This window comes from Geodermatophilus sp. SYSU D01186 (assembly GCF_054050215.1).
Genome location: NZ_JBJGYW010000011.1, coordinates 1 through 57671, shown reverse-complemented (window position 1 = coordinate 57671; position 57671 = coordinate 1). Strand labels below are relative to the sequence as shown.

Sequence of the window (57671 nt, the reverse complement as noted above, 5' to 3'; positions counted from 1 at the left end):
GCCTGCCGCTGACCGTCCTCGACGCCGACGGCGCCACCCGGTTCCTGGTGCTGGAGATGGGCGCGCGCGGGGCAGGGCACATCGCCCGGCTGTGCGGCGTGGCCCGCCCGCACATCGGCGTCGTCCTCAACGTCGGCTCGGCCCACCTCGGCGAGTTCGGCTCGCCGAAGGGGATCGCCGCGGCCAAGGGCGAGCTGGTCGAGGCCCTGCCGGCCGAGGGCACCGCCGTCCTCAACGCCGACGACCCCCGCGTGCTCGGGATGGCGCCCCGCACCCGGGCGACGGTGGTCACCACCGGCCTCGCCGACGGCGCCGACGTCCGCGCCGAGGACGTCGCCCTCGACGAGAGCGGCCGGGCCGGGTTCACCCTGGTCGCCGGCGGCGCGCGGCAGCCGGTCCGGCTGCAGGTCGTCGGCGTCCACCAGGTGGCCAACGCGCTGTCGGCCGCCGCCGCCGCGCTCGCCGCCGGCATGACGCCCGCCGACGTCGCCGCCGGCCTGTCGGCGGCCGGCGCGCGCAGCCGGTGGCGGATGGAGGTCACCCGGCGCGCGGACGGCGTCACCGTGGTCAACGACGCCTACAACGCCAACCCCGAGTCGATGCGCGCCGCCCTGGCCGCGCTCGCCGGGCTGGCCGGGCAGCGGCGGATCGCCGTCCTCGGCGCGATGGCCGAGCTCGGCCCGGGGGCGGCGGCCGAGCACGAGCGGCTGGGCCGGGACGCCGTGGCCGGTGGGGTGGACCTGGTCGTGGCCGTGGGACCGGATGCGGTAGGGATAGCCCAGGGCGCGACCCGGGCCGGAGCGCGCGAGGGGGACGGTGCGGTGCACGTGCCCGACCGGGCGGCTGCCCGGCAACTGCTGACGGAGGTGCTGGTGCCCGGTGACGTCGTGCTGGTGAAGGCCAGCCGGTCCTACGGGCTCGAGGTGCTCGCCGCCGACCTGCTCGACACCGGGGCAGGCGCGTGAAGTCCGTCCTCATCGCCGCCGCGTTCGGCCTCGTGATCTCCATCCTCGCCACCCCGGTGGCGGTGCACCTGTTCCGGCGCAAGGGCTTCGGCCAGGAGATCCGCGACGACGGCCCCGAGAGCCACCTGTCCAAGAAGGGCACGCCCACGATGGGCGGCACCGTCATCGTCGGGGCGACCGTCGGCGGCTACTTCATCGCCCACCTGTTCCTCGTCAACCAGCCCGGCCGCGGCGTCACCGCCAGCGGGCTGCTCGTGCTGTTCCTCATGGTCGGCCTCGGCACCGTCGGGTTCCTCGACGACTACCTGAAGATCCGGTACCGCCGGAGCCTGGGGCTCAACAAGACCGCCAAGCTGGTCGGGCAGCTGGTCATCGGGGTGGCCTTCGCGGTGCTCGCGGTCAACTTCCCCGACACCGCCGGCACCACCCCGGCCTCGACGTTCGTCTCCTACGTCCGCGACATCGCGCCGCTGGCCCTGGGCCCGATCCTGTTCGTGATCCTGGCGTACCTGTTCATCGCCGGGTTCTCCAACGCGGTGAACCTCACCGACGGCCTCGACGGGCTGGCCGCGGGCTGCTCGGCGATGGTGTGCGGCGCCTACACGATCATCTCGTTCTGGCAGTTCACCCACGACTGCACGACGGCGGTGATCGACGGCTGCTACACGGTGCGGGACCCGCTCGACGTCACCCTGGTCGCGGCCGCCGGCATGGGCGCCTGCCTGGGCTTCCTGTGGTGGAACACCAGCCCGGCGCGGATCTTCATGGGCGACACCGGGTCGCTGGCCCTCGGCGGGCTGCTGGCGGGGCTGGCGATCGTCACCCGCACCCAGCTGCTGCTCGTCGTCCTCGGGGGGCTGTTCGTCGCGGTCACCCTGTCGGTGGTCATCCAGGTGGCCTTCTTCCGGGCCACCCGGCGGCGGGTGTTCCGCATGGCCCCGCTGCACCACCACTTCGAGCTGGCCGGGTGGGCGGAGAACACGGTCATCGTCCGCTTCTGGCTGGTCACCGGGATGGCGGTCGCCTTCGGGTTGGGCCTGTTCTACGCCGACTGGCTCTCCATCACCGGCCTGTGACGGAGGACCGCCCTTCCCCCCACGCCTCGCGAGCTCGGCGCGGACCGCTGAGGGGTGGCCGTTCCAGCACCTCACCGATGCGACACGCCCCGCCGGTGTCCCGGACGGCGGGCCCCACCGGTCACGATGGCCGGATGGAGTCCACCGGCGTCCGTCCCGCGCCCGGCGCGCCGCGGACCGCGGGAGCCACCCGGGGCGCCGCCCGGCGCCGCCTCCGCGGTCCGGCCTGGCTCGACGGCCCCATGACCAGCTGCCACCTCGTTGTGGGCGCGGCCGGCATGCTGCTGGCCATCGGCCTGGTCATGGTCTTCTCCGCCTCGGCGATCGAGGCCGCACTCAACGACCAGCCGGCCTGGCGCCCCGGCGTCGACCAGCTGGTGTTCGCCGTCATCGGGCTCGGCGCCCTGGCCGTGGCGCTGCGGCTGCCCGCGGGGCTGATCCGCCGCTGGGCACCGCTGGCGCTGGTCGGCTCCGCCGTCCTCCTGCTGGCGGTGTTCGTCCCCGGCCTCGGGATGGAGCTCAACGGCTCCCGGGCCTGGCTGGACCTCGGCGTCACCCAGTTCCAGCCCTCGGAGCTGGCCAAGCTCGTCTTCGCGCTGTGGGGCGCGCACATGCTCGCCGTCCGCGACCGCTACCTGACGGTGAAGACGCTGCTGGTGCCGCTGCTGCCGGTGTTCGGCGTCCTGTCGCTCCTGCTGTACCTGGAGCCGGACTTCGGCGGGGTGGTCAGCCTCGGCCTGGTGCTCGTCGGCCTGCTGTGGGGCGGCGGCATGCCGCTGCGCTTCTTCGCCTGGGGCGCCGGCGCCGCCGCGCTCGGCATCTGGGTCATGGTCAAGGCCGCGCCCTACCGGATGGAGCGGATCACCGCCTTCCTCGACCCCTTCGCCGACCCCACCGACTCCGGCTTCCAGGCCATCCGCGGCTTCTACGCGCTGGCCACCGGGGGCCTGTGGGGAGTGGGGCTCGGCAACAGCGCCATGAAGTGGAACCTGCTGCCCGAGGCCGAGTCGGACTACATCTTCGCGATCATCGGCGAGGAGCTCGGGTTCCTCGGCTGCCTGGTCGTGGTGACCCTCTACGGGGTGCTCGCCTACGCCGGCTTCCGGATCGCCCGCCGCTCGGCCGACCGCTTCGTGCAGCTGGCCAGCGTCGCCATCACCGTGTGGCTGGTCGGGCAGGCCGCGATGAACATGGGCTACGTGGTCGGCCTGCTGCCGGTCACCGGTGTCACCCTGCCGCTGGTCTCGGCCGGCGGCACCTCCCTGGTCCTCACCCTGTTCATCGTCGGGCTGCTGATCCGCTTCGCCCGCAGCGAGCCCGAGGCCATCGAGCACCAGCGCCGCCGCACCCCGGGGCGGCTGACCCGGCTGCTCCTGCCGGTGCCCGAGCACGCCGTCGAGCCGGTCCGCCCGCGCCGCCGTCCCCGGGCGGAGCCTCCGGACCGGGGCTCCGGCCGGGCCGAGGAGCGACCGGCCCGCGGGCCCGCCGTCTCCGGCAGCCGCACGGTGGCCCGCGTCGTCCCCGGCAGGGAGCGCGCCGCGGGCCCGCGCGAGCGGCGGGTGCCCGACCCCCGCGGCCGCGGCCAGGACGCCCGCCGGCAGCCGCCGCCGCGCGCCCGGTCCACCTCTCCCGACTCGCCCCGGAGGCCCCGATGACCACGAGCGTCGTCCTCGCCGGCGGCGGCACCGGCGGCCACATCGAGCCGATGCTGGCCCTCGCCGACGCCCTGCGCCGCCGCGGCGTCCCCGACGGAGACCTGCGGATCACCTGCCTCGGCACCGCCCGCGGCATGGAGACCCGGCTGGTCCCCGCCCGCGGCTACGACCTGCGGCTGATCCCGCCGGTGCCGCTGCCGCGCAAGCCCACCGTCGACCTGCTGCGGGTGCCCGGCCGGGTGCGCTCGTCGGTGACCGAGACCCGGGCGCTGCTGCGGGAGCTCGACGCCGACGTCGTCGTCGGCTTCGGCGGCTACGTGGCACTGCCCGCCTACCTCGCGGCGCGCCGGCAGCGGGTGCCGGTCGTGGTGCACGAGCAGAACGCGCTGCCGGGCCTGGCCAACCGGGTCGGCGCCCGCCTGGCCGCCCGCGTTGCGGTCACCGCGCCGGGTACGCCGCTGCGCGGCGCCGAGCACGTCGGCATGCCCCTGCGGACGGCGATCAGCACGCTGGACCGGCCCGCCCGCCGCGCCGAGGCCCGCAGCACCTTCGGCCTGGACGCCGACCGGCCCACGCTGCTGGTCTTCGGCGGCTCACAGGGCGCGGGATCGCTCAACCGCGCGGCGGTCGGCGCCGCCGACGCGCTCACCGCCGCCGGGGTGCAGGTGTTGCACGCCCGCGGGCCCAAGAACACCGACGTGTCCGTGCCCGCCCGGCCGGCGGGCGGCGCGCCCTACGTCGTCGTCGACTACCTGGACCGGATGGACCTCGCCTACGCCGCCGCCGACCTGGCGCTGTGCCGCTCCGGCGCGGTGACCGTCGCGGAGCTGTCCGCGGTCGGGCTGCCCGCGGCGTTCGTGCCGCTGCCCATCGGCAACGGCGAGCAGCGGCGCAACGCGCTGCCGGTGGTGGAGGCCGGGGGAGGACTGCTGGTGGACGACGCCGCCCTGTCGCCGTCCTGGATCGAGGAGAACGTGGTGCCCCTGGTCACCGACCCGGCCGCGCTGGCCGGATACGCCGAGCACGCCGCGGCCGCCGGCTCCCGGGACGCCGACGAACGGCTGGCCGACATCGTGCTGGAGGTGGCGGGGCAGTGAGCGCCGCAGCGGTGGCCGCCTGGAACGAGCCGGTGCCCTCGCTGGCCGAGCTCGGTGCGGTGCACTTCGTCGGCATCGGCGGGGCGGGCATGAGCGGGATCGCGCGGATCCTGCTCGCCCGGGGCGTCCCCGTCTCCGGCAGCGACCGCCGCGACACCCCGACCCTGCTGGCCCTGCGCGCCCTGGGCGCCCGGGTGGAGCTCGGTCACGACGCGGCCCACCTCGGGGACGCCGACACCGTCGTCGTCTCCACCGCGATCCGCGAGGACAACCCGGAGCTCGCCGCCGCCCGGTCCCGCGGCCTGCGGGTGCTGCCCCGGGCGGTCGCCCTCGCCGCGGTCATGGCCGGCAAGCGCAGCGTCGCCGTCGCCGGCACGCACGGGAAGACCTCGACCACCTCGATGCTCACCGTCGCGGTGCAGGCCTGCGGCGTGGACCCCTCCTTCGCCATCGGCGGGGACCTCAACGAGTCCGGCAGCAACGCGCACGCCGGCGAGGGCGACGTCTTCGTCGCCGAGGCCGACGAGAGCGACCGCTCGTTCCTGCTGCTCGGCCCGCACGGGGCGATCGTCACCAACGTCGAGGCCGACCACCTGGACAACTACGGCGACCTCGCGGCGGTCGAGGCCGCGTTCGACCGGTTCCTGGGCACCGTCGACCCCGCCGGCTTCGTCGTCCTGTGCGCCGACGACCCGGGCTCGGCCCGCCTGCGCGGCGTGCCCACCCCCGCTCGGGTGCGCACCTACGGCACCGCGGCGGACGCCGACCTGCGGCTGCTGGACGTCGAGGTCGGCCCGGACGCCACCGCGTGGACGGCGGTCCTCGACGGCGAGGTGCTGGGCCGGGTGCAGATCCGGGTCCCCGGCGAGCACATGGCCCGCAACAGCGCCGCGGCCCTGCTGGCCGGCCTCGAGCTGGGGCTGCCCGCCGACGGGCTCGTGGCCGGCCTCGGCCGCTTCGGCGGCGTGCACCGCCGGTTCGAGCTCAAGGGCGTCGTCGGCGGGGTGCGGGTCTACGACGACTACGCCCACCACCCGACCGAGGTCGGGGCGCAGCTGCGCGCGGCCCGCGCCGTGGCGGGCTCCGGCCGGGTCCTGGTCGCCTTCCAGCCGCACCTGTACAGCCGCACCCGGGAGTTCGCCACCGGCTTCGGCGCGGCCCTCGGCCTGGCCGACGAGGTGGTGGTGATGGACGTCTACGGCGCCCGGGAGGACCCGGTGCCCGGCATCACCGGCGCGATGGTCGCCGACGCCGTCCCCCTGCCGGCCGGACAGGTGCAGTTCGAGCCGTCGTGGTCGGCGGCGGCCCCGGCGCTGGCCGAGCGGGCCCGGCCCGGTGACCTGGTGATCACCATGGGCGCCGGGAACGTCTCCATGGTCGGGCCCGAGGTGCTCGAGGTGCTGCGGACGCGGTCGGGCGCCGCGCTCGACGAGCCGGCGGGCCCGGGCAGGTGAGCCGTTCGGGGACGACCACCCGGGACCGCTCCCGCGGCTCCGGGCCCGCTCCCGAGTCCGGACGCCGCACCGGCACCTCCGCCGTCCGCCGGCGCCGGGACAGCCCTCGCGACCGTCGCCGCCGGCTGCTGGTGCGCGCGGGCCTGGCCGTGGCGGCGCTCGCGTTGCTGGCCTGGGTGGGGTGGGGGAGCCCGGTGCTCGCCGTCTCGACCGTGCAGGTCGACGGCGCGGGCACGCTCACGGCCGAGGAGGTCGTCGAGGTCGCCGGCATCGCCGAGGGCACGCCGCTGCTGCGGGTGGACGTCGACGCGGCCGAGGCGCGGGTGGCCCGGCTGCCCCAGGTCGCGTCGGTCGAGGTGACCCGCGGGTGGCCGCGCAGCGTCGTGATCACGGTGGTGGAGCGGGTGCCGGTCGCGGTGGTCGACCAGGCCGGCACCCGGAGCCTCGTCGACCGTGACGGGGTGCTCTTCGACACGGTCACCGGCGCGCCGCCGGCCGGCGTGGTGCCGCTCGACGTGACGGCCCCGGGACCCGGCGACCGGGCCACCCGGGCCGCGCTGGCCGCGCTGGTCGCCCTGCCGCGCGAGGTCCGGACCGACGTCGCGGCGGCCTCGGCCACCACCGCGGAGGACGTCACGCTCACGCTGGCCGACGGCACCACGGTGCTGTGGGGGAGCGCCGAGCACGCCGGGGAGAAGGCCGACGTGCTCGTCGCACTGCTGGACCAGCTGGGGTCCGGCGCGCTCGAGCCGGCCGGCACCATCGACGTGAGCGCGCCGTCCGCGGTGGTCCTCCGCTGACGCGCGGACCAGGCTGGGCCGGTGACCTCCTCGCCGATCAGCCGGTTCCCCGTCCCCACCCCTGACCAGCTCGCCCCCGAACTGCGGGAGCGCTACGCCGACGTCGAGGAGCGGTCGGGCTTCCTGCCCAACGTCTTCGGCGCGCTGGCCTGGCGTCCGGCCGAGGCGGCGGCGTTCTTCGCGCTCCACGACGCGCTGATGGACAAGGAGACCCCTGGCCTGTCCAAGGCCGACCGCGAGCTGATCGTGGTGGCGACCAGCGCGGCCAACGACTGCCTCTACTGCGTCGTCGCGCACGGGGCCATCGCCCGCATCCGGGCCCGCGACCCGCACATCGCCGACCAGGTCGCGGTCGACTGGCGCAAGGCGCCGCTGTCGCCGCGGGTGCACGCGGTGCTGGAGGTCGCCGTCCGCCTCGCGGTGGACCCGGCGGCGGTGACGGCGGCGGACCTCGAGCGCCTGCGCGGGCACGGCCTCACCGAGGACGACGTCTGGGACGTCGGCGCGATCGTGTCGCTCTTCGCACTGTCCAACCGGATCGCGCACTGGGCGGCGATCCCGCCGAACGAGGAGTTCTACCTCCTGGGCCGGCTGCCGCGGCAGTGAGCCCCCGCTCGCGGACCGGGTGGCGTCGCTGCCGGACGGCGCTGGTCAGCGGGCCGGGCGACACGCGCGGGGACGCGACACGCCCGACGCGCCAGATCACTTTCATGGGTTCCCGGTCGTCGGCGTGTCCGTGACCTTGACCTGCACATGAGACGTTCCTGGCGCGGGTCGTCACTCTCGGTGGTGTCCATGTGACCAGTGGGTCGGCCGAGATCCGTGTGATCCGGCTCTGTCGACACGCCGGGCCCGGGAGGGTGTTTGTAGGGCCCGTGGCGGCCCATCTAACTTCGTCCGCGTCGACCCAGTTGACATAACTATAAGGCTTTACTTGAGGATGAGGGTCGAGGTCGGGAGCCCCACATGACACCTCCGCACAACTACCTCGCGGTCATCAAGGTCGTCGGCATCGGCGGCGGCGGGGTGAACGCGGTCAACCGCATGATCGAAGTCGGCCTCAAGGGGGTCGAGTTCATCGCCATCAACACCGACGCCCAGGCGCTGTTGATGAGCGACGCGGACGTCAAGCTCGACGTCGGTCGCGAGCTGACCCGTGGGCTCGGCGCCGGCGCGCAGCCCGACGTCGGCCGGCAGGCCGCCGAGGACCACCGCGAGGAGATCGAAGAGGTGCTCAAGGGCGCCGACATGGTCTTCGTCACCGCGGGGGAGGGCGGCGGTACGGGCACCGGCGGTGCGCCCGTGGTCGCCTCCATCGCCCGCAAGCTCGGTGCGCTCACCATCGGCGTGGTCACCCGCCCGTTCTCCTTCGAGGGCAAGCGGCGCGCGGTGCAGGCCGAGTCGGGCATCGAGGAGCTGCGCAACGAGTGCGACACGCTCATCGTCATCCCCAACGACCGGCTGCTGCAGCTCGGCGACCGGAACGTCAGCGTCATGGACGCCTTCCGCACCGCCGACCAGGTGCTGCTCTCCGGTGTCCAGGGCATCACGGACCTGATCACCACGCCCGGCCTGATCAACCTGGACTTCGCCGACGTCAAGTCGGTCATGTCCGGCGCCGGGTCCGCGCTCATGGGCATCGGCAGCGCGCGCGGCGACAACCGCGCCCTGCTCGCGGCCGAGCAGGCCATCGCCAGCCCGCTGCTGGAGGCCTCGATGGAGGGCGCCCACGGCGTCCTGCTGTCGATCTCCGGTGGCTCGGACCTCGGCCTGTTCGAGATCAACGAGGCCGCCTCGCTGGTGTCCGACGCGGCGCACGCCGACGCGAACATCATCTTCGGTGCGGTCATCGACGACGCCCTCGGCGACGAGGTGCGGGTGACCGTCATCGCCGCCGGGTTCGACGGCGGCAAGCCCAGCGGTCGCAAGGACGCCGGTGTCGCCTCCGTGCCCGCCGCCGCCCCGGTGGCGCCGCCCGTGGCCTCGCGGATGCCCGTGCACCCGCAGCCGGTGACCGCCGTCTCGCCGGCGCCCACCGGTGAGCGGCTGGTCGGCTCGGCCCCGCAGGTCCCCCAGGCCCAGCCGGCGCCGCTGCCCTCGACCTCCCAGCTGCCCTCCCGCCCCGCGGCCGGTGGGGGCATCACCGTGCCCCCGCTGCCCCCGGTGCCGGGTGCGGGCGGCGCGGGCCGCCGCCCGCTGTCGAACGAGGACTTCGAGGAGGAGCTCGACATCCCGGAGTTCCTCCGCCAGTAGAAGGACCCCCGTGCTCCCCACCGCTCGCACGCTCGCGGCGGGCCCCTGCACGGGGGCGACGCCGTGAGCTCAGAGCCGGCCGCTCCTCCGGCGGTGCGACCCCGCCGGGTCGTCACCGACCGGAGGGGCGGCCGGTCCCGTGCTCCCTACGACTCGTTCAACCTGGGCGGGCACGTGGGTGACGACCCCGCGGACGTCGCGGCCAACCGGCAGCGCCTGGCGCGGGAGCTCGGCGTGGACGCCGACCACCTCGTCTGGATGGACCAGGTGCACGGCACGGGTGTCGCCGTGGTCGACGGCCCCGTCGACGGACCGCTGCCGGCCACGGACGCGCTCGTCACCCGCACGCCCGGCCTGGTGCTGTGCGTGCTGGTCGCCGACTGTGTCCCGGTGCTGCTGGCCGACTCCCGCGCCGGCGTGGTCGCCGCCGTCCACGCCGGCCGGGAGGGCGTCCGGCAGGGCGTCGTGCCGGCCGCCCTGGCCGCCATGACCGGGCTCGGGGCCCGCGCCGCCGACGTCACCGCGCTGCTGGGGCCCGCCGTCTGCGGCGCCTGCTACGAGGTGCCGCGGGCCATGCAGGCCGAGGTCGCCCGGATCGCCCCGTCGGCCGCCGTCCGGACCCGCAGGGGGACCCCGGGGCTGGACCTGCGGGCCGGGCTGGCGGAGCTGCTCCGTGGCGCCGGCGTCGGTCAGGTGGTCCACGACCCGCGGTGCACCGCCGAGGACCGCTTCCTCTTCTCCCACCGGCGCGACGGCGTCACCGGGCGGCAGGCGGGCGTCACCTGGCTCGGGTGAGCGCTGGGAGGATCGCCTCCGTGACCACCCCCGCCGACCGCCTCCGGGCCGTGCGTGCGCGGGTCGCCACGGCGGCCCGTGCCGCCGGCCGCGACCCGGCCGAGGTGCGTCTCCTCGCGGTGAGCAAGACGTGGCCCGCCGCCGCGGTCCGGGAGCTCGCCGCGCTCGGCCAGGCCGACTTCGGCGAGAACCGCGCCCAGGAGCTGACCGGCAAGGCCGCCGAGCTCGCCGACCTGCCGCTGCAGTGGCACATGGTCGGCCAGCTGCAGCGCAACAAGGCCGCGGCGGTGGCCCGGCTGGGCGCGGTGGTGCACTCGGTCGACCGGCTCCCGCTCGTCCGCACGCTGGCGCGGGCGGGGGTGGAGCTGGGCCGGCCGGTCGAGGTCTTCCTGCAGGTGGACCTCGGCGGGCCCGAGGGCGAGCTCGCCGCCCGGGGAGGTGCGGCGCCCGACGACGTCCCGGCCCTGGCCGACGCCGTCGCCGCGGAGGAGGGCGTCGTGCTGCGCGGCCTCATGGCGGTGGCCCCGCGGGACAGTGACCCGGCGCCGGCGTTCGCGCGGCTCGCGGCGCTGGCCGAGCGGGTGCGGGTCGACCACCCGGGGGCGCGGGAGATCTCCGCCGGGATGAGCGCCGACCTGGAGGAGGCCATCGCGGCCGGCAGCACGCTCGTGCGTGTCGGAACCGCGCTCTTCGGGGAGCGGCCCCTACCCTCCCGGGAGGACGAGTCACACCAGTCACACGGGTCCCACCAGCCCGGGTGAAGGACGCGCGCAACGAGGACGACACCAGAGGGGGAGGGCTGATGGCCGGGACCATGCGGAAGATGGGCATCTACCTCGGGCTCGTCGAGGACGACGACGCCCGGGCCTACGGCCGGTACGACGCCCGCCAGGCGGACTACGACCGGCACGACGACCGGCGGAGCGACGAGCGGCACCTCGAGGACCGCCGCTACAGCCGGTACGCCGAGGACGCCTACGACGACCACTACGGCGACGACGGCAACCGGTACGCCGACGACGGCAACCGGTACGCCGACGCGGACTACCGCGCCGACGACCACTTCGCCGACCTCGAGGCCGACCTGCCGGCCCCCGACCCCGAGCCCCTGGCGCTGCCCCGGCGCAGCGGCGTCAACCGCAGCGCCGGCCTCTCCCCGGCCGCCTCGGCGCCCGCTGCCCGGCTCGGTGGCCCGGTCGGCGGTGGGCTCTCGTCCACCGTCGGCGGGTCGACCGCCTCCGGCGCGGCGGGGCTCGCCGTCCGGGAGCCGGTCGCGGCCGTGCCCGAGCCCGCCCCCGCCCCGGCCCCTGCCCCCGCGCCGCAGCCCTACCGGATCACCACGCTGCACCCGAAGACCTACAACGAGGCCCGTCAGATCGGCGAGGCCTTCCGCGACGGCAGTCCGGTCATCATGAACCTCACCGAACTCGACCACGCCGACGCGCGACGGCTCGTCGACTTCGCTGCGGGACTCATCTTCGGGCTGCGCGGTAGCATCGAACCCGTCACGAACAAGGTGTTCCTGCTCAGCCCGAGGGACGTCGACGTGACGGCCGAGGACAAGGCTCGGATCCGCGAGGGCGGGTTCGTCGACCAGTCCTGAGGCCGACGCCCACGACTGGACCGGCACGCGGAGTGCCCCGAACGAACGAGGACCGTGGCTCTCTTCTGGCAGATCGTCTCATCGGTGCTGCTCGTCTTCCTCGTCCTGCTCTTCGCCCGGTTCGTCGTCGACTGGGTCATGGTGCTGGCCCGCAGCTGGCGGCCGTCCGGGCTGGTGGCAGCGGGCCTCGAGGTCGTCTACGCCACCACCGATCCCCCGCTCAAGGCGGTCCGGAAGGTCATCCCGCCCTTGAACCTGGGCACCATCCGGTTGGACCTCGGGTTTATGGTGCTGTTGATTGCCGTGTACATCCTGCGTGGCATCACGACCTCACTCGCCGCCACCGCGTGATCCCTGAACCCACCGGGGAGAGGAACGCACGGAGGGCGGGTGCGGTCCGCCGTCGCTCGTCCGAGAACGTCCCTGTTCCCGCTGTCCGACCCGAGGTGACCCGATGCCATTGACGCCTGCCGACGTGCACAACGTCGTGTTCAAGAAGCCGCCGATCGGCAAGCGTGGCTACGACGAGGACGAGGTGGACGCGTTCCTCGACGTGGTCGAGGCCGAGCTCGCGCGGCTGATCGAGGAGAACAACGAGCTCCGCTCCGGCTCGGCCACCGGCCGGACGCCCCGCCAGGAGGCCCCGGAGCCGCCGGCCGCCGCCGTCGCGCCGCCGCCCCCGCCGGTCGCCGCCCCGCGCGAGGACGACAGCGCCCGTGCTTCCCGGATGCTGGCGCTGGCCACCGAGACGGCCGACCGGTACGTCAACGAGGCCAAGGCCCAGGCCGACCAGATGGTCGTCACCGCCAAGACCAACAGCGAGCGCATGGTCGCCGAGGCCCGGGCCAAGAGCGAGCAGATGGTCAGCGAGGCGAAGATGCGCGCCGACTCGATGGTCGGCGACGCCCGCACGCGGGCGGACACGATGGAGCGCGAGGCCCGCGCCAAGGCCGCCGCCCTCGACCAGGACGCCGAGCGCCGGCACACCGAGGTCATGGGCACCCTCGAGGAGAAGAAGAGCAGCCTCGAGCGCAAGATCGAGGAGCTGCGGACCTTCGAGCGCGAGTACCGCACCCGCCTGCGGTCCTACCTCGAGTCGCACCTGCGCGACCTGGACAGCCGCGGCTCGGCCGAGCCGGCGTCCAACAGCCGGCAGACCCAGCACGCCAGCGCCTGACGGCCGCACGAAGGGCCCCCGGACGACGTCCGGGGGCCCTTCGCCGTCCCTGCCCTGCTGCGTCCGGGGGCGGCGCTGCGGCGGCCCCGGCTAGAGTCGGTCCGTGATCTTGGCGGCGGGCCTGCTGGTGCTGATCGGCCTCGGGACGTTCGTCGCGGGGGTCGTCACGGACACCACGGCCCTCTACTGGGTCTGCGTCGTCGCCTGCGCCCTGGCCGCGGCCCTGCTGGTGCTCCGGCGCGTGGGTACGTCGCGGGGCGTCGACGTCCCGGCCGCCGCGTCTGCTCCCGCGCGGAGTCCCGCGTCCGGCGGGCACCGGGCCGTCGGCGGCGCCGGGTCGGGGTCGGGGGAGCAGCGCGCGGTGCGCGGGCCGGCCCCGGGCGGGCACCGTGCCGCGGACGGCGTCGGGCGGCCGGCGGAGGACGAGCGGCGAGCGCAGGAGGAGCCCGCCGTGCCCGAGGCGCGCGAGGACGTCCCTGCCTGGGAGCCGGTGGACGACGATCCCCCCACGGGAGCGCACGCGGCCGTCCCCGGTGCTGTCCGGAACCCCACGCCCGACGGTGAGCCCGGCGAGGAGGACGTCGAGGTGACCGACCTGCTGCTGGTCGTCGACCTCGCCGACGAGGTGCTCGTGGTCGACGAGCACCCCCGCTACCACGCGGCTGGCTGTGTGCACCTGAGCGGGCGGACGGCGATCCCGCTGCCGATGGTCGAGGCCCGCGCCGACGGGTTCACCCCGTGCGGCGCCTGCCGGCCGGTGCGGAAGCTGGCCGAGGTCGAGCGCTCGCGGCGTCGGGCCGCCCGCGGGTACTGACCCCGCGGGCGACCCCGAGGCTCAGCCGCCGGCCCGCGCCACCCAGAAGCGGGAACCGGCCGGGCCCTCCACGCCGTCACCCTGACCGGCCGTGCCGGTGTGCACCCGGACGGCGAGCACCTCGTCGGCCACCTGGGCGCCCTGCTCGGTCAGCGCCTGGCCCATCTGGGCGCCGGCGGGGGAGTCGTCGACGGTCCACCACAGCTCGATGCGGTCGCTGACGGCCAGGCCGCTGCCCTTGCGGGCCTCCTGGACCAGCCGGACGGCCTCGCGGACCAGGCCGGCCCGCTCCAGCTCCGGGGTGAGCTCCAGGTCGAGCGCCACGGTGAGCCCGCCGCCGCTGGCCACGGTCCAGCCCTCGCGCGGGGTCTCGGTGACCACCAGGTCGCCGTCCTCCAGGATCACGGTCGCGCCGTCCACCTCGACGGTGGCCGTGCCGGCGCGGTAGGCGGCCACGAGCGCGGCCGCGTCGGCGGCGGCGACGGCCTTGGCGACGGCCTGCACCTGCTTGCCCAGCCGCCGGCCGACCGCCCGGAAGTCGACCTTGACGCTGACGTCGACCAGGTCACCGCCGACGGCCGAGAGGTCCATCAGCTCGGCCACGTTGAGCTCGTCGGCGACCTCGGCGACCAGGTCCCGCGGCAGCTCCGACCAGCCGGGTGCGGCCACGACCGCGCGGGCCAGCGGCTGCCGGGTGCGGACCTTGGCCGAGGTCCGGGCCGAGCGGCCCAGCTCCACGAGCCGGCGCACCAGCTCCACCTGCTCGACCAGCCGGTCGTCGCGGGCGTCGGCGTCCACCTCCGGCCAGGAGGCCAGGTGCACCGAGTCGGGCGAGTCCACCAGACCCGGCGTGACCGCCCGGCCCCACACCTCCTCGGTGACGAAGGGGGTGAACGGCGCCATCAGCCGGGTGAGGACGTCGAGCACCTCGTGCAGCGTGGCCAGCGCGGCCGGGTCACCGTCCCAGAACCGCCGGCGGGAACGGCGCACGTACCAGTTGGACACGTCGTCGACGAACTGGGCGATCAGCCGGCCCGCGCCCTGGGTGTCGAAGTCCTCCAGGGCCGCGGTGACGCCGTCGGTGACCGCGGCCAGCTCGGCCAGCGCCCAGCGGTCCAGCAGCGGCCGCTCCGCCCGCGGGGGAGCGGGCGACGAGGCGGGGTCCCAGCCGTTGGTCTCGGCGTAGAGGGTGAAGAAGCTGGCGGTGTTCCAGTAGGTGAGCAGCACCTTCCGGACGACCTCGGACAGCGTCTCGTGGCCCACCCGCCGGGCCGACCACGGCGAGCCTCCGGCCAGCATGAACCAGCGGACGGCGTCGGCCCCGTGCCGGTCCATCAGCGGGATCGGCTCCAGGATGTTGCCCAGGTGCTTGCTCATCTTGCGGCCGTCCTCGGCGAGGATGTGGCCGAGGACCAGCACGTTCTCGTAGGAGTTCTGGTCGAACACCAGCGTGCCGACGGCCATCAGCGAGTAGAACCAGCCGCGCGTCTGGTCGATCGCCTCGCAGATGAACTGCGCCGGGTAGGCCGCCTCGAACTCCTCCTGGTTGTGGTGCGGCGCGCCCCACTGGGCGAAGGGCATGGAGCCGGAGTCGTACCAGGCGTCGATGACCTGGGGCACGCGCCGGTAGGTGCCCTCCTCACCCGGCCGGGTGAAGGTGACCTCGTCGATGAAGGGCCGGTGCGGGTCGAGGTCGGACAGGTCGCGGCCGGTCAGCTCCGACAGCTCGGCCAGCGAGCCGACGACGAGCATCCGCGACGGGTCGGCGTCGTTGCGCCAGACCGGCAGCGGGGTGCCCCAGTACCGGTCGCGGGACAGCGCCCAGTCGACGTTGTTGCGCAGCCAGTCGCCGTAGCGGCCCCACTGGACGTGCTCGGGGTGCCAGTGCGTGCGCTCGTTCTGGGCCAGCAGCTGGTCCTTGACCACCGACGTCCGGATGTACCAGGACGGCTGGGCGTAGTACATGAGCGGCGTGTGGCAGCGCCAGCAGTGCGGGTAGCTGTGCTCGTAGCGCTGCTCCCGCCACAGGACGCCGCGCCGCTGCAGGTCGACCACCAGCTCGTCGTCCGCGGCCTTGAAGAAGCGGCCGCCGACCAGGCCCACCTCGGGCAGGAAGTGGCCGGTCGCGTCGATCGGGTTCACCACGGGCAGGCCGTAGCCGCGGCACACCGCGAGGTCGTCGGCGCCGAAGGCGGGGGACTGGTGGACCAGGCCGGTGCCGTCGTCGGTGGTCACGTAGTCGGCCAGGACGACGTAGTGGGCGTCGATCTCCTCCCCTTGGGGTCCTCGTGGGAACGCGACCAGCTCGAACGGCCGCCGGTAGTGCACCCGCTCCCAGTCCCGGCCGGTGGTGCGGGCCAGCACCTCGACGTCCTCGAGGTCGCCGAAGACGGCGCCCAGCAGCGGCTCGGCCACCACGAGGGTGTCCTCACCGCGCCGCGCGACGACGTAGGTGACGTCGGGGTGGACGGCGACCGCGGTGTTGGACGGCAGCGTCCACGGCGTCGTCGTCCACACGAGCAGGTCGGCCTTCCCCGCCCACTCGCCGCTGGTGACCGGGAGCCGCACGTAGACCGACGGGTCGGTGATCGACTCGTAGCCCTGGGCCACCTCGTGGTCGGACAGGCCGGTGCCGCAGCGGGGGCAGTAGGGGGCGACGCGGTGGTCCTCGACGAGCAGGCCCTTGTCGAACACCTGCTTGAGCGACCACCAGACGCTCTCGATGTAGGCCGGGTCCATCGTCCAGTAGGCGGTGGACATGTCGACCCAGTACCCCATGCGGCGGGTCAGCTCGGTGAAGGCGTCGACGTGCCGCTCGACGGACTCCCGGCAGCGGGCGTTGAACTCCGCGATGCCGTAGCGCTCGATGTCGGGCTTGCCGGCGAAGCCCAGCTCCTGCTCGACGGCGATCTCCACCGGCAGGCCGTGGCAGTCCCACCCGGCGCGGCGGGGCACGTGCCAGCCCTGCATGGTCTTGAACCGGGGGAACACGTCCTTGAACGCGCGCGCCTCGATGTGGTGGGTGCCGGGGCGGCCGTTGGCGGTCGGCGGCCCCTCGTAGAAGTTCCACTGCGGCCGGCCGGCGGAGGCCTCCAGCGAGCGGGCGAAGACCTTGTCGGCCTCCCAGCGGCCCAGGATCTCCTGCTCGAGGGCGGGCAGGTCGACCTGAGGGGGCAGCGCGCGGAACGGGCCGGGAGAGCTCACGCCGTCCATTGTCCCCGAGGCGCGCCACCGCCCGTCGACGGACTGCCGGAACCGCGCCGGGAGCTCCGTACGGGAGACTGCGGAGGTGGACAGGGCCGCCCGGTGAACACGACGGTCACCGTCGCCCTGGCCCTCGGCGCCCTGATCGTGCTCGTGGCCGCCGTCGCCCTGCGCCTGGCCGACCGGCTCGGACTGCCCAGCCTGCTGATCTACCTCGCCCTCGGGGTGGCCCTGGGCGAGCGTGGGGTGGGCATCGACTTCGAGGACGTGCAGCTCACCCAGACCCTCGGCGTCGCCGCACTGCTGATCATCCTGGCCGAGGGCGGGCTGACCACCCGGTGGAACGACGTCCGGCGGGCGATCGGCCCGGGCGTGTCGCTGGCCACCGTGGGCGTGGTGGTCAGCGTCGTCGTCACCGCGGCGATCGTCGTCTGGCTGCTGGACTTCCCGTGGGGCTTCGCCCTCCTACTGGGCGCGGTCATCAGCTCCACCGACGCCGCCGCCGTCTTTGCCGCGCTGCGCCGGCTGCCCCTGCCCCGCAGGCTGGCCGCCTCCATCGAGGCCGAGAGCGGCCTCAACGACGCGCCCGCCATCCTCCTGGTGGCGGCGCTGGCCACCTACCTCACCGACGGCGAGGCGCACGCCTGGTGGCTGGTCGGGCTGACGATCGTCGCCGAACTGGTCGGCGGCGCGGCCATCGGCGTCGCCGTCGGCATGGCCGGCGCCGAACTGCTGCGCCGGGTCGCCCTCCCGCTGGCCGGCTTCTACCCGCTGGCGACCCTCGCGCTGTGCGTGCTCGCGTTCTCCGCGGCGGCCCTGGCGCACACCTCCGGGTTCGTCGCGGTGTACCTGGCCGGCGTGGTGCTCGGCAACGCCGCCCTGCCGCACCGCTCGGCGAGCATCGGCTTCGCTGAGGGCATGGCCTCCCTGGCCCAGATCGGCCTGTTCGTCCTGCTCGGGCTGCTGGCCTCCCCGGATCGGCTGGACGACGCGCTCGTGCCGGCGCTGATCGTCGGCGGGGCGCTGCTGCTGGTGGCCCGGCCGCTGTCGGTGCTGGCCAGCCTCGTCTGGTTCCGGCTGCCCCTCGCCCAGCAGGTCTTCATCTCCTGGGCCGGCCTGCGAGGGGCGGTGCCGATCGTCCTGGCCACCTTCCCGGTCGCCGCCGGCGTCGAGGGCGCGGTCCGCATCTTCGACACCGTCTTCGTGCTCGTCGTCGTCTTCACCCTCATCCAGGGCTGGTCGCTGCCCTGGGTGGCCCGCCGGCTGCGCATCGCCGCGCCGGTCACCCCGCGGGACGTCGACGTGGAGTCCGCACCCCTCGACGAGTTGGAGGCCGACCTGCTGCAGCTCACCGTCCCGCACGGTTCCCGGCTGCACGGCGTCTACCTGCCCGAACTGCGCCTGCCCGAGGACGCCGCGGTGGTCCTCATCGTCCGCGACGGCCGGCCGTTCGTCCCCGACGCCACCACGCGGCTCATGCGCGGTGACCAGGCGCTGCTCGTGTCGGCCCGCCGCTCCCGGCCCGCCGCCGAGCAGCGGCTGCGCGCGGTCAGCCGCGCCGGACGACTGGCCGGCTGGCGCGGCGAGACCGGTGCCCCGACCGAGGCTGACTGATCGGTCGTCCTCGGACGACGCCGCGGCCAGGTGCCCCCCGGCCGTCCCGCGCCGCCGGCCAGAGGCCCGACCACACGGCAGACGCCCCCTCGGCGGGGCCGAGGGGGCGTCTGGGGTGTGGTCGTCGGGAGCGCGAGCCGACCCGGGTCAGCCGTTGAGCTCCAGGGTCTGCATCGTCTCGGCGCGGACCTCGGCCAGCAGCGCCGGGTCGGCGGCGAGGCGGCGGCCGTAGGAGGGGATGGCATCCTGCAGCGCCGGGCGCCAGGCGTCGATGCGGTCCGGGAAGCAGCGCTCGAGGACGGTGAGCATCGCCGAGACCGCCGTCGAGGCGCCCGGCGAGGCGCCCAGCAGGCCGGCGACCGTGCCCTCGCCGCCGACGACGAGCTCGGTGCCGAACTGGAGGACGCCGCGGCCGGTCTTCGGGTCCTGCTTGATCACCTGGACGCGCTGCCCGGCGGTGATCATGTCCCAGTCCTGCTCCTCGGCCCGGGGCACGAACGCCGTCAGGGTCCGGTGCCGGGCGCTGCGCGACTGCAGCAGCTCGCCGACCAGGTACTTGGTGAGGGCCATCTCGGTGCGGGCGACGCCGAGCATCGAGCCGAGGTTGTTCGGCTTGACGCTGAGCGGCAGGTCGAACATCGAGCCGGCCTTGAGGAACTTCGGCGAGAAGCCGGCGTAGGGGCCGAACAGCAGCGAGTGGTCGCCGTCGATCAGGCGCAGGTCCAGGTGCGGCACCGACATCGGCGGGGCGCCGACCGCGGCCTGGCCGTAGACCTTGGCCTGGTGCGCCGAGACCAGCTCGGGGGAGCGGGTGCGCAGGAACATGCCGCTGACCGGGAAGCCGCCGAAGCCGCGGATCTCGGGGATGCCGGCCTTCTGCAGCAGGGGCAGCGCGCCGCCACCGGCGCCGACGAAGACGAAGCGGGCGCGCACGGTGCGCTCGTCGCCGGAGACCGTGTCCCGGACCGTGACCGCCCAGCGGCCGTCGCCGCGCCGCCGCATGCCGGTGACCCGCTGGTTGACGTGCACGTGCACGCCGCGGTCCTCGGCGGCGGCGAACTGCAGCCGGGTGAGGGAGCCGAAGTCGACGTCGGTGCCGGCGGACGAGCGGGTCGCCGCGACCGGCTCGGCGGCGCTGCGGCCGGCCATCATCAGCGGGATCCACCCGGCCAGCTCGGCCGGGTCGTCGGTGTACTCCATGCCGGCGAACAGCGGGGACGCCGTCATCGCGGCGTACCGGTTGCGCATGTACGCGCGGCCGTTCTCACCCGACACGAAGCTGATGTGCGGGACGGGGGTGATGAACTCCTTGGGCGCCCCGGTCAGCCCCGCGCGGACCAGGTGGGACCAGAACTGCCGCGAGACCTGGAACTGCTCGTTGATGGTCTCGGCCTTGGTGACGTCGACCGAGCCGTCCTTGCCGGCGGGGGTGTAGTTCAGCTCGCAGAGGGCCGCGTGCCCCGTGCCGGCGTTGTTCCAGGCGTCAGAGCTCTCCCCGGCCACCGCTGACGAGGACTCGAAGACGGTGACGCTCCAGTCGGGGGCGACGACACCGAGCAGCGACGCGAGGGTCGCGCTCATGATGCCGCCACCCACGAGGACTACGTCGGGGTCGGTGGCTGGGGCGAGATCGGTGGACACGACGGCCTTCCGTGCTCGGGGGAGGTGCTGTACCTGTCCAGGTAACGGTCACTGAACGCCCCAACATGTCACTCGGAGTGGTGACATGTGTCGCAGGGCGTCATGAGATGGATCACACGCCGTTCGAGTTGCACAGCCCGTGCGGGACGGCCGGGGGTCGAGGCGGCGCGGTTATCGTCGGGGGACGGCGGTGACCGGCCGCGCCAGCCACGACCGAGGAGCACCCCTGTCCGTACCCAGCGGCCCGCCGGACGACGCGGCCGGAGCGCCGGCGACGTCGGCCCGCCGTCCCCGCACCCGCCTGCTCCTCCTGCTCGCGGTGGCCGTGTTCTGCGCCGACCTCGCCAGCAAGCTGCTGGTCGTCGCCACGATCGACCGCGGCGAGAACATCCGGCTGCTCGGCGGGGCGCTCTACCTCACCCACGCCCGGAACACCGGCGCGGCGTTCTCCTTCGCCGAGGGGTTCACCGTCGTCTTCACGCTGATCGCGGCGGCGGTCGCGGTCGTGATCGTGCGCACCGCCCGGCGCCTGTTCTCCACCGGCTGGGCGGTCGCCCTCGGGCTGGTGCTCGGCGGGGCCCTGGGCAACCTGGTCGACCGCGTCTTCCGCGAGCCGGGGTTCCTGCGCGGCGGCGTCGTCGACTTCGTGTCGGTGTTCGCCCCCGACGGGCAGGTCTACCCGATCTTCAACGTGGCCGACTCCGCGATCGTCTGCGGCGGCGTCCTCGGCGTCCTGCTGGCGCTGCGCGGGATCGAGTTCGACGGCTCGCGCGCCGCGGACGGCGCCGCCCGCGACGGCGGCGCCACGCAGTCCTGAGGAAGGATGGACGGCGTGAGCAGTCCCGCGGGCCGGCACCGTGCCCTCCCGGTGCCCGACGGGCTGGAGGGGCAGCGCGTGGACCAGGCGCTGTCCCGGCTCTTCGGCCTCTCCCGCGGGGCGGCCGCCGACCTCGCCGACGCCGGCGTGGTGCTGCTCGACGGGCGGGTCCGCGGCAAGGGCGACCGGGTCTCCGGCGGCAGTTGGCTGGAGGTCGAGCTGCCCCCGCCGCCCGGTGAGCCGACCGCGCCGGAGCCGGTGGCCGGTCTGACCGTCGTCCACGACGACGACGACATCGTGGTCGTGGACAAGCCCGTCGGCGTCGCCGCGCACCCCAGCCCCGGCTGGGAGGGGCCGACGGTGGTCGGCGGGCTGGCCGCGGCCGGGTACCGGATCTCGACCTCCGGCGCCGCCGAGCGGCAGGGCGTGGTGCACCGGCTGGACGCCGCCACGACCGGGCTGATGGTGGTCGCCAAGAGCGAGCGGGCCTACACCGTGCTCAAGGCGGCGTTCAAGGAGCGCACCGTGGACAAGGGCTACCACGCCCTCGTCCAGGGGCACCCCGACCCGTCGCGCGGCACCATCGACGCCCCCATCGACCGGCACCCGAAGCACGACTGGAAGTTCGCCGTCGTCCAGGGCGGGCGGCCCTCGGTCACCCACTACGAGGTGGTCGAGGCGTTCCCGGCCGCCAGCCTGGTCGACATCAAGCTGGAGACCGGCCGCACCCACCAGATCCGCGTGCACTTCTCGGCCCTGCGCCACCCCTGCGTCGGCGACACCACCTACGGCGCCGACCCGACGCTGGCCGCGCGGCTGGGGGTCGCCCGCCAGTGGCTGCACGCGGTGCACCTGGGCATCGCGCACCCGGCCGACGGGCACTGGATGGAGTTCCGCAGCCCGTACCCCGCCGACCTCGCCGGCGCGCTCGACGTCCTGCGCGCCGAGGCCTGAGGCCCCAGCGGTGCAGGGGCTCCCCGCCTCGCTGGCCGACTTCGGCCCCGCGGCGCTGTCCGCGGTCGTCGTCGCCGGCTACCTGGTCCTCGGCGAACCGGTCGTCGGCCACGTGCTGCACCGCCGGTTCGAGGGACGGCTGCGGGCCGACGGCGGCGCGCGCCGGTCGTTCTACCGGCGGCTGCTCGTCCTCGAGTGGGGGCTGGCCGTCCTGGTCCTCGTGGTGTGGCTGTCCGCGCCCGGGGTCTCCGCCGCGGGGGTCGGGCTGCGCTGGCCGCAGGAGTGGCCCGGGCCGGTGGCCGGCGCGGCCGCGCTCCTGACGCTGGCGTTCGTGGTCGTCTCCACCCGGGCGCTGCGGTCGGGCGCGCTGGCCGGGGCCGAGCAGGTGCAGCGCCGGCCGGGGGAGGGGCGGCACGCCGAGCCGTCGGTGCACGCGACGCTGGCCCTCCTGCCGCGCACCCGCGGCGAGCGACGGCTGTTCACCCTCGTCGGCGTCACCGCCGGCGTGTGCGAGGAGTGGCTCTACCGCGGGTTCTTCCTCGCCGTCGTCGCGGCGGTGACCGGCGGGCTGCCGACGCCGGTGCTGGTCGCCGTCGCCGCCCTCGCCTTCGGCCTGGCGCACGCCTACCAGGGTCTCGCCGGCGTGGTCACCACCGGCGTCCTCGGCGGGGTGCTGGCCGGCCTGTACCTGGACACCGGCTCGCTGCTGCTCCCGGTGCTGCTGCACGTCGTCATCGACCTGCGCTTCCTGCTCGTCCCGGCCGGCGCGCTGCCGGCGGTGGCCCGGTGAGGGGCGAGCCGGTGACGGCCGCGGACTGGCCGGCGGTGGTGGCGCTGCGCACCCGCGTCTTCGTCGAGGAGCAGGGCGTGCCGGCCGAGATCGAGCAGGACGAGCACGACGCCACCGCCGTGCACGCCCTCGCGCGGGACGACGACGGCCGCGTGGTGGCCACCGGGCGGCTGCTGGTCCGCGACGGGCGGGCGGTGGTCGGGCGCATGGCGGTCGACGCCGCCGTGCGCGGGCGGGGGTACGGCGCCGGCGTCCTCGCCGAGCTGCACCGGCAGGCGGTGCTCCTCGGCCTGACCGGGGTGGAGCTGCACGCCCAGGTGAGCGCCCGCGGCTTCTACGAGCGGGCCAGCTACACCGCCGTCGGCGAGGAGTACGTGGAGGCCGGGATCGTGCACGTCACGATGCGGCGGGACCTCGCCTGACGGGGCGTGACGGAGCGGTCCGACTGTGGCGAGACACCTTTCTGTCGGTCCCGCGGAGTAGACCTCCGTGGTGCGAGGATCGGGTCGGCCCCCGGCCGCACCCCGGACCCAGCACCGCCGGTCTTCCCCGCCGGTCGCCCGCGCCGGATCCCCGTCGGCCGGGCACGCACGACCGTGAGGAGCACCTGAGCACGTGAGCACCCCGTCCGACTCGTTCGCCCACCTGCACGTCCACACCGAGTACTCGATGCTCGACGGTGCGGCGAAGCTGCCGGAGGTCACCAAGGCCGCCGCCGAGCAGGGGATGCCGGCGCTGGCGATGACCGACCACGGCAACGTCTTCGGTGCCTACGACTTCTACAAGCAGGCGAAGTCGGCCGGCGTGAAGCCGATCATCGGCATGGAGGGGTACTACACGCCCGGCTCGCGCTTCGACCGCGCGCCGTTCGACTTCGGCGACAACCTCATCGACGAGGACGGCGAGGGCGGCTCGTCGCGGGGCAAGGCCGCCTACACGCACATGACGCTGCTGGCCCGCACCACCGAGGGCATGCACAACCTGTTCCGCATCTCCTCGCTGGCCAGCCTCGAGGGCCAGTACCGCAAGCCGCGGTTCGACCGCGACCTGCTCGAGCGCTACGGCAAGGGCCTGATCGCCACCACCGGCTGCCCCTCGGGCGAGGTGAACATGTGGCTGCGCGCCGGCAAGGAGGAGCGCGCCCGCCAGGCCGCCGCCGACTTCCAGGACATCTTCGGCAAGGAGAACTTCTACGCCGAGCTGATGGACCACGGGCTGTCCATCGAGAAGAAGACCCGCCCCGCGCTGCTGCAGATCGCGAAGGAGCTGGGCATCCCGCTGCTGGCGACCAACGACCTGCACTACACGCACAAGGAGGACGCCGAGGCCCACGACGCCCTGCTGTGCATCCAGACCGGGTCGCGGCTCAACGAGCCCAACCGCTTCAAGTTCAACGGTGACGGCTACTACCTCAAGAGCGCCGCGGAGATGCGGGCGCTGTTCCCCGGCGACCTGGCCTCGGCGTGCGACAACACGCTGCTGGTCGCCGAGCAGTGCGAGGTGACCTTCACCGAGGGCGCCGACCTCATGCCGCGCTTCCCGCTGCCGCCGGGGGAGGACGAGACCTCCTGGTTCGTCAAGGAGGTCGAGCGCGGCCTGCACAAGCGCTGGCCGAACGGCATCCCCGACCACGTCCGCAAGCAGGCGGACTACGAGGTCGGGATCATCACCCAGATGGGCTTCCCGGGGTACTTCCTCGTGGTCGCCGACTTCATCAACTGGGCCAAGGACAACGGCATCCGCGTGGGCCCCGGCCGTGGGTCGGCCGCCGGTTCGCTGGCCGCCTACGCCATGGGCATCACCGACCTGGACCCGCTGGCGCACGGGCTGATCTTCGAGCGGTTCCTCAACCCCGAGCGCGTCTCGATGCCCGACGTCGACATCGACTTCGACGACCGCCGCCGCGGCGAGGTCATCCAGTACGTCTCGCAGAAGTACGGCGAGGAGCGGGTCAGCCAGATCGTCACCTACGGCACCATCAAGGCGAAGGCCGCGATCAAGGACGCCGCGCGCGTGCTGGACCGGCCGTACTCCGTCGGCGACGAGCTGACCAAGCTCATGCCCCCGGACGTGATGGGCAAGGGCATCCCCCTGTCGGGCGTCTTCGACCCGGCCCACCCGCGCTACAAGGAGGCCGCGGAGTTCCGCGCCCGCTACGAGTCCGACCCCGGCGCGGCCGAGGTGGTCGACCAGGCCCGCAAGCTCGAGGGACTGAAGCGGCAGTGGGGCGTGCACGCGGCCGGCGTCATCATCGGCCGCTACCCGCTGATCGACTCGATCCCGATCATGCGGCGCGAGGCCGACGGCGCGATCATCACGCAGTTCGACTACCCGACCTGCGAGACGCTCGGCCTGCTCAAGATGGACTTCCTGGGCCTGCGCAACCTCACGGTCATCGACGACGCGCTGCGCAACATCGTGGCGAACGGCAAGGAGCCGGTCGACCTCGACGAGATCAGCAAGGACCTCACCGACAAGGCCACCTACGACCTGCTCTCTCGCGGGGACACCCTCGGTGTCTTCCAGTTCGACGGCGGCCCCATGCGGTCGCTGCTGCGGCTGATGCGGCCGGACAACTTCGAGGACATCTCCGCCGTCGGCGCGCTCTACCGGCCCGGTCCGATGGGTGCCAACTCGCACACCAACTACGCGCTGCGCAAGAACGGCCAGCAGGAGATCACGCCGATCCACCCGGAGCTGGCCGAGCCGCTCGAGGACATCCTGGGCGGCACCTACGGCCTGATCGTGTACCAGGAGCAGGTCATGGCGATCGCGCAGAAGGTCGCCGGGTACTCCCTCGGCAAGGCCGACCTGCTGCGCCGCGCGATGGGCAAGAAGAAGAAGTCGGTCCTCGACGCGGAGTTCGTCGGGTTCGAGGCCGGCATGAAGGAGCGCGGCTACTCCGCCGCGGCGATCAAGACCCTCTGGGACATCCTCGTCCCGTTCGCCGACTACGCGTTCAACAAGGCCCACTCGGCCGCCTACGGCCTGGTGTCCTACTGGACCGCCTTCCTGAAGGCCAACTACCCGGCCGAGTACATGGCCGGGCTGCTCACCAGCGTCGGCGACGACAAGGACCGCCGGCCGATCTACCTGGCCGAGTGCCGGCGGATGGGCATCAAGGTGCTCCCGCCGGACGTCAACGAGTCCTCCTGGGACTTCGCCGCCGTCGGGAACGACATCCGCTTCGGGCTGGCGTCGGTGCGCAACGTCGGGCACAACGTCGTCGACTCGATCCGCCGGGCCCGCGAGGAGAAGGGCGCCTTCAAGGACTTCGCGGACTTCATGCGCAAGATCGACACGGTGGCCTGCAACAAGAAGGTCATCGAGTCCCTGGCCAAGGCCGGTGCCTTCGACTCCCTGGGCCACTCCCGGCAGGGCATCGTCGCCGTCCACGCGCAGGCGGTCGACTCCGCGATGGCGCTCAAGCGCAAGGAGGCCGAGGGGCAGTTCGACCTGTTCGGCAGCTTCGGCGGGGACGACGAGGGCGACGACCCCTTCGGCGGGGCGCTGGACATCACGATCCCGACGGCGGACTGGTCGAAGTCCGAGCGGCTGATGTTCGAGCGCGACATGCTCGGCCTGTACGTCTCCGACCACCCGCTGCACGGCGTCGAGCACGTCCTCGCCTCGAACGCCGACACCCCGATCGCCGAGATCAACGCCGGCGGCGTGGAGGACGGCGCGAACGTGACGATCGCCGGCATCCTCACCTCGGTCTCCCCGCGCACCAACAAGCAGGGCGCGCCGTGGGCGATCGCGACGCTGGAGGACCTCGAGTCCGGCATCGAGGTGCTGTTCTTCCCCAAGACCTGGGCGGAGGTGTCGGAGAAGGTCGTCCGCGACCAGATCGTCGTGGTCAAGGGACGGATCAGCCGGCGCGACGACCAGCCCTCGCTGTTCGGCTCCGAGGTGACCATCCCCGAGCTCACCGAGGGCCCGCGCGGCCCAGTGCTGGTGTCGATGGCGGCCGCCCGGTGCACCCCGCCGGTGGTCGAGCGGCTGCGGGAGGTGCTGGGCAGCCACCCCGGCACCACCGAGGTCCAGCTGAAGCTGGTCAACGGCAGCCGCGAGACGGTGCTGCGCCTCGACCAGGGCCTGCGGGTCCGGCCGAGCACCGCGCTCATGGGCGACATCAAGGCCCTGCTCGGCCCGACCAGCGTCGCCCTGCTGTGAGCGCCGCCGCCACGCCGGTGCCGGGGAAGAGGCACACAGCTCCGCGGGGTTGACTGGGGTCGTGGACCACCTCGACGCCCCGGGGCCCCCGGGGTCCCCGCCCGCCCGGCGGCCGACCCGGTGGGTGACCGGCTGGCGCCGGGCCGCCCTGGCCGAGCTGCGCGCCGACGTGCCGGGCGCCCTGGCGCTGACCGGCGTGCTGCTGGCGTGCGGCGTCCCGGCGGGGCTGCTGTGGTGGGCCCTCGCCCCGCGGGCGCAGTTCCGGGTGACCGCCGACGGCCCGGTCGTCGTCGGGCACCCCTCGGCCGAGCTGCTCGCCGCGGTCGACGGCGTCTACACCCTGGTGGTGGCCGGGCTGGGCCTGCTGGCCGGTGTGGTCGCCTGGCGGCTGCGCCGCCGGCGCGGCGTGGCCGTCCTGCTGGCCGTGGGCGCCGGCACGCTGCTGGCCTCGCTCGTCGCCTGGCAGGTGGGCGAGCTGCTGGCGCCCGGTCCCTCCGAGGCCGAGCTGGCCGACGTCGGGGCGACGGTGACCACCGGCCTGGCGCTCAACTCGATGGCGGCCCTCGCGGCCGGCCCGTTCCTCGGCGTCCTCGCCTACGTGGTGGCCGCGCTGTTCGCCCCCGCGGAGGACCTCGACCGGCCGGTCCCGGCGCCGCCGTTCCCCGCCGCCGGGCCGGGGCTGCCCTCGGCGGGTGGCGACCCGCGGATGCTCGTCGACGTGCCACCGGCGGAGCACCCCGGGCGCTGACCGGGGGGGGCTCCGCCGGTGCCGGAGCCGGATCTCAGGCCGGGTCCACTGGCCCGACTCCGCGCCGCGGTCCGCTCCTCGCTCGCTGGCGCTCGCTGCGATGCTCCCGCGGCTGTCGTCAGGCCGGGTCGAGCACGAAGTCGTAGGTGACCTGGTTGCCGTCGTCCGCGGTGTGGACGTCGAGCAGCAGCTCGGGCTTGACCGCCGAGGCGATGTCGTCGTCGTTGTGCGGGTCGCCCGGGAAGTACAGCTGCGTGGTGATCAGCTGGTGGCCGGGGGCGGACACCTTCAGGTGCAGGTGGGCGGGGCGCCAGGCGTGCCAGCCGGCGGCGGCGATCAGCTTGCCGCAGGAGCCGTCGGTCGGGATCTGGTACGGCGCGGGCTGGATCGTGTGGATGACGAAACCGCCGTCGGCGTCGGTGACCACCGTGCCGCGCAGGTTCCACTCCGGGATGCCGGGGGCGAACTGCGAGTAGAAGCCGTCGTCGTCGGCGTGCCACATCTCGATCCGGGCGCCGGCCAGCGGGGTGCCGTCGACGCTGGTCACGTGCCCCTGGAACGTCAGCGGCGTCCCGGGCTCGCCGTCCCGCATGGGCAGCGTGGCCTCGCCGGTCGACTCCGGGGAGCCGGGCACGTAGTAGGGGCCCTCGATGGTGCCCTTGCTGCCCTGGCGGCCGGAGTTGGCCACCTCCTCGACGACGTGCTCGACCCAGACGTCGAGGAACAGCGGCCACTCGCCGTCCTGGCCGACGCCGATCAGCCACGCCTTGAGGGCGTTGTACTCGTCGTAGGTGACCTCGTGCCGGCGCACGATGTCGTGCACGGCCGCCAGCAGCTCGCGGGCGAGGGTGTCCACGCGCTCGGGCGGGGTCGCCGCCGCGCCGGCGGACTTGTCGGCCTTGAAGCGCTCGGTGGCCGAGGCGCCGGAGGCGGCCGCGGTGGCCGTGGCAGCGGAGTCGTTCACGGTGACGGTCATGGGGTGTCCTTCCAGAGGGGTGGTCAGCGGTCCAGGCGGTAGCGCGTGAGCTTGTCGGGGTCGACGTCGACGCCGAGGCCGGCGCCGGGGCGGACGGGCAGGGTGCCGTCGCGGATCACCAGGGGCTCGGTGAGCAGGTCGTCGGTCATGTCCAGGAAGTTGGAGAGCTCGCCGGCCCGCCGCGAGGTGAGCCGGAACGCGGCCCCGAAGACGACGGTGCTCATCGAGCCGAGCTGGGTGTCGACCTGGTTGCCCATCACGACCTCGAGGCCCAGCCCCTCCGCCAGGTGGTGCACCCGTGCGGAGGCGGTGAACCCGGTGCGGGCGGTCTTGATGCTCACCGCCGTCGCCGACCCGCCCAGCACCTCGCGGGTCACGTCGGCGGGGGTCACGGCCGACTCGTCGGCGATGAACGGCACGTCGCACTGCTGCACCAGCCAGCGGCGGCCCAGGACGTCGTCGGCGGGGCAGAGCTCCTCGGCGAAGGTGAGGCCCAGGTCGCGCATCTCGGCCATCGCGCGGGCGGACTCCGACGCCGTCCAGCCGCGGTTGCCGTCGACGTAGAGCTCGACGTCGGGGCCGAGGTGCTCGCGCAGGGCCCGCACCACCGCGGTGTCCAGGGAGATCGGCCGGCGGCCGACCTTCACCTTGAACGTCGTGATGCCGTAGGTGTCCCGCATCCGCTCGGCCTCGGTGACCATCGCCTCGGGGGTGTCGAAGCCGAGCATGTGGGAGACCCGCATCCGGTCGGTGTAGCCACCGAGCAGAGAGGTGACCGGCTGGTCCAGCGTGCGGCCCAGCGCGTCCCAGATCGCCATGTCCACCGCCGACTTCGCGGTCGGGTTGCTGACCGTGCGGGCGAGCTCCTCGGCGACCCGCTCCCGCTCCAGCAGCGTGCGGCCCACGACCTGCGGGGCGAAGAGCGACTGGAGGACCGCCACCACCCCGGCCTGGGTCTCGCCGTAGGTGAACGGGCGCGGGACGGCGTCGGCGGTGCCGACCACGCCGTCGTCGGTGTGCACGCGGACCAGCACGTGCTCGGCGGCGTGCACCTCGCCGCTGGCGAACCGCAGCGGCTTGCGGTACGGGATCGCGTAGGGGATGGCCTCGAGGCGGGTGATCTTCATCGGGGGGCCTCCGAGCCGGGGGTGGTCAGGCGGACGGGGTCGTGCTCGGGGGGCAGCACCCCGGCGGTCTCCAGGACGCCGAGCACCGAGCGGATCAGCGGCGAGCCGGAGCCGGGGGAGTCCTCCCGGGGGCGCCAGGCCAGGGCCACCTCGATCGAGCCGGCGTCGGACACCTCGCGGAACGTCACGCCGGGCACCGGGAGCGCCCGCGCCGACGCGGGGACCAGCGCGATGCCCAGGCCGGCGGCGACCAGGGCCAGCAGCACCACCGTGCCGGTGACCTCGTGCTCCCGGCGCGGGGTGAACCCGGCGTCCCGGCAGCTGCGCAGCACGGCCGCGTTCACCGCCGACTCGCGGTCGGCGTAGAGGACGAAGCCCTCCGTGCGCAGGTCGGCCATCGCTATCTCGGGCTCGGACGCCAGCCGGTGGTCGCCGGGCAGGGCGAGCACCAGCGGCTCCACCTCGATGGTGCGCAGCGTCAGCCCGTCCCCGGACACCGGAGGGCGCAGGACGCCGAGGTCGAGACTGCCGTCGCGCAGGCGGTCGCACTGGGCGGGGGTGAGGACGTCGCCGTGGATCTCCAGCGCCACCCCCGGCAGCTCCTGCTTCACCACCCGGGCGATCCGCGGGAGCTGGGCGACGACGGCGGTGCCGGTGAACGCGATGCGCACCAGCCCGAGGCGGCCGTCGGCGATCCGGCGCACCCCGGAGACGCTGTCCTCCACGGCGCCGAGGACCCGTTCGGCCTCGTCGCGGAGGAACCGGCCGGCCGGGGTCAGCCGCACCTGGCGGGTCGTGCGGGTGAACAGGGTCGCGCCCAGCTCGGCCTCGAGCTGGCGGATCGCCTGCGAGAGCGCCGGCTGGGCGATGTGCAGCCGCTCGGCGGCCGCGCCGAAGTGGCAGGTGTCCGCGACCGCGGCGAAGTACCGCAGGTGACGCAGTTCCACGACGGGCTCCTCCCAGGGGTGACGCGGGCCACGCTACGGACCGAACCGATACGACACAAAGACGTATTGACGGCGCATCGATAAGCGGCGGTGATCAGTCCACCCCTGGGTCGGGACTGGGCATTCCTCGGGTGTGACGCGCACCACCCGCTGTGACGCTGGGACGGACCGACCAGCCCACGGCCCGCGCCCCGCGGGTCCCCGGAGCGAGAGCCCCCTGGAGGACCTCATGACCCAGACGCTGACCCACGTGGAGTCGGTGCTCTCCGACGCCGTCGTCGAGGACGTCGAGGCGGGGGTCTTCCGCGCCAACCGCCGGATCTTCACCGACGAGGAGGTCTTCGAGCTCGAGATGCGGCACATCTTCGAGGGCAACTGGATCTACCTCGCCCACGAGAGCCAGGTGGAGAAACCGGGCGACTACCTCACCACCCACATCGGCCGCCAGCCCGTCGTCATCACCCGGGACAGGAACGGCGAGCTGCACTGCCTCATCAACGCCTGCGCCCACCGCGGCGCGATGATCTGCCGCCGCAAGACCGACAACCGGACGACGCTGACCTGCCCGTTCCACGGGTGGACGTTCCGCAACGACGGGACGCTGCTGAAGGTCAAGGACCCCGAGGGCGCCGGCTACCCGGAGTCGTTCAACCGCGACGGCTCGCACGACATGACGCGGGTCGCCCGCTTCGAGAGCTACCGCGGCTTCCTGTTCGGCAGCCTCGATCCCGACGTCGTCCCGCTGCGCGAGCACCTGGGCGACACGACGACGGTCATCGACATGCTCGTCGACCAGTCCCCGGAGGGGCTGGAGGTGCTGCGCGGCTCGTCGACCTACACCTACGACGGCAACTGGAAGGTGCAGGCGGAGAACGGCGCCGACGGCTACCACGTCACCGCGACCCACTGGAACTACGCCGCCACCACCTCGCGGCGCAGCACGGGGGAGTCGACCAACGCGACCAAGGCCCTGGACGCCGGGAGCTGGGGGAAGTCCGGCGGTGGCTACTGGTCCTACCCGAACGGTCACCTGTGCCTGTGGACCTGGGCCGGCAACCCGCAGGACCGGCCGCTGTGGGACCGCCTGGACGAGCTCAAGGCCCAGTTCGGCGAGGCCAAGGGCGAGTTCATGGTCAAGGGCTCCCGCAACCTGTGCCTCTACCCGAACGTCTACCTGATGGACCAGTTCAGCACGCAGATCCGGCACTTCCGGCCGATCGCCCCGGACCGGACCGAGGTGACGATCTACTGCATCGCCCCGAAGGGCGAGAGCGCCGAGGCCCGCGCGCACCGCATCCGCCAGTACGAGGACTTCTTCAACGCCTCCGGCATGGCCACCCCCGACGACCTGGAGGAGTTCCGCTCCTGCCAGCTCACCTTCCGGGCCACCGCCGCGCCGTGGAACGACATGAGCCGCGGCGCCCAGCACTGGCTGCACGGCCCCGACCCGATGGCCGAGGCGCTCGGGATGACCGGCGTCGTCTCCGCCGGCCTGCGCAACGAGGACGAGGGGCTCTACCCCGTCCAGCACGGCTACTGGCTGCAGACCATGCGCGCCGCGCTCGCCCGCGAGCAGGCCGCGGCCGCCCCCGCCGCCGTCCCCGCCCCGACCGCCTGAGGAGGACCGTCATGACGATCACCGAGCCCCGGCCGCCGGTCTCCGACCGGCCGGCCCGCGACCGGATCGACCAGAACGCGATCGAGCAGTTCCTCTACCGCGAGGCCCGCTACCTCGACGACCGCGAGTTCGAGAAGTGGCTCGAGTGCTACGCCGACGACGTCGTGTACTGGATGCCCTGCTGGACCGACGACGACCGGCTCACCGAGGACCCGCAGCGGGAGATCTCGCTGGTCTACTACGCCAACAAGGGCGGCCTGGCCGACCGGGTCTTCCGCATCCGCACCGAGCGCTCCAGCGCCACGTCACTGCCCGAGCCGCGGACCAGCCACAACATCAGCAACGTCGAGGTCATCGAGCGCCGCGGCGACCTCGTCGACGTCCGCTTCAACTGGCACACCATGTACTTCCGCTACAAGACGGTGGACCCGTACTACGGGACGTCCTTCTACACGATCGACTTCTCCGGGCCGGCGCCGCTCATCCGCCGCAAGACCGTGGTGCTCAAGAACGACTACATCCACCACGTCGTCGACGTGTACCACTTCTGAGGCCGGTGCCGTCATGACGCAGACCGCTCCCACGCCGACCGGCACCCACCGCGTCGCGCTGTCCTTCGAGGACGGCGTCACCCGGTTCATCACGTGCGCGCCCGACCAGACCGTCGCCGACGCCTCCTACCGCTCGCGCATCAACATCCCGCTGGACTGCCGGGACGGCGCCTGTGGGACCTGCAAGGCCTTCTGCGAGTCCGGGGAGTACGACGGCGGCGCCTACATCGAGGACGCCCTCTCCGACGACGAGGCCCGGGCCGGCTACGTGCTGCCGTGCAGCATGCGGCCGCGGTCGGACCTGGTCCTGCAGATCGCCAGCACCTCGGCGGTCGCCAAGACCCAGGCCGCGACCCACACCGGCACCCTCACGGCGCTGGAGCGGCTGTCGCCGACCACCGTCTCGCTCACCCTCGAGACGCCGGGGCGGGCCGACCTGGCGTTCCTGCCCGGCCAGTACGTCAACCTCACCGTGCCCGGCACCTCGGTCAGCCGCTCGTACTCCTTCAGCAACGGCCCCGACGAGGAGGCGCTGACCTTCCTGGTCAAGCTCACCCCGGGCGGGGCGATGTCGACGTACCTGACCGACCGCGCCGCCGTCGGTGACGAGATCACCTTCACCGGGCCGCACGGCAGCTTCTTCCTGCGCGAGTCCGACGACCCGGTGCTGCTGGTCGCCGGCGGCACCGGCCTGGCCCCGATCCTGTCGATGCTGCGCACGCTGCGGGACGACGGCAGCGCGCGCCCGGCGCACCTGGTCTACGGCGCGAGCACGGACGACGACGTCGTGGAGCTGGCCACGCTGGCGCAGCTCGCCGACGAGATCCCCGGCTTCACCTGGGACCACTGCGTCGCCGACCCCGCGACCACGGCCCCGAACCAGGGCTACGTCACGAGCCTGTTCCGGCCCGAGCACCTCTACGGGGGCGAGGTCGGCGTCTACCTCTGCGGCCCGCCGCCGATGGTGGAGGCCGTCCGCGGCCACTTCGCCGAGCAGGGCGTCGTCCCGGCCGGCTTCTACTACGAGAAGTTCGCGCCCTCCGGCGCCGCGGCGCCTGCCGCGCCGGCGCCCGAGCCCGCCGCGACCGCGCCGGTCCCGCGGGAGGCGGAGCCGGCGCCGGTGGCCGTCCCCGCGCCGCGGGCACCGGAGACGCCGGCCCCCGCGGCGGCGGTCGGCGCCGACGGCCGGGCCCTCGCCGGTCAGGTCCTCCTGCCGCCGGCCGAGCTCGCCCCGCTCGGCACGACCGGGGCGACGGCACCGGCCGACGAGGCCGCGACCGCCCGCACGGTCGCCGGCCAGCGGCTGGCCGTGCCCGGCGGCGACGGCCCGGTGATCCCGCTCGACCCCGACGGCGGTCTCCGCCCGGTCGGGGGTGGCCGGTCGCTCGCCGGCCAGGAGCTGTTCCCCGAGCGCGCCGACCTGGGCGGGGTCGGGCCGACCGATCCGGATGCCCGGACGCCGGCCGGGGGCGGGTACGAGATCGGCGAGGAGCACCCCTCGGTGCACCACTCCGACGCGATCTTCGAGGCCCGCAAGGCCCTGGAGCTCGGCGCGCTGGAGCTGACCCTCGGGCGGCTGTCCAGCGGGCAGGTCGCCGGATACCGGCTGCTGGCGGAGTCGACGGTGCCCCACGTCCGGGGCGACTCCTTCGTCGACGCGGCGGCCTACACCGAGGCCAACGCCGCCTTCCACGACCACCTCTTCGGCCTGACCGGCAACGAGCACCTGCTGCAGGCCTACCAGGCACTCGGCGTGAAGGGGCACATGGATCAGGTGCTGCGGCGCGCCACCTGGTGCCACCCGCGCTGCACGCAGGACCACCTCGACATCGTCGACGCGGTCGAGGCGGGCGACCGGACGCGGGCCCGGGAGCTGATCACCCAGCACGCCGAGCGGTCGAAGCAGACGGTGCGGCGGGCGATGGCCGACGCCGACGCCCGCACCCGGCCGGCCTTCGTCAGCCCGGGCCGTTTCGACGGCAGGGTCGTGCTGGTCACCGGTGCCGCCCAGGGCATCGGGGAGCGCACGGCCCGCCGGATCAGCGCCGAGGGCGGTGCGCTCGTGCTCGCCGACCGCGCCGACATGGTCCACGACCTCGCCGGCGAGCTCACCGACGCCGGCCGGGAGGCGCTCGCCGTCACCGCCGACCTGGAGACGTGGGCGGGCGCGCACGACGTCGTCGAGAAGGCGCTGACCCGCTTCGGCCGCATCGACGTCGCCATCCACACCGTCGGCGGCACGATCTGGGCCAAGCCCTTCGTCGACTACCCGCCGGAGCAGATCGAGGCCGAGATCAACCGGTCGCTGTTCCCGACGCTGTGGTCGTGCCGGGCGGTCGCGCCGGTCATGGTCGCGCAGGGCTCCGGCACGATCGTGAACGTCTCCTCCGTCGCCACCCGCGGCCTCAACCGGGTGCCGTACGCGGCGGCCAAGGGCGGGGTCAACGCCATCACCACCGCCCTCGCGCTGGAGCTGGCGCTCTCCGGTGTCCGGGTGGTGGCCACCGCCCCCGGCGGCACCGAGGCGCCGCCCCGGCGCATCCCGCGCGGCCCGGCGCCGCAGACGGAGCAGGAGCAGGCCTGGTACCGGACGATCGTCGACCAGACCGTCGACTCCTCGCTGATGAAGCGCTACGGCACCCTCGACGAGCAGGCCGCCGCGCTGGCCTTCCTCGCCTCCGACGAGGCCTCCTACATCACCGGGACGGTCCTGCCCGTCGCCGGCGGCGACCTCGGCTGACCCGTCGCCCTCCCGCTCCACACCCTCACCGCACGCCCTTCGACACCCGGAGTCCCGCCATGCCCGAGAACCCCCGCACGCCGGAGGAGCGCCGCCGGCGCAGCACCCTCTGGGTCGTCGCCCTGTCCACCGCCGCCCTGGTGTTCGACGGCTACGACCTGGTCGTCTACGGGACGATCGTCCCCACGCTGCTGGGCGACCCGAGCCAGCTGGGCCCGATCACGCCCGCGCAGGCCGGCACCCTCGGCAGCTACGCCCTCGTCGGCGTCCTCGTGGGCGCCCTCGCCGCGGGAGCGGTCGGCGACCGGATCGGACGCCGACGGGTGGTGGTCGTGAACCTCGCCTGGTTCTCGATCGGCATGGCGGCGACCGCGCTGGCGCCCACCGTCGGCACCTTCGCGTTCTTCCGGTTCCTCACCGGGATCGGCGTGGGCGCCCTGGTCGCCACGGTCGGCGCGCTGGTGGCCGAGTTCGCGCCGGCCGAGCGGCGCAACCGGCTCAACGCGGTCGTCTACAGCGGCGTCCCGGCCGGCGGCGTCCTCGCCTCGGTGGTGGCGCTGGTCGCGGGGGACGCCGTCGGCTGGCGGGGGCTGCTGTGGATCGGTGCCCTGCCGCTGGTCACGCTGCTGCCCCTGGCGCTGCTCCGGCTGCCCGAGTCGCCGCGCTGGCTGGCCTCCCGGGGCCGGACGGCCGAGGCGGCCGCCGTCAGCGAGCGCACCGGCGTGCCGCTGGAGACCGCACCGGTGGTCGCGGCGCCGGCCGCGCCCGTCCGCTTCGGGTTCGCCGCACTCGTCCGCCGTCCGCTCGCGGTGCCGACCCTGCTGCTGGGCACGATGAGCTTCGCCGGCCTGCTGCTGACCTACGGCCTCAACACCTGGCTGCCGCAGATCATGGCCGGCAACGGCTACGGCACGAGCGCCTCGCTGGCCTTCCTGCTGGTGCTCAACCTGGGCGCGATCTCCGGCGGCCTGCTGGCCTCCTGGTCGGCCGACCGGGTGGGCGCCAAGCGGGTCATCGCGGCCACCTTCGTGCTCGCCGCGCTCTCCCTCGCCCTGTTGCCCGCCCAGCTGCCGCTCGCGGTCCTGCTGCTCGCGGTGGCGGTCGCCGGCGTCGGGACCATCGGCACCCAGGTCCTGGTCTACGGCCTGGTCGCCAACTACTACCCGACCCGGGCCCGGGCCGCCGGCGTCGCCTGGTGCGCCGGGTTCGGCCGGCTCGGCGGGATCGTCGGGCCCGTGCTCGGCGGGGTCCTGGTCGGCGCCGGCCTGGGTGGGACGACGGCGTTCTTCCTCTTCGCCGGCATCGCCCTGTTCGGCGCGCTGGTCACCGCCCTGGTGCCCCGCACCCCGCAGGCCGACGCCGGACCGGTCGCGCAGACCCCGGCACCCACCGTCGCCGGGGCTACCGTTCCCGCGTGACGGGAGCCATCCCCGGGCTGGTGGCCCGGGAGGCCGAGCTCGCCGGCCTCGAGCGGCTGCTCCGGGACGGCGGGCTCGGCCCGTCCCTGGTCCGGGTCACCGGCGCACCCGGGGCCGGCAAGACCGCGCTGGTCCGGGAGGCCGTCGACCGGCACCCGGGTCCGGTCCTCGAGGCCCGCGGCGCCCCGTGGGAGGGCACCCGCCCGTACGCCGTGCTCGACCAGCTGCTGGCCGGCGTCCCGGTTCCGTCGGACCCCTTCGCCGCCGCCGAGGTCGTCGCCCGGCACGCCGGCGGCTCGGCCGAGGCCCGCGCCGTCGTCCTGGTGGACGACGCCCACTGGAGCGACCCGGAGTCGCTGCAGGCGCTGGCGACGGCGGTGCGCCACCAGCACCGCGCCGCCCTGACCGTCGTGCTGGTCAGCCCGCTCGTCCCGGCCGAGGCGACCCCGGCCACCCTCGAGGTCCTCCTGCGGTCGGCCACCGCGACCGTGGTCGTCGAGCCGTTCTCCGCCGAGGACGTCGCCCGGCTGGCCGCGGCCCGCGGCACCCCGCTGTCACCGGCCGTGGCCGAGCAGCTCTGGCGGCACACCGGGGGAGTGCCCGGCCACGTGGCCGCCCTGCTCGACGAGCTGCCCCGCGAGACCTGGTCCGGCCGGCGCCCCGACCTCCCGGCCCCGGCCGCGGTGGCCGCCTGGGTGCGCGAGCAGCTGACCCGGTGCGATCCGGGGGCCCGCGCGCTGGCCGAGGCGGTCGCCGTCCTCGGCCCCGCCCCGGTCCCCGAGGCGGCCGCTCTGTCGGGGGTCGGTGACCTGCTGGCCGCCCTGGACGCCGCCCAGAGGGCCGGCCTCCTGCGTCCGACGGGACCGGGCCGGCCCGCGGAGCTGGCGCCCGCCGACCCCCTGGTCGCCGCCGCCGTGCTCACCGCCATGGGCCCGGCCGCCGTCGCGCGCGCGCACCGCCGCGCCGCCGACGTCGTCGAGGACCCCACCCGCCGGCTGGGCCACCTCGTCGCCGCGAGCGTCGGCCCCGACCCCGCGCTCGCCGGCGACCTCGACGCGCTGGCGCGCCGGCGCGCGGCCGAGGGGGCCTGGGCGGAGGCGGCCGCGCTGCTCGCCGACGCCAGCCGGCTGTCGGAGGACCGGCGCTCGCGCGAGGACCGGCTGCTCGGGGCCGTGGACGCGCTGGTCGGCGCCGGCGACTCGATCGGTGCGGCCGCCCTCGTGCCCGAGGTGGAGAGCCTCCGGGAGACCCCGCTGCGCAACGCCGTCCTCGGGTACCTGGCCGTCGTCCAGGGCCGGGCGGTGGAGGCCGAGGCCCGGCTGCGGCGCGCCTGGGACCTCGTCAACCCGGACCGCGACCCGGGCCGGGCCGCGCTGGTCAGTCAGCGGTTCGTGCTGCACGAGCTGGCGCGCTGCCGGGCCGGGGAGCTGGTCGCCTGGGCCGACCGGACCATCGAGCTGGCCGGGCCCGGGGCGCCCGAGGCGCTCGAGGCGGTCGCCATCCGCGGCCTGGGGGTGGCCGGCGCCGGCGCCCCGGCCGAGGCCCTGGCCGGCTACCGGGCGCTGTCCGAGCGGGTCCGCTCCGGCGCGCAGGCGCAACGGGTCGCCCTCGGCGAGGGCTGGCTGCACCTGGCCCTCGACGAGGTGGCGCGGGCCGCCGCCGAGCTGGAGAGCGCCGTCCCGACCACCTACCTCGGCGGCTCGCACCGCATCTCCCTCTGGGCGCTGGGCTGGCTGGCCCGGGCCCGGTTCGCCACCGGCGAGTGGGACGCCGCGCTGCGCGCCGTCCGGGAGGGCGCCGACCTCGTCACCCGCACCGGGATGGTGCTCGTCGGGCCGCTGCTGCACTGGACCGCGGCGCAGGTCCACGCGCTGCGCGGCGACTGGGCCGCCGCGGAGCAGGCGCTGCGGGACGGCGAGGCCGGGAGCTCGGACTACGCGATCATGCGGGTGCCCTCGATGCTCGCCCGCGCCCACGTCGCCGAGGCCCAGGCCGACTACGCCGGCGTGCTGCGCGCCCTCGGGCCACTGGCCGAGGCGGATCCGCAGGGCTGGGTCGACGAGCCCGGCGCCTGGCCCTGGGCCGACGTCCACGCCAACGCGCTGGTGCTCGAGGGGCTGCTGGCCGAGGCCGACGCCTTCCTCACCCCGCACGAGCAGCGGGCCACCGAGCGCGGACACCGCTCCACCCGGGCGCGGCTCGGCTACGCCCGCGGCCGGTGGTTCGGCGCGCAGGGCGACCTCGACGCCGCCCGCGACGCGTTCGGCACGTCGCTGCGGCTGCTCGAGGACCTGCCGCTGCGCTACGACCGCGCGCGGGTGAGCTTCGCCTTCGGCCAGACCCTGCGCCGGGCGGGCAAGCGCCGCGAGGCCGACGCCGCCATCTCCACCGCGCGCGACGTCTACCTCTCCCTCGGCGCGGCCACCTACGTCGCGCGCTGCGACCGCGAGCTGCGGGCCGCGGGCCTGGGCCCGGGCCGCCCCGAGGACGGGGCGGCCCGGCTGACCCCGCAGGAGCGGACGGTGTCCGGGCTGGTCGCCAGCGGGCTGTCCAACCGCGAGGTCGCCGCCGAGCTCTACCTCTCGGAGAAGACGGTGCAGTACCACCTGACCCGCATATACACGAAGCTCGGCGTCCGCTCGCGCGCCGAGCTCGCCGCGCTGCGCGGCCGCGAGCCGTCGGCGCCGGCCTGAGCGCCCTCCGGTCCGGGAGGTCGGCGGGCTGTACGTCCCTGAGTGCAGGCGCACTCAGAGACGGAGGACCCGCGGGGTGGGACCGGCGTCAGTTGACGCTGCGCGGACCGGCGAAGCGCTGCAGCGGCGCGGGCACCGCGCCGAGGGTCTCCAGCAGGGTCAGCTCCCGCCGCAGCAGCCGCGACTCCGCCCGCAGCCGCCGGCGGGTCGCCGACTCGGCGAGCAGCGCCTGGCGGTCCTCGGTGGTCAGCAGGGCCGCCGAGGCGACCAGGTAGGACAGCGCCTGCGGGTCGTCGGCGACGCCCTCGAGCAACCCGGGCTCGTCGGCCTCCTCACCGGCGTCCCCGGTGAGGCCGGCCACCGCCAGGACGTACCGCGCGAACAGCTCGGCCACCCCCCGCACCAGCACGTCCAGCGAGCGGCGGGCGACGTCGGTGACCAGGTCGTCGAGCTCGGGGCCCGGCACGCCGCCGTCCGCCGGGGCCAGGCCCTCCTGGTCGCCGGCGGCCTCCTCGGCCGCCTCCTCCTCGTGCAGCCACTCCACCTCGGCCTGCAGGTAGGGCGGGTCCTCGCCGACGTGCACCTCCAGCAAGCGGAACCGGTCGCCGCCCACGGTGACGATCCGGAAGCCGCCGTCGGGTTGCGGGCGCACCACCTGCAGCCGCGCGGTGCAGCCCACGTCGTACAGCGCCTCGGCCGGCGCCACCTGCTCGACCTCCCAGCCCTGCCGGATGGCCACCACGCCGAAGAACCGTCCGTCGCCCTGGGGCTGGGCCAGCAGGTCGCGCACGAGCCGGCGGTAGCGGGGCTCGAAGACCTGCAGCGGCAGGACCACCCCGGGGAACAGCGGCGTGCCCAGCGGGAAGAGCGGGATCAGGTCGCCCACGGCAGCCGAGCCTACGGGGCAGGGGACGGCGCGAGAGCGGGCAGCGCGGCAGAGCCCCGGGCGGCCCCGTCTACCCTGGGGTGTTCCCGTTCCCCGCCTCGGAACCGCCCGGAGGTCCGCCCGTGCTCGCCCGCATCGACCTGCGTGGATCCGCGCTGCCGGGGGTGCGCGAGCTCTCCGGCCTGCTGCCCCGTGCCGCCACCGACATCGACTCGGTGCTGGCGACGGTGCGGCCGCTGTGCGAGGACGTCCGCATCCGCGGCGCCCAGGCGGTCCGGGAGATCACCGCCCGCATCGACGGCGTCGACCTCGAGGACTTCGCGGTGCCGCAGGCCGCCATCGACCGCGCCCTGGCCGAGATCGACCCGACCGTCCGGGCGGCACTGGAGGAGGCGATCGCCCGCGTCCGGCGGGTGCACGCCGACCAGGCCCGCACCGACGTCACCACCCAGGTGGTCCGCGGGGGCGCCGTCACCGAGCGCTGGCTGCCGGTGCGCCGGGTCGGCCTCTACGTGCCCGGCGGCCTGGCGCCGCTGCTGTCCAGCGTCGTCATGAACGTCGTCCCCGCGCAGATCGCCGGGGTGGAGTCGATCGCGGTGGCCTCCCCGCCGCAGCGGGACCACGGCGGCCTGCCCGACCCCGGCGTCCTCGCCGCGTGCGCGCTGCTCGGGGTCACCGAGGTCTACGCCGTCGGCGGCGCCCAGGCCATCGCGGTCTTCGGCTACGGCGCCGGCAGCTGCGAGCCGGTCGACATGGTCACCGGCCCCGGCAACGTCTACGTGACGGCGGCCAAGCGGCTGCTGCGCGGGCTCATCGGCATCGACTCCGAGGCCGGTCCCACCGAGGTGGCCATCCTCGCCGACCACACCGCCGACCCGGTGCACGTCGCCGCCGACCTGATCAGCCAGGCCGAGCACGACCCGCTGGCCGGCGCGGTGCTGGTGACGACGAGCGAGGAGCTGGCCGACGCCGTCCTCGGGCTCGTCCCGGGCCAGGTGGCCGCCACCAAGCACTCCGACCGGATCACCACGGCGCTGGACGGGAGCCAGTCGGGCATCGTGCTGGTCGACGACGTCGACGCCGGGCTGCGGGTGGTCGACGCCTACGCCGCCGAGCACCTGGAGATCCAGACCGAGAACGCCCGCGAGGTCGCGATGCGGGTGCGCAACGCCGGCGCGATCTTCGTGGGCGCCTGGTCGCCGGTGTCGCTGGGCGACTACTGCGCCGGCTCCAACCACGTTCTGCCCACCGGGGGGTGCGCCCGCCACTCCAGCGGCCTGTCGGTGCAGTCGTTCCTGCGCGGCATCCACGTCGTGGAGTACGACGAGCAGGCCCTCGCCGAGGTCGCCGGCCACATCGACGCCCTCGCCGGCGCCGAGGACCTCCCGGCCCACGCCGCCGCCGTCCGGGCCCGGCAGCGCCCGTGACCGAGCCCGCGAGGTCACGCAACGGGCAGAGCGCGACGCTCGAGGAGCTCCCGCTGCGGCCGGAGCTGCGGGGCCGCACGCCCTACGGCGCCCCGCAGCTGCCGGCGAAGTACCGGCTCAACACCAACGAGAACCCGCACCCGCTGCCGCCGGAGCTGCTGGCCGACCTGGGTGAGGCGCTCGGGCACGCGGCGCTGGAGCTGAACCGCTACCCCGACCGCGACGCCCTCGACCTGCGCCGCGACCTCGCCGCCTACCTGACCCGCACCAGCGGCCAGGAGCTCGACGCGGCGCAGGTGTGGGCCGCCAACGGGAGCAACGAGGTCCTCCAGCAGATCCTGCAGGCCTTCGGCGGCGCCGGCCGCAGCGCGCTGGGCTTCACGCCGTCGTACTCGATGCACCCGATCATCTCAGCGGGCACCGGCACCGCCTGGGTCGACGGCCACCGGCGTCCGGACTTCACCATCGACCCCGACGCCGCGGCGGCGCAGGTCCGCGAGGTCGCCCCGGACGTGGTCTTCGTGACCAGCCCGAACAACCCGACCGGCACCGCGGTGGAGCTCGCCACCATCGAGGCGCTCTACGAGGCCACCGCGGGTGTGCTGGTCGTCGACGAGGCCTACGCGGAGTTCGCCCGCACCGGCACCCCGTCGGCACTGACCCTGCTGCCGGGCCGGCCGCGGCTGATCGTCAGCCGCACGATGAGCAAGGCCTTCGGCATGGCCGGCCTGCGGCTGGGCTACCTCGCCGCCGACCCGGCCGTCGTCGACGCGCTGCAGCTGGTCCGGCTGCCCTACCACCTGAGCTCGCTGACCCAGGCCGCCGCCCGGACGGCGCTGGCCCACACCGACGCGCTGCTGGCCACCGTGGACGCGGTCAAGGCCGAGCGCGACCGGATCGTCGCCGCACTGCCCGGCCTCGGGCTGACCAGCGTGGCCAGCGACGCCAACTTCGTGCTCTTCGGCCGCTTCGCCGACGCGCGCGCGGCCTGGCAGGCGCTGCTCGACCGCGACGTCCTCGTGCGCGACGTCGGCCTCGCCGGCTGGCTGCGGGTCACGGCCGGGACGCCGGAGGAGACCGACGCCTTCCTCACCGCCCTGGGTGAGGTGGCGGCCGACCACCGCCTGGGAGACTGAACGCATGAGCAGGACTGCACGCGTCGAGCGCGAGACCAGTGAGACCAAGCTGGTCGTCGAGCTCGACCTCGACGGCACCGGCACGAGCTCGATCAGCACCGGGGTCGGCTTCTACGACCACATGCTGACCGCGCTGTCCAAGCACAGCGGCATCGACCTCACCGTGCGCGCCGACGGCGACCTGCACATCGACGCCCACCACACCGTGGAGGACGTCGCGATCGCCCTCGGCCAGGCGTTCGCCCAGGCGCTGGGGGACAAGAAGGGCATCACCCGCTACGGCGACGCCACCATCCCCATGGACGAGGTGCTGGCGCAGGCGGCGGTGGACCTCTCCGGCCGGCCGTACTTCGTGCACGCCGAGCCCGAGAACATGACGCCGATGATCGGGCCGGACTACCCGACCAGCCTGACCAAGCACGTGCTGGAGTCCTTCGCCTTCAACGCGCGGATCAGCCTGCACGTGCGGGTGCTCTACGCCGGCCGCGACGCCCACCACATCGTCGAGGGCCAGTTCAAGGCCCTGGCCCGGGCGCTGCGGGTCGCCGTGGCGCTGGACCCGCGGGTCACCGACGTCCCCTCCACCAAGGGCGCGCTGTAGGTGACCTTCGCCGTCCTGCTGCTCGTCGTCGGCGGCTTCCTCCTCGGCGGGGCCTGGAGCATCTGGAAGGCCGACTCCGACACCCGGGGCCGCACCGGCCCGCAGGTGCTCTTCGCCGTCGTCCTGCTGGCGGCGGCGCTGCTGGCGACCGCCTCGGGCATCCTCCGGATGGTCTGAGGCGGTCGCCGGCCGGCTCAGGCCGGCTCGCCCACCACGGCGGCCAGCCGGGGGAGGACGACGTCGCGCCAGCCCGGGCCCATGTCGTCGAAGGGAACCGCCCCTGCGGTCGTCCTCCACGAGGTCGGCGAGGGCGCGCAGGTGCGCGCCAGTAGCGCTCGAACTGAGCCAGCCAGTCGCTCACCCGCTCCAGCGGCTCGATGGTCAGGGAGTGGTGCCGGTGGCGCCCCGACGGCTCGTCCCGCACCAGCTCGGCCCGGCGCAGCACCGAGAGGTGCTCGGCGACGGCCGGCTGAGCTCCAACTGGGCGGCCAGCTCACCGGGGGTGCGGGGACCGTCGACCAGCAGCTCCAGCAGCCGCCGGCGCACGGGGTGCGCCAGCGCGAGGAAGACGTCCTCCGGCACGCCGCCAGGCTGCGTCGGAGATCTCCGACGTGTCACCCCGGCCCGACACGTCGTCCCGGGAATCCCCGGAGGCGTCGCGGTGCTGCTCGGTACCGTGACAGGCGTGAAGAAGAAGGTCGTCGTCCTCGACTACGGGTCGGGCAACCTGCGCTCGGCCGAGCGGGCGCTGACCCGGGTCGGCGCCGAGGTCACCGTGACCGGGGATCCGCAGGCGGCCCTCGACGCCGACGGCCTCGTCGTCCCCGGCGTGGGCGCCTTCGCCGCCTGCATGGACGGGCTGCGCGCCGTCGACGGCCCGCGGGTCATCGGCCGGCGGCTGGCCGGTGGCCGCCCCGTGCTCGGGGTCTGCGTCGGCATGCAGATCCTCTTCGAGCGCGGCGTCGAGCACGGGCAGGACGCCGAGGGCTGCGGCGAGTGGCCCGGGGTGGTCGAGCCGCTGCAGGCGCCGGTTCTGCCGCACATGGGCTGGAACACCGTGCAGGTCCCGGAGCGCAGCGTCCTGTTCGCCGGGCTCGAGGACCAGCGCTTCTACTTCGTGCACTCCTACGGGGTGCGCAACTTCCCGCTCGGCGCCGAGGGGGCGCCGTCCCCGCTGGCCGCGCCGCTGGTGACCTGGGCCGAGCACGGCGACCGGTTCGTCGCCGGGGTCGAGAACGGCGCCCTGTCGGCGACCCAGTTCCACCCGGAGAAGAGCGGCGACGCCGGCGCGCAGCTGCTGACCAACTGGCTGCAGACGGTCTGAACCAGAGGTCCTCCGGGACCGCACCGCGACCTGGGCCCTTTCCCGCCTGCGCTGACTCGCCGCAACGTGCCTCTCGGTGCCCGCACGACCTCGCCCTGAAGGCGGCCTATGAGACACCCACAGCCATCGCTCGATGGCGCTCAGCGCCGAGGCTTGGCGCGCTGAGGCTTCGCGACATGGGACGAGACCGGCCTGACGCCGCACCGAGTTCCCACCTGCGCTTGATGACCGCGCGGACAGCCTCCCCCAAGCCCATCTACCGCCTATCGAGCCCGGCCGCGTCCCTGTGTGACGAAGAACATGACGACGTGCCAGATCGTGAAACCCGCGACGCCCAGGGTGAACGCGTGCGCGAGCGTCTCGGGGCTAACAGCGGACCAGATGACGACCGCGAGAAGCAGGACCGCGAGGGACATGCGGATCACTCGCTTGCGGACCACCCCGTCGGCCAGCCCTCGCGGCGGGGATGTAGACGGCGGCGGCGGCAGGAGCGGCTGGTTGGGCACGAGCTGAACCTCTCCCGAACCGTCGTTGTACCCGCGGAGCCACGCGGCGGATGGACGGAAGTCGTGACAGCCGCTACGTATGTGCCTTCGGCAAACCAGGGCCTGTCCTGCGGATTATGTGCGCCGCGACCGCTGTCGGTGTCCCCAAGTGGGCCGCTCTGGGACATCCGGGCTGCAACACTCCGCCGGTGCCTAGCATCCAGGCGGATGATCGGCGGAACCTCGAACGGCTGGCCCTCGCCGAGTGGCCGGAGCGGGCCGGTGCACAGGTCCGGTCGGTGACCGTTGCTGGCGACCGCGCCGAGGTCGCTCTGACCGTGAACGGTCACTACGACTACCGGATGTACTTCCAGCGGGATCGAGACGGTTGGGAGGAGAGAGTCTCCGGCAACGGACCCACGATCGGCTGGGAGGACCCGAACCTCATCGAGTGGTGAGAGGTTGCGCCGAGCCGCGCCCGTGGGGTGTCTCCAAGTGGGCCGCTCAGGGACACAAGACGGCTTCAAGGCGACTCGAGACCAAAACTCCTGTGCAGCTCCTCGTCCCGCCGCGTGCGTGCCATGAAGTCCCAGGCAGGCGAGTCCCACGACTCCTCCCGGACTCCTTGACGCTCGAAAGTGACCCATGCCACGGTCCGCTGCGGCAGATCAGAACTTGTCGCAGGTCGGAGGCCACATGAGCGAGACGGCGCAGGAGAGGGTCCACGCACGGCAGGAGGGGCGGCTCGCCGACCCCGACGTCGAGCTGCGCACCGATCCCCGGCTGCACCCGGGGCTGCGCGCCGGTCTCGCCGCGTTCGGGCTCGACGGCCGAGCTGCTCCCGCCCCGTTCGACCGCACCGCCGCGCCGGAGGTGGTCGCGGAGTTCGTCGGCCAGTCGCACGCGGGGTTCGAGGGCCTGTACGCGGCGGTTCCCAGCGACTGGCCGGACGAGGTGCGGGCCGACGTCGAGTACCGGCTGGAGACCGCGACGGGCGTGGACGGCAACGAGATCCCGCTGCATGTCTTCCGCCCGGCCGGCGTCGAGGGACGGCTGCCCTGCACCGTCTACCTCCACGGCGGGGGCATGACGATCCTCGAAGCTCACAACGCGGTGCACCGGCGCTGGAGCGAGGACCTCGCGGCGACCGGCATGGTCGTGGTGACGCCCGGCTTCCGGAACGCCTGGACCGCCGACGGGTTGAACCCCTTCCCGGCCGGTCTGAACGACTGCAGCACCGCGCTGGACTGGGTGCACGAGCACCGTGACGCGCTCGGCATCTCCCGAATCGTCCTGCAGGGCGAGTCCGGCGGGGCGAACCTCGTGCTGGCGACGACGCTCAAGGCCAAGCGAGAAGGTCGGCTGGACCGCATCGACGGGGTGTACGCGATGGTGCCCTACATCAGCGGAGGCTACGGCTGGGACCGCGACCGCAAGTTGCGCGAGCTGCCGTCGATGGTGGAGAACGACGGGCACTACATCGACTGCTCGATGATGGACATGCTGGTGGCGGTGTACGACCCCACGGGTGAAAACGCGGAGAACCCGCTGGCGTGGCCGTACTTCGCCACCGAGCGCGACGTGGAGGGCCTGCCGCCGCACGTCATCTCGGTCAACGAGCTCGATCCACTGCGCGACGAGGGCATCGCGTACTTCCGGCTGCTGCAGCGCGCAGGCGTCCCGGTGGTCGGGAGGGTCAACCTCGGCCTCACTCACGCCGCGGACATGTCGTTTCGCGCCGCCATCCCGGAGTCGTACAAGGCGGTGGTGCGTGACATCCGGGGATTCGCCGACGCGCTCTGAGCGTTACCGTCCGCGCGCTCCGCTGGGCCGTCGATGCGATACCCGGACCGAGATCACCACACGCCCGCTGACCATCGGCAGACGCGTTGAAGGGCCGCTCAGGGCGAGGAGGCCTGGTGGCCTCGTCGGCGCTCAGACCTCGGACACTCGCATCTGGCCGTTCGCGTAGGTGACCCAGAACCGATGCTCCGACGCTGACCAGGCATTGCCACGTGTCAGAGCCGCTGCAGCCCACTCGCAACCTTGTCGCAGGAGGCCCTCCTCCAGCTGGTGCACGACATGGCGTCGATCCGCAGTGGGGACAGCGGTCCATCTCACGCGCAGGCGGCTGCTCCCGGTCCGAATCTCGCCGAAGTAGCCGGCCGGGGCGTCGCCGAGCCACACGACGTCGAAGACGGTCAGCGGTCCAGACTTCGCCGGCAGGTCTGGTCTCCCGAGGCTGAGGGAACCCACGACTGCGCCGACGTCCTTGAGCGCTTCGGCAATCCGCTCTGGCCCACGCGGGTAAGCCCAGCCCCGAGGGAGTCTCGCCTTCCGGTACTCGTCCCACGGTTGGCCCACGGTCACAGCCTGGACCTAGAGTCCGGGCTGCTCCTGCTTGGTGGGCACGGGGTGTCCTCAAGTGGGCCGCTCAGGGACGCGAGGCCGCTTCTGGGAGGGTGCGCGACCCCGCTCAGCCATACTCCCGGACGTGCGCCGTGATCTGCGGTTCCTTTGGGAGCGCCCTGTTCTAGGAGCAGTGCTCATCGCTGTGCTTCAGACCGGCTTCCTCGACCTGGCGCTGGGCTTGGTTCTGAATCGCGGGAACCTCGGCTGGTTCGGCTGGATCGTCTACGGCGTGGGCTTCTTCGTCCTCAACAGCGTTGTCCTCACCCGCGAGCGCCGTCGCCGACGTCGAGCAGAGGCGTCTCAGCAGTCGCCCTGAATGGGCCGCTCAGGGACACAAGACGGCTTCAGAGACACCTCGGCCGCCCGTCCGCAAACGGCTCCACCGGCAACCGCGCCCGGCCCATCCCCACGTGCGCTGATGACGTAGGCCCACACGGGATCGCGTGCCCCGGGGTGGGTCAGGGGCGGCCGAGGAGGTTGTCGGCGACGTGGCGCAGGTGGTCGCGCATCGCGGTCTCGGCGCCGTCGGGATCGCGGTCACACAGCGCCTCGACGATCGCGGTGTGCTCGGTGTGGTAGCAGCGACGCCGCTCGGGGCTGGAGGTGCGCCGCTTGAGGCTGCCCCACACCGGAAGCCCGCGGGCGGTGTTCATGACGTCGAACATGTTCATCAGCAGGCCGTTGTGCGCGGACTCGGCGATCGCCCGGTGCAGCTTGGCGTCGGCGGACTCGAAGCCCTCGAAGTCCTCGAAGTCATCGGCGGCGCCGCCGGCGTCCAGGCAGGCGGTGATCCGGTCCAGATCGGCCTGGTGGGCCACGCGCGCCGCCAGCCCGGCCAGCGGCGGTTCGATCACCAGGCGCGCCTGCATGATCTCGGCCGGGCTGCAGTCGGCCGGGGCGCCGCCGTTGCGGCGCAACGCTGCCTCGCTGAGGAAGGTGCCCCGCCCGACGTGGCGGATGACCAGCCCCTCGGCCTCGAGCGCGTCGAGGGCGCGGCGGACCGCGCTGCGCGGCGCGGACAACCGCTCCACCAGGTCTCGTTCGGTGGGCAGCTTCGCGCCCGGGACCAGGGAGCCCTCGGCGACCCCGTCGTCGACGAGGGCGCGCAACGCCTGCTCGATGCTCAACACCCGGCCACCGTACCGCGAATGACCAATCAACACCAATCTGGAACGCGGAAAAGTGGGCCGGAAGGCCCCTCGACATGGTGTGCATCACGTCGTAGTGTTCCAGTCAGACCGAGCATTGGTCCCATTGGTACAGATTGGTTGACACCCATGAAGCTCGTGACGTTCTCCACCGGCACCGACCAGCGCGTAGGCGTCGTGGACGCCGATCGCGGCGTGGTCCGCGACGTCTCCCCTCTCCTGCCCACCGGCACCGGAGTGCTGCAGCTGATCGAGCGGTGGGCCGAACTCGGCCCCGCGCTCGATGCGCAGGCGGCCGCCCAGCCGGAGCAGCCGCTGGACGGGGTGCGGCTGCTGGCGCCGATCCCGACGCCGCGGCGCAACATCTTCGCCGTCGGCAAGAACTACCGCGAACACGTGGTCGAGTTCGGCCGCAGCGGCTACGACACCCCCGACCGCTCCGAGGCCCTGCCCGAGGAGCCGATCGTCTTCTCGAAGGCCACCACCTCGGTCACCGGCCCGTTCGACGACATCGACCCGCACCACGGGGTGACCAGCGAGCTGGACTACGAGGCCGAGCTGGGCGTGATCATCGGCCGCGGCGGCCGGGGCATCACCCGCGAGCAGGCGTTCGACCACGTCTGGGGCTACACGATCATCGACGACTTCACCGCCCGCGACCTGCAGCGCGAGCACAAGCAGTGGCTGCTGGGCAAGTCGCTGGACACCCACTGCCCGATGGGCCCCTACGCGGTGACCGCCGACGAGGTGCCCGACGTGACCGCGCTGGTGGTGGAGAGCTCGGTCAACGGCGAGCAGCGGCAGTCCGCGTCGGTGAAGGACCTGATCTTCGACATCCCCGAGCTGATCGCCACCATCTCCGCCGGGCTCACCCTGCTGCCCGGCGACATCATCGCCACCGGCACCCCCGCCGGCGTCGGCATCGGCTTCGACCCGCCGAAGTTCATGGCCTCCGGCGACGTCATCGAGGTCTCCATCACCGGGCTCGGCGCCCAGCGCAACCGCGTCGCCTGAGCCCCGATCCGACATGACCGACGGAGGAGACATCGTGAACGTCAACGGCAAGGAGCTCGCCGTCGAGATCGACGGTGACGGGCCGGCCGTGCTGCTGGTCCACGGCCTCGGCGGCACCAGCAACTTCTGGCAGGTGCAGACCGACGCCCTGGCCGAGCGGTTCCGGGTGATCCGGCCCGACTCGGCCGGCGCCGGCCGGTCCCCGGTGGCCGACGGGATCAGCGCGGAGTCCCACGCCGAGGACCTCGCCGCGCTGCTCGACGAGCTCGGCATCGAGTCCGCCGCCGTGGTCGGCCACTCGTTCGGCACGCTGGTCGTGCGGGCGCTGGCCGCCCGGCATCCGCAGAAGGTGACCAAGCTGGCCCTGCTCGGCGCGGTCCGCGAACCCGCCGAGGCCGGCCGGCAGGCCCAGCGCGACCGCGCTGCCCTGCTGCGGGAGAAGGGCACCGCCGCCGTCGCGCCGGCGGTGGTGGCCAACGCGCTGTCGGAGACCACCCGCCGGGACCGGCCCGAGGTCGCCGCGTTCGTCCGGGAACTGGTCATGCGCCAGGACCCGGAGGGCTACGCCCGCAACTGCGAGGCGCTGGCCAACGCCACCGACCCCGGGCCGGTCGGCCCGAACCTGCCGCTGCTGCTGGTCACCGGCGCCGACGACAAGGTCGGCCCGCCCGAGGCCAGCTCCGAGCTGGCCGCCGCGCACGGCAACGCCACCGTCGAGATCCTCCCCGGCGTCGGCCACTGGACCGCGCTGGAAGCCGCCCGGCCGGTCACCGACCAGCTGCTCAAGTTCCTCTGACCCCGCTCCGGGATCACCCGTCCCACCCCATCCACCGCGCCCGTCGGGCGCGCCCCCGCCGCCGGCCGTCCGGCCGGCGCCCTGCCCCGCCCCGCAGAGGAGATGCACCATGCCCGTCTCGCCCGACAAGGTGCTGTTCCGCGACGTCAGCATCCTCGACTCCACCGGCGCCGCCCCCTATCCCGGCGACGTCCTGGTGGAGAACGACCGCATCGCCGTCGTCGGCACCGTCGAACCGTCCCGCGCCGAGGGCGCCCGGGTCATCGAGGGCCGCGGTCGCACCCTGATGTCCGGGCTGTGCGACGCGCACACCCACTTCACCTGGAACAACAGCGCCGACCTCGACGGCCTGGGCACCATGCCCGTCGAGGAGCACCTGCTGTTCGCCCTGGAGTCCGCCCGCACCTACATCGACTCCGGCTACACCATGTGCGTGGGCGCGGCGTCGGCGAAGGACCGCCTCGACGTGGTCTGCCGGGACGCGATCAACGCCGGCCGCTTCCCCGGCCCGCGCTACCTGGCCAACGGCCCGGAGATCTCGGTCACCGGCGGGGCGCTGGTCAAGGGCATCACCAAGTTCGCCGACGGCCCCGAGGGGATGCGCAAGGCCGTCCGGGAGCTGATCGAGATCGGCGTCGACCAGATCAAGCTGTCCATGACCGGCGAGGAGATCACTGGCACCCAGCGCGCCGAGGACACCTACTTCTCCGAGGAGGAGACCGCCGCCGCGGTCACCGAGGCCCACCGGCGCGGCAAGCGGGTCTGCGCCCACGCCCGCAGCGCGGAGAGCGTGAAGATGTGCGTCCGGAACAAGGTCGACATCATCTACCACGCGTCGTTCACCGACGCCGAGGGCATGGACATGCTCGAGGCCAACAAGGACTGGGTGTTCGTCGCTCCCGGCATCAACTGGCTGATCGCGACCCTCTACGAGGCCGAGGCGTTCGGTTTCCCGCAGGAGGCCGCCGAGGCCGTCGGCTACAAGCGGGAGCTGGACATCGCCGTGAAGGGGCTGCGCGAGATGCACCAGCGCGGCATCAAGGTGCTGCCCGGCGGCGACTACGGCTTCGCCTGGACCCCGCACGGCACCTACGCCCGCGACCTGCAGCACTTCGTCGAGCTGCTCGGCTTCACCCCGATGGAGGCGATCATCTCCGCCACCGCCTGGGGTGGCGAGATCATGCTGCGCCCCGACGAGCTGGGGAAGGTCCAGCCCGGCTACCTCGCCGACATGATCCTGGTCGACGGTGACCCGTTGGCCGACATCACCATCCTGCAGGACCACTCGAAGATCAACTACGTCATGAAGGACGGACGGTTCCACAAGGAGCGGGCCGAGGACGACCACACCGTGCCGGCGCCGCGCGCGGCCGACCTCGTGCACGACCAGGCCGCGTCCGTGGTGGCCCACCGCCCCTGACGCCGCCTCTCTGACGTCGACCGGGTGCCGGCGGCCAGGCCACGCCCTGGCCGCCGCACCCCGACCCGGAAGCCACCATGACGCTGCTGATCTGTCGCACCTGCCCCCGCTATGACCCCCGCGCCACCGGCGAGTTCGGTCGCCGCCTCACCGCGGCCCTGGTCCAGGTCGCCGAGAACGAACCCGACAACCCCATCGCCATCCGCAACGTGCAGTGCCTCGGCGGCTGCCCCGAAGAGGGCGTCGTCGCCGTCGACGCCCCGCAGAAGGCCCGCGTCCGCTTCACCGGTCTCGACGAGTCCGACGCCAAAGCCGTGTACGCCGCCGCCCTGGCCCACGACGCCTGCGCCACCGGCGCCCCCGAGGACTGGGAGATCCCCGCCGAGTTGGCCGACCGGATCAGCTCGGTCACCCTCAAGCGCACCCCACGCTCAGCGGACAGCGACCTCGGCACCGCTCGGCCGGACCCACTCCGCGGACGGCCCACCGGACGCTGGACCCTCGGACCCCGGCCTCGCTGACCTGGCGACCGGGATACCGCTGAGTACCGGTGTCCCCAAGTGGGCCGCTCCGGGACACAAGGCGGCTTCAGGGGCGGTGCCGCTCGCCTTCCTGTCGGCGCTCGTGGGCAATGCTGGCGAGTAGAGCGGCCCCACGAAGGCGGCCATGCTGACTGTCGTCCACCAGGCACCCGCGATGGCCGAGCCTACTCCGATCAGGGCGAAGACAGCGATCAACCACCAGCGCACTGGGCTACGCCACGACAGCCGCTGGGGCGGGTCTGGCGGCAAGGGGCGGCGCGGTTCCCGGACACCTGCATCCCCCTGTCGGTCGCGCAGGCTCACACGGACCACGATCGCGCGTGATGACACCCGCTCGCCGGGTCTGGGCAACTGCTCCGTTCACGCGCCAGGGCTGACCGTGGCCCCAGTAGGACAACACCAACTCATCGTTCTCGACCGTGAGTTCCAGGCCCCGCTCCGAACAACGTCGCGCGGCTTCGTCCGGGTGGAGGCCGACCGAGTCGGGGGCGAGAGAGGCATCGCTCACGAGCGCATGATCCGTCACTGATACGGCACCCCACAGCGGTGACGGTGTCCGTCAGTGGGCCGCCATGGGCGCGCTGAAGGCATCCGGTGACCCATCCCGGGGTCACCGGCCGGTCCCGCGTGGCGGACGCCCGGCCGGCCGTACGCAGCAGCAGCGGATCGGCTCGGCGCGGGCGGGGGTCGTGTCACCAGTTGTGGCGCCGGACGTGGCGCACTGCGTGGGGAAACCACCCGGCGGGGGCGGGCATCGGCGTCGGGCCGTCGGCGGGCAGGGTCTCGGGGTCGACGCCGACGCCGAGCAGGGTGCGTGTGACCGACTGGGTGGAGTCGAGCAGGTCATCCAGCGCGCGGCTCACGTGCTGCCCGTTGACGGCGGTGAGCACGCCATCCTCGCGCAGGGCTTCCAGCACGGCTCGGCGCAGCAGCTCCTTCAGGAACGACGCGGTCGCGCCGTCGCTGCGCTCGACCACCGCCTTGATGTCGGCGTCGGCGAGGCGCAGTGGGACGTGGCGGCCGTAGAGCTCGAGCAGCCGCCGGCGGGCCTCGGCGCCGGGCAGGTCGATCTCGACGGCGACGTCCACCCGGCCGGGGCGGGCGGCCAGCGCGGGTTCGAGCAGGTCGGCTCGGTTGGTGGTCAACAGGAACAGCAGGTCGGCGTCGGCCGCGGCGCCGTCCATCGCATCCAGCAGGTCGAACAGCACCGGGCTGGCGCCGGGACCGAACGATCGGTCGGCGGCGACGAGGTCGACGTCCTCCAGGACGACAACCGCGGGCTGGAGCACACGGGCCAGCTCGGTCACCTCGCCGACCGCTCCCAGCGACCGGCCGGTGAGCACCAGGCGGGTGTACTCGGTCATCCGACCGAGCAGGTAGCCGGCGGTGTGGGTCTTGCCGGTGCCCGGAGGGCCGAAGATCAGCAGACCGCGCTTGAGGTGCTGCCCCGCCGCGACGAGCGCGGCCCGGTGCTCGGCGACCCCCAGGGCGTGCCGCTCGATCCGGTCCAGCACCGGCTCGGGCAGGACGACGTCGTCCCGCCCGATGGTCGGCGGGTCGAGGAAGTCCAGGCCGACCGTGCCCATCGGGGTCAGCGTCACCTCCACCAGCTGCCGTCGGTAGACGCTCAGCCGACGGCTCTCCCGCTCCAGCTCACCCAGCACGGCCTGCGCCTGCCGGACCGGCAGCCCGGCGACCTCGACGGTCAACACGGGCTGTTCCTCGGTGGGCTCCTGCACCATCAACACGTATCGGCCGAGGGCGTCGGTGACCAGCAGCAGTGCCAACCGCAGGCAGGCCAGCGTCGAGTTCGGCCCGTTCGGGAGATCCACCACGCCCGGCGGCGAGAGCCGCAGCGGCGGCAGCATCTCGCCGCTGACCAATTGCTGGAGCGTGATCCCACCGTAGTGCGGTGGCATCGCGATGCCGCGGATCTCGACCCGCCGCCCCGCCTCGGCCGACCAGGCGTCGAGCGCGGTCTGCAGGTTGACGTGCTCGAAGGGCGGCAGCTGCCGGGTGACCACGGACTGTGCTTCGCCGGCCTCTCCGAGCACCTCCCTGACCAGAGCGGCGACCTCGTTGCGCTCACCGCCCTCGGGTGCATGCACCCAGGCCAACAGGGAACGGAATGCCGCCGCGAACTCCCGGGCCTCGACCTCCGAGGCCCCACCCGCCCAGCCCTCCGACATGCGGCCACCCACCTCGTCCGGAAATCCCACTGGTGAGCCGGCAGCGTAGGCGACCTCCGGGCGACGACGCGTGCGGATATTGCGGCGCAGATCGATCGCCTGCGGACCTCCCGGGGCGCCGCTCTGTGACAGAAGGCGGCTTCACGGACACGGTCTCGGGGAGAGGTCGAACGACGACCCGGCGAGCCGCCGAAGCCGCCCGTCAGTCGGTCACGAGCACCCGGCGAACCGTCTGACGGTCTTCAGGCGGTCGGTTCTCGCCGAGCAGACGGTCACGTAACCGGGTGGCCAGGATCGCCGCCTGGGTACGCCGTTCCATGCCCAGCTTGGCCAGCAGGTTGGTGGTGTAGTTCTTCACCGTCTTCTCCGTCAGCCCCATGCGGTCGCCGATCTGGCGGTTGGTGAGCCCCTCGCCGATCAGCCGCAGCACGGTGCGCTCCTGCGGGGTGAGCAGCTCCAGCGGATGGTGCTGCTCACCGGTGCGTCGGCGGGACGCCGGCGTCACCTCCTCGTCGAAGACGGTGCCGCCGGAGGCGACCTTGCGCACGGCCGCCACCAGCTCCGGGGCCCGCACCTGCTCGAGCAGGTACCCCGACGCGCCCGCCCGCACGGCCGCGGCCACTGTCTCGCCGTCGGAGCACTTGCTCAGCACCAGGCACCGCAGACCGGGCACGCAGGCCCGCAGCCGTTCACAGGCCTCCGCGCCGCTGCCGTCGGGCAGCCGCATGCCGACCACGGCGACGTCGGGCCGCACCGCCGGTCCCCGCGCCAGCGCCCGGGCGACCGATCCGGCCTCGCCTACGACCGTGATCGCCGAGTCGCCGGCGAGCACCTGGGCTACCCCGCGGCGGACCATCTCCTGCTCGTCGACCACGAGGACGCGCACAGAGTCCGTGTCCGACGGCACCGTGACCAGCTCCTCTCGCGGCGGCAGACGGAACCGGATCGTCCCCTCCGGCGATGCGGGCCACCCGGGTGAGGGACCGCGGGGCGACCACTCCGCCGCCCCGCGCCTGTGCTCAGCGCGGACCGGGGAGCGGCGGGCCTCGGGCCCCGGCTCCGTGTGCGGCGGGCGGGCCGACTGTTCGACCGTGTCTGCGACAGGAACCGCGCTCCCATGAAAGAAGGGGCGGGCCGGGCGGGTCTACGCGCACGGCGCAGAGTTCGGTGCGATTCGCGCAGACCGCGAGACGTGCACCTGGCCGCGTGGCGTCGCCCCAGGTGCCGGCCCTCAAGAGTGCCGCAGGGTGTGGGCCGGGCTCTCTTCGAATCTCTCGCGGTAGGCCGCGGCGAACCGGCTCGGGTACAGAAAGCCCCACCGGCCGGCGACCTGGGCCACCGTGACCCTGCCGGGATCGGCGGCCCGCAGGTCGTTGCGGGCTCGCTGCAGCCGCACGTCCCGCAGATAGCGCATCGGCGGAACGCCGACTGAGCGGGCGAACCCGTCCTGCAGGCTCCGCGGGCTCACCGCGACACGGCGGGCCAGCGTCGCCGTCGTCCAGGGGTGCTCCGGCCGGCCGTGCATGAGCTCGATCGCCTGGCGGACCGCCGGCGGGGCGGCCGGAAGACGTGGCTGGGCCAGCGCCTCGCTGTAGTTGTGCGGTTGGGCCAGCAGCAGTCCCTCGATGAGCAGCCTCTCCAGATGGCCCGCCGCCAGAGGGTGGTCGAGCAGGCTGTGCTCGTAGCTCGCCTGCCGTTCGATCAACCGCACCGCCTCCACCCACGCCCGCCCCGATGGGCTGGTGAGATCCATGGCCGGGGTGAAAGCAATCGGCCCGGGCAGTGGCCGGTCCAGCATCGTCGCGAGCTCCTGCTGCAGGAGCTGACGAGGAAGGATCAGGCAGAACTGCGCGCAGCCTGCGCGCCAGGCGATGTCGGCGGGCAACTCCGGCATGAACATCGCCGCGCGATGAGGCGTGCTCCGGACCTGCTCCAGCAGGCCGGAACGCGACTCCGTCTCGCCGGTGAGCGGCACGTTGACGTGATAGTCCTCCGCCTCGGCCGTGTCGATCCGCAGGTCGTGGCCGAACCGGACGTAGCTGACCGTCACACCACCGACGCGTGTCGCGTTCAGCGTCAGGGCCACGCCCTGGGGGCGCAGCGGCTCGAGCAACCGCATGCGCATCGGCAGGAACGTCGACTGCATCGCCCGGTACGCCTCGTCGAAGTCGGATGTCCGCGCCACCCTGAACCGAGCGAACGGCTCCGCCGTCATGGTCTCCCTCCGCCGCGGCACCCGGTCATCGGACCGCCACCATCTGCACAGCCGAGGGTGCCATCTGGACAGCCCCGTGCGGGAGCTGAGCCCGGGCTCTCATGAGCCGACCGTGGCCACAGCGACAAACCTCCGCCCGGGCGCGTGGCCCTGCGCGTCCGTGTCCTCGACCGCGACCTGGGTCGTGATCGCTCACGGCCGCCCTCGAGGTTCAGCGGACGAGGTGCCATGGAGCGATCCCCGCCGGGAGAGCGGCATCCACGAGCCGGCCTACCAGGTAAGGGGACGGGATCGTCGCCATGGGGCTCGTGCGCGACTCGGCCGAGGTTCAGTCCGGTTGGTCGTGCTCTGCCCACGAGGGTGGGCAGAGCAC

At 73.9% G+C, this 57671-nt stretch carries 50 protein-coding genes (1 of these 50 running past the window's edge); 38 read left to right on the top strand and 12 right to left on the bottom strand.

Annotated features, from left to right (window positions below; genetic code table 11):
- The 14 genes from ACI784_RS10405 to ACI784_RS10340 all read left to right on the top strand — a co-directional run.
- Positions 1-965: the 3' portion of a UDP-N-acetylmuramoyl-tripeptide--D-alanyl-D-alanine ligase gene (locus ACI784_RS10405; protein WP_457013400.1), read on the top strand. The gene continues 433 nt to the left of window position 1, outside the view; 965 of the gene's 1398 nt are visible here — the last part of the coding sequence; its start codon lies beyond the left edge, outside the window; the stop codon is at positions 963-965.
- Positions 962-2041 (top strand): phospho-N-acetylmuramoyl-pentapeptide-transferase, encoded by a 1080-nt coding sequence (mraY, locus tag ACI784_RS10400; protein WP_456924857.1) that lies wholly within the window; start codon positions 962-964, stop codon positions 2039-2041. Before ACI784_RS10405 ends, mraY begins: the two co-directional genes overlap by 4 nt.
- A 134-nt stretch (positions 2042-2175) precedes the next feature.
- Positions 2176-3696, top strand: coding sequence for a putative lipid II flippase FtsW (ftsW, locus tag ACI784_RS10395; protein ID WP_456924856.1), 1521 nt, complete (start codon positions 2176-2178; stop codon positions 3694-3696).
- On the top strand, positions 3693-4793 hold the full coding sequence (gene murG / locus ACI784_RS10390; protein WP_457013399.1) for an undecaprenyldiphospho-muramoylpentapeptide beta-N-acetylglucosaminyltransferase: 1101 nt from the start codon (positions 3693-3695) through the stop codon (positions 4791-4793). Before ftsW ends, murG begins: the two co-directional genes overlap by 4 nt.
- On the top strand, positions 4790-6247 hold the full coding sequence (murC, locus tag ACI784_RS10385) for a UDP-N-acetylmuramate--L-alanine ligase (protein WP_457013398.1): 1458 nt from the start codon (positions 4790-4792) through the stop codon (positions 6245-6247). The genes murG and murC overlap by 4 nt, the downstream gene beginning before the upstream one ends.
- Positions 6244-7047, top strand: a complete 804-nt coding sequence (locus ACI784_RS10380; protein WP_457013397.1) for a cell division protein FtsQ/DivIB — start codon at positions 6244-6246, stop codon at positions 7045-7047. Before murC ends, ACI784_RS10380 begins: the two co-directional genes overlap by 4 nt.
- Positions 7048-7068: 21 nt before the next feature.
- Complete coding sequence (locus ACI784_RS10375) at positions 7069-7653, top strand: peroxidase-related enzyme (protein WP_457013396.1); 585 nt, start codon at positions 7069-7071, stop codon at positions 7651-7653.
- Between the two features lie 360 nt (positions 7654-8013).
- Positions 8014-9300 carry a cell division protein FtsZ gene (gene ftsZ, locus ACI784_RS10370; protein ID WP_456924851.1) on the top strand — a complete coding sequence of 429 codons (1287 nt, stop codon included), beginning with the start codon at positions 8014-8016 and terminating at the stop codon, positions 9298-9300.
- Positions 9301-9363: 63 nt separating this feature from the next.
- The gene (pgeF, locus tag ACI784_RS10365) at positions 9364-10095 is read left to right on the top strand and encodes a peptidoglycan editing factor PgeF (RefSeq protein WP_457013395.1); all 732 of its coding nucleotides are present in this window, start codon (positions 9364-9366) and stop codon (positions 10093-10095) included.
- 20 nt (positions 10096-10115) lie between these two features.
- Positions 10116-10856, top strand: a complete 741-nt coding sequence (locus tag ACI784_RS10360) for a YggS family pyridoxal phosphate-dependent enzyme (protein ID WP_456924849.1) — start codon at positions 10116-10118, stop codon at positions 10854-10856.
- A gap of 41 nt (positions 10857-10897) precedes the next feature.
- The gene (locus ACI784_RS10355; RefSeq protein WP_456924848.1) at positions 10898-11698 is read left to right on the top strand and encodes a cell division protein SepF; all 801 of its coding nucleotides are present in this window, start codon (positions 10898-10900) and stop codon (positions 11696-11698) included.
- 54 nt (positions 11699-11752) lie between these two features.
- Positions 11753-12049: a YggT family protein gene (locus ACI784_RS10350; RefSeq protein ID WP_097204615.1), complete on the top strand. Its 297-nt coding sequence runs from the start codon at positions 11753-11755 to the stop codon at positions 12047-12049.
- Between the two features lie 103 nt (positions 12050-12152).
- Positions 12153-12875: a DivIVA domain-containing protein gene (locus ACI784_RS10345; protein WP_456924847.1), complete on the top strand. Its 723-nt coding sequence runs from the start codon at positions 12153-12155 to the stop codon at positions 12873-12875.
- Between the two features lie 103 nt (positions 12876-12978).
- Positions 12979-13689: a hypothetical protein gene (locus tag ACI784_RS10340; protein ID WP_457013394.1), complete on the top strand. Its 711-nt coding sequence runs from the start codon at positions 12979-12981 to the stop codon at positions 13687-13689.
- A gap of 21 nt (positions 13690-13710) precedes the next feature.
- Here the strand turns inward: ACI784_RS10340 and ileS are convergent, their stop codons facing one another.
- Positions 13711-16893 (bottom strand): isoleucine--tRNA ligase, encoded by a 3183-nt coding sequence (ileS, locus tag ACI784_RS10335; protein ID WP_457013393.1) that lies wholly within the window; start codon positions 16891-16893, stop codon positions 13711-13713.
- Between the two features lie 102 nt (positions 16894-16995).
- On the opposite strand from ileS, the gene ACI784_RS10330 reads away from it, so the two are divergent.
- Positions 16996-18507, top strand: coding sequence for a potassium/proton antiporter (locus tag ACI784_RS10330; RefSeq protein WP_456924844.1), 1512 nt, complete (start codon positions 16996-16998; stop codon positions 18505-18507).
- Between the two features lie 147 nt (positions 18508-18654).
- Here ACI784_RS10330 and mqo read toward each other — a convergent pair whose 3' ends face one another.
- Complete coding sequence (gene mqo, locus ACI784_RS10325; protein WP_457013392.1) at positions 18655-20148, bottom strand: malate dehydrogenase (quinone); 1494 nt, start codon at positions 20146-20148, stop codon at positions 18655-18657.
- A gap of 190 nt (positions 20149-20338) precedes the next feature.
- Between mqo and lspA the strand changes: the two genes are divergently transcribed.
- The 6 genes from lspA (at position 20339) to ACI784_RS10295 (ending at position 27633) form a co-directional block, all read left to right on the top strand.
- Positions 20339-20965: a signal peptidase II gene (lspA, locus tag ACI784_RS10320; RefSeq protein WP_456924842.1), complete on the top strand. Its 627-nt coding sequence runs from the start codon at positions 20339-20341 to the stop codon at positions 20963-20965.
- Between the two features lie 6 nt (positions 20966-20971).
- On the top strand, positions 20972-21919 hold the full coding sequence (locus ACI784_RS10315; RefSeq protein WP_457013391.1) for an RluA family pseudouridine synthase: 948 nt from the start codon (positions 20972-20974) through the stop codon (positions 21917-21919).
- A 10-nt stretch (positions 21920-21929) separates the two neighbouring features.
- On the top strand, positions 21930-22709 hold the full coding sequence (locus ACI784_RS10310; RefSeq protein WP_456924840.1) for a CPBP family intramembrane glutamic endopeptidase: 780 nt from the start codon (positions 21930-21932) through the stop codon (positions 22707-22709).
- 11 nt (positions 22710-22720) lie between these two features.
- Positions 22721-23131 (top strand): GNAT family N-acetyltransferase, encoded by a 411-nt coding sequence (locus ACI784_RS10305; RefSeq protein ID WP_457013390.1) that lies wholly within the window; start codon positions 22721-22723, stop codon positions 23129-23131.
- 193 nt (positions 23132-23324) lie between these two features.
- Positions 23325-26885: a DNA polymerase III subunit alpha gene (gene dnaE / locus ACI784_RS10300; protein WP_457013389.1), complete on the top strand. Its 3561-nt coding sequence runs from the start codon at positions 23325-23327 to the stop codon at positions 26883-26885.
- Positions 26886-26946: 61 nt separating this feature from the next.
- Positions 26947-27633 carry a hypothetical protein gene (locus ACI784_RS10295; protein ID WP_457013388.1) on the top strand — a complete coding sequence of 229 codons (687 nt, stop codon included), beginning with the start codon at positions 26947-26949 and terminating at the stop codon, positions 27631-27633.
- Between the two features lie 118 nt (positions 27634-27751).
- On the opposite strand, the gene catA is transcribed toward ACI784_RS10295, so the two are convergent.
- Genes catA through ACI784_RS10280 form a run of 3 tightly spaced genes read right to left on the bottom strand, consistent with a single transcriptional unit; the run spans position 27752 to position 30683 of the window.
- Positions 27752-28609, bottom strand: coding sequence for a catechol 1,2-dioxygenase (gene catA, locus ACI784_RS10290; protein WP_457013387.1), 858 nt, complete (start codon positions 28607-28609; stop codon positions 27752-27754).
- Positions 28610-28632: 23 nt separating this feature from the next.
- Positions 28633-29736, bottom strand: a complete 1104-nt coding sequence (locus ACI784_RS10285; protein WP_457013386.1) for a mandelate racemase/muconate lactonizing enzyme family protein — start codon at positions 29734-29736, stop codon at positions 28633-28635.
- Positions 29733-30683 carry a LysR substrate-binding domain-containing protein gene (locus ACI784_RS10280; RefSeq protein ID WP_457013385.1) on the bottom strand — a complete coding sequence of 317 codons (951 nt, stop codon included), beginning with the start codon at positions 30681-30683 and terminating at the stop codon, positions 29733-29735. Before ACI784_RS10280 ends, ACI784_RS10285 begins: the two co-directional genes overlap by 4 nt.
- A 229-nt stretch (positions 30684-30912) precedes the next feature.
- Here ACI784_RS10280 and benA point away from each other — a divergent pair, with 229 nt between their 5' ends.
- The 5 genes from benA to ACI784_RS10255 are packed head-to-tail and all read left to right on the top strand — an operon-like array spanning position 30913 to position 39703.
- Complete coding sequence (gene benA, locus ACI784_RS10275) at positions 30913-32301, top strand: benzoate 1,2-dioxygenase large subunit (RefSeq protein WP_457013384.1); 1389 nt, start codon at positions 30913-30915, stop codon at positions 32299-32301.
- 11 nt (positions 32302-32312) lie between these two features.
- Positions 32313-32852 carry a benzoate 1,2-dioxygenase small subunit gene (gene benB / locus ACI784_RS10270; RefSeq protein WP_456924832.1) on the top strand — a complete coding sequence of 180 codons (540 nt, stop codon included), beginning with the start codon at positions 32313-32315 and terminating at the stop codon, positions 32850-32852.
- A gap of 13 nt (positions 32853-32865) precedes the next feature.
- Positions 32866-35592: a benzoate 1,2-dioxygenase electron transfer component BenC gene (benC, locus tag ACI784_RS10265; RefSeq protein ID WP_457013383.1), complete on the top strand. Its 2727-nt coding sequence runs from the start codon at positions 32866-32868 to the stop codon at positions 35590-35592.
- A 59-nt stretch (positions 35593-35651) separates the two neighbouring features.
- Entirely contained in the window at positions 35652-37010 is a 1359-nt protein-coding gene (locus ACI784_RS10260; protein ID WP_457013382.1) for an MFS transporter, read from the top strand.
- Positions 37007-39703: a LuxR C-terminal-related transcriptional regulator gene (locus tag ACI784_RS10255; RefSeq protein ID WP_457013381.1), complete on the top strand. Its 2697-nt coding sequence runs from the start codon at positions 37007-37009 to the stop codon at positions 39701-39703. Before ACI784_RS10260 ends, ACI784_RS10255 begins: the two co-directional genes overlap by 4 nt.
- Positions 39704-39791: 88 nt before the next feature.
- Here ACI784_RS10255 and ACI784_RS10250 read toward each other — a convergent pair whose 3' ends face one another.
- Positions 39792-40589, bottom strand: a complete 798-nt coding sequence (locus ACI784_RS10250) for an LON peptidase substrate-binding domain-containing protein (RefSeq protein ID WP_457013380.1) — start codon at positions 40587-40589, stop codon at positions 39792-39794.
- Between the two features lie 122 nt (positions 40590-40711).
- On the opposite strand from ACI784_RS10250, the gene hisD reads away from it, so the two are divergent.
- Genes hisD through ACI784_RS10230 form a run of 4 tightly spaced genes read left to right on the top strand, consistent with a single transcriptional unit; the run spans position 40712 to position 43930 of the window.
- Complete coding sequence (gene hisD, locus ACI784_RS10245) at positions 40712-42016, top strand: histidinol dehydrogenase (protein ID WP_456924827.1); 1305 nt, start codon at positions 40712-40714, stop codon at positions 42014-42016.
- Positions 42013-43152 (top strand): histidinol-phosphate transaminase, encoded by a 1140-nt coding sequence (locus tag ACI784_RS10240; RefSeq protein ID WP_457013379.1) that lies wholly within the window; start codon positions 42013-42015, stop codon positions 43150-43152. Before hisD ends, ACI784_RS10240 begins: the two co-directional genes overlap by 4 nt.
- Before the next feature lie 4 nt (positions 43153-43156).
- Entirely contained in the window at positions 43157-43753 is a 597-nt protein-coding gene (gene hisB / locus ACI784_RS10235) for an imidazoleglycerol-phosphate dehydratase HisB (RefSeq protein WP_456924825.1), read from the top strand.
- Entirely contained in the window at positions 43754-43930 is a 177-nt protein-coding gene (locus ACI784_RS10230; RefSeq protein WP_456924824.1) for a hypothetical protein, read from the top strand.
- A gap of 204 nt (positions 43931-44134) precedes the next feature.
- Here the strand turns inward: ACI784_RS10230 and ACI784_RS10225 are convergent, their stop codons facing one another.
- Positions 44135-44335, bottom strand: a complete 201-nt coding sequence (locus tag ACI784_RS10225; protein WP_457013378.1) for an ArsR/SmtB family transcription factor — start codon at positions 44333-44335, stop codon at positions 44135-44137.
- A gap of 103 nt (positions 44336-44438) precedes the next feature.
- On the opposite strand from ACI784_RS10225, the gene hisH reads away from it, so the two are divergent.
- Positions 44439-45077 (top strand): imidazole glycerol phosphate synthase subunit HisH, encoded by a 639-nt coding sequence (hisH, locus tag ACI784_RS10220; RefSeq protein WP_457013377.1) that lies wholly within the window; start codon positions 44439-44441, stop codon positions 45075-45077.
- A gap of 263 nt (positions 45078-45340) precedes the next feature.
- Here the strand turns inward: hisH and ACI784_RS10215 are convergent, their stop codons facing one another.
- Positions 45341-45583, bottom strand: coding sequence for a hypothetical protein (locus tag ACI784_RS10215; protein WP_456924821.1), 243 nt, complete (start codon positions 45581-45583; stop codon positions 45341-45343).
- Positions 45584-45771: 188 nt separating this feature from the next.
- Between ACI784_RS10215 and ACI784_RS10210 the strand changes: the two genes are divergently transcribed.
- From ACI784_RS10210 to ACI784_RS10200, 3 genes are all read left to right on the top strand, one after another.
- Positions 45772-46020 carry a hypothetical protein gene (locus ACI784_RS10210; protein ID WP_456924820.1) on the top strand — a complete coding sequence of 83 codons (249 nt, stop codon included), beginning with the start codon at positions 45772-45774 and terminating at the stop codon, positions 46018-46020.
- Positions 46021-46258: 238 nt separating this feature from the next.
- Positions 46259-47365 (top strand): alpha/beta hydrolase fold domain-containing protein, encoded by a 1107-nt coding sequence (locus ACI784_RS10205; protein ID WP_456924819.1) that lies wholly within the window; start codon positions 46259-46261, stop codon positions 47363-47365.
- 691 nt (positions 47366-48056) lie between these two features.
- Positions 48057-48290, top strand: a complete 234-nt coding sequence (locus tag ACI784_RS10200; protein ID WP_457013376.1) for a hypothetical protein — start codon at positions 48057-48059, stop codon at positions 48288-48290.
- A gap of 142 nt (positions 48291-48432) precedes the next feature.
- On the opposite strand, the gene ACI784_RS10195 is transcribed toward ACI784_RS10200, so the two are convergent.
- Positions 48433-49104 carry a FadR/GntR family transcriptional regulator gene (locus ACI784_RS10195; protein WP_457013375.1) on the bottom strand — a complete coding sequence of 224 codons (672 nt, stop codon included), beginning with the start codon at positions 49102-49104 and terminating at the stop codon, positions 48433-48435.
- A gap of 147 nt (positions 49105-49251) precedes the next feature.
- Between ACI784_RS10195 and ACI784_RS10190 the strand changes: the two genes are divergently transcribed.
- The 4 genes from ACI784_RS10190 (at position 49252) to ACI784_RS10175 (ending at position 52873) form a co-directional block, all read left to right on the top strand.
- Positions 49252-50136, top strand: coding sequence for a fumarylacetoacetate hydrolase family protein (locus tag ACI784_RS10190; protein ID WP_457013374.1), 885 nt, complete (start codon positions 49252-49254; stop codon positions 50134-50136).
- A 13-nt stretch (positions 50137-50149) separates the two neighbouring features.
- The gene (locus ACI784_RS10185; protein ID WP_457013373.1) at positions 50150-50932 is read left to right on the top strand and encodes an alpha/beta fold hydrolase; all 783 of its coding nucleotides are present in this window, start codon (positions 50150-50152) and stop codon (positions 50930-50932) included.
- A gap of 109 nt (positions 50933-51041) precedes the next feature.
- Positions 51042-52352 (top strand): amidohydrolase family protein, encoded by a 1311-nt coding sequence (locus ACI784_RS10180; RefSeq protein WP_456925919.1) that lies wholly within the window; start codon positions 51042-51044, stop codon positions 52350-52352.
- Positions 52353-52429: 77 nt separating this feature from the next.
- Positions 52430-52873, top strand: a complete 444-nt coding sequence (locus ACI784_RS10175) for a DUF1636 family protein (RefSeq protein WP_457013372.1) — start codon at positions 52430-52432, stop codon at positions 52871-52873.
- A gap of 713 nt (positions 52874-53586) precedes the next feature.
- Here the strand turns inward: ACI784_RS10175 and ACI784_RS10170 are convergent.
- The 3 genes from ACI784_RS10170 to ACI784_RS10160 all read right to left on the bottom strand — a co-directional run bounded on the left by ACI784_RS10170 (position 53587) and on the right by ACI784_RS10160 (position 57298).
- Complete coding sequence (locus ACI784_RS10170) at positions 53587-55083, bottom strand: AAA family ATPase (protein ID WP_457013371.1); 1497 nt, start codon at positions 55081-55083, stop codon at positions 53587-53589.
- Positions 55084-55285: 202 nt separating this feature from the next.
- Positions 55286-55990 carry a LuxR C-terminal-related transcriptional regulator gene (locus tag ACI784_RS10165; RefSeq protein WP_457013370.1) on the bottom strand — a complete coding sequence of 235 codons (705 nt, stop codon included), beginning with the start codon at positions 55988-55990 and terminating at the stop codon, positions 55286-55288.
- 324 nt (positions 55991-56314) lie between these two features.
- Positions 56315-57298: an AraC family transcriptional regulator gene (locus ACI784_RS10160; protein WP_457013369.1), complete on the bottom strand. Its 984-nt coding sequence runs from the start codon at positions 57296-57298 to the stop codon at positions 56315-56317.
- Positions 57299-57671: the final 373 nt, after the last annotated feature.

Coding starts and splice junctions, on each gene's coding strand:
- ftsW (WP_456924856.1), top strand. CDS start 2,176: ATGGAGTCCACCGGCGTCCGTCCCGCGCCCGGCGCGCCGCGGACCGCG.
- murG (WP_457013399.1), top strand. CDS start 3,693: ATGACCACGAGCGTCGTCCTCGCCGGCGGCGGCACCGGCGGCCACATC.
- ftsZ (WP_456924851.1), top strand. CDS start 8,014: ATGACACCTCCGCACAACTACCTCGCGGTCATCAAGGTCGTCGGCATC.
- ACI784_RS10355 (WP_456924848.1), top strand. CDS start 10,898: ATGGCCGGGACCATGCGGAAGATGGGCATCTACCTCGGGCTCGTCGAG.
- ACI784_RS10345 (WP_456924847.1), top strand. CDS start 12,153: ATGCCATTGACGCCTGCCGACGTGCACAACGTCGTGTTCAAGAAGCCG.
- ACI784_RS10315 (WP_457013391.1), top strand. CDS start 20,972: ATGGACGGCGTGAGCAGTCCCGCGGGCCGGCACCGTGCCCTCCCGGTG.
- catA (WP_457013387.1), bottom strand. CDS start 28,609: ATGACCGTCACCGTGAACGACTCCGCTGCCACGGCCACCGCGGCCGCC.
- ACI784_RS10285 (WP_457013386.1), bottom strand. CDS start 29,736: ATGAAGATCACCCGCCTCGAGGCCATCCCCTACGCGATCCCGTACCGC.
- benA (WP_457013384.1), top strand. CDS start 30,913: ATGACCCAGACGCTGACCCACGTGGAGTCGGTGCTCTCCGACGCCGTC.
- benB (WP_456924832.1), top strand. CDS start 32,313: ATGACGATCACCGAGCCCCGGCCGCCGGTCTCCGACCGGCCGGCCCGC.
- benC (WP_457013383.1), top strand. CDS start 32,866: ATGACGCAGACCGCTCCCACGCCGACCGGCACCCACCGCGTCGCGCTG.
- ACI784_RS10260 (WP_457013382.1), top strand. CDS start 35,652: ATGCCCGAGAACCCCCGCACGCCGGAGGAGCGCCGCCGGCGCAGCACC.
- hisB (WP_456924825.1), top strand. CDS start 43,157: ATGAGCAGGACTGCACGCGTCGAGCGCGAGACCAGTGAGACCAAGCTG.
- ACI784_RS10205 (WP_456924819.1), top strand. CDS start 46,259: ATGAGCGAGACGGCGCAGGAGAGGGTCCACGCACGGCAGGAGGGGCGG.
- ACI784_RS10190 (WP_457013374.1), top strand. CDS start 49,252: ATGAAGCTCGTGACGTTCTCCACCGGCACCGACCAGCGCGTAGGCGTC.
- ACI784_RS10185 (WP_457013373.1), top strand. CDS start 50,150: ATGACCGACGGAGGAGACATCGTGAACGTCAACGGCAAGGAGCTCGCC.
- ACI784_RS10180 (WP_456925919.1), top strand. CDS start 51,042: ATGCCCGTCTCGCCCGACAAGGTGCTGTTCCGCGACGTCAGCATCCTC.
- ACI784_RS10175 (WP_457013372.1), top strand. CDS start 52,430: ATGACGCTGCTGATCTGTCGCACCTGCCCCCGCTATGACCCCCGCGCC.
- ACI784_RS10170 (WP_457013371.1), bottom strand. CDS start 55,083: ATGTCGGAGGGCTGGGCGGGTGGGGCCTCGGAGGTCGAGGCCCGGGAG.
- ACI784_RS10160 (WP_457013369.1), bottom strand. CDS start 57,298: ATGACGGCGGAGCCGTTCGCTCGGTTCAGGGTGGCGCGGACATCCGAC.